The 57,671-nt window shown below is 69.8% G+C and carries 49 protein-coding genes (1 of these 49 running past the window's edge); 22 read left to right on the top strand and 27 right to left on the bottom strand.

The window, feature by feature from the left end; all coding sequences use genetic code 11:
- On the bottom strand, window positions 1–499 hold the 5' portion of the coding sequence (locus tag C3481_RS12415; RefSeq protein WP_023953623.1) for a hypothetical protein. Its footprint begins 152 nt before the window's first position; only the first 499 of its 651 coding nucleotides appear in the window; it begins with the start codon at window positions 497–499; its stop codon lies beyond the left edge, outside the window.
- Between the two features lie 121 nt (window positions 500–620).
- Between C3481_RS12415 and C3481_RS12410 the strand changes: the two genes are divergently transcribed.
- Window positions 621–1,544, top strand: coding sequence for an NADP-dependent oxidoreductase (locus C3481_RS12410; RefSeq protein WP_103842596.1), 924 nt, complete (start codon window positions 621–623; stop codon window positions 1,542–1,544).
- Window positions 1,545–1,646: 102 nt separating this feature from the next.
- The gene (locus tag C3481_RS12405; RefSeq protein WP_258039117.1) at window positions 1,647–2,030 is read left to right on the top strand and encodes a GIY-YIG nuclease family protein; all 384 of its coding nucleotides are present in this window, start codon (window positions 1,647–1,649) and stop codon (window positions 2,028–2,030) included.
- A 31-nt stretch (window positions 2,031–2,061) separates the two neighbouring features.
- Here the strand turns inward: C3481_RS12405 and C3481_RS12400 are convergent, their stop codons facing one another.
- Entirely contained in the window at window positions 2,062–2,868 is an 807-nt protein-coding gene (locus tag C3481_RS12400; protein ID WP_023953620.1) for an alpha/beta fold hydrolase, read from the bottom strand.
- Window positions 2,869–2,912: 44 nt separating this feature from the next.
- Complete coding sequence (locus C3481_RS12395) at window positions 2,913–3,245, bottom strand: DUF3140 domain-containing protein (protein ID WP_103842592.1); 333 nt, start codon at window positions 3,243–3,245, stop codon at window positions 2,913–2,915.
- A gap of 196 nt (window positions 3,246–3,441) precedes the next feature.
- Here C3481_RS12395 and C3481_RS12390 point away from each other — a divergent pair, with 196 nt between their 5' ends.
- The 3 genes from C3481_RS12390 to C3481_RS12380 all read left to right on the top strand — a co-directional run bounded on the left by C3481_RS12390 (window position 3,442) and on the right by C3481_RS12380 (window position 7,031).
- Complete coding sequence (locus C3481_RS12390; RefSeq protein WP_103842590.1) at window positions 3,442–4,809, top strand: HNH endonuclease signature motif containing protein; 1,368 nt, start codon at window positions 3,442–3,444, stop codon at window positions 4,807–4,809.
- 107 nt (window positions 4,810–4,916) lie between these two features.
- The gene (locus C3481_RS12385) at window positions 4,917–5,891 is read left to right on the top strand and encodes an intradiol ring-cleavage dioxygenase (RefSeq protein WP_064955872.1); all 975 of its coding nucleotides are present in this window, start codon (window positions 4,917–4,919) and stop codon (window positions 5,889–5,891) included.
- A gap of 117 nt (window positions 5,892–6,008) precedes the next feature.
- Window positions 6,009–7,031: a zinc-dependent alcohol dehydrogenase family protein gene (locus tag C3481_RS12380; protein WP_103842588.1), complete on the top strand. Its 1,023-nt coding sequence runs from the start codon at window positions 6,009–6,011 to the stop codon at window positions 7,029–7,031.
- Between the two features lie 105 nt (window positions 7,032–7,136).
- Here C3481_RS12380 and C3481_RS12375 read toward each other — a convergent pair whose 3' ends face one another.
- The 5 genes from C3481_RS12375 to C3481_RS12355 all read right to left on the bottom strand — a co-directional run bounded on the left by C3481_RS12375 (window position 7,137) and on the right by C3481_RS12355 (window position 14,716).
- Window positions 7,137–9,191: an alginate lyase family protein gene (locus C3481_RS12375; RefSeq protein ID WP_103842586.1), complete on the bottom strand. Its 2,055-nt coding sequence runs from the start codon at window positions 9,189–9,191 to the stop codon at window positions 7,137–7,139.
- A 29-nt stretch (window positions 9,192–9,220) separates the two neighbouring features.
- On the bottom strand, window positions 9,221–11,476 hold the full coding sequence (locus C3481_RS12370; RefSeq protein WP_103842584.1) for an FAD-dependent oxidoreductase: 2,256 nt from the start codon (window positions 11,474–11,476) through the stop codon (window positions 9,221–9,223).
- Between the two features lie 90 nt (window positions 11,477–11,566).
- A complete protein-coding gene (locus C3481_RS12365; protein WP_103842582.1) occupies window positions 11,567–12,853 on the bottom strand; it encodes an extracellular solute-binding protein in 1,287 nt (428 codons plus the stop codon).
- A 28-nt stretch (window positions 12,854–12,881) separates the two neighbouring features.
- A complete protein-coding gene (locus tag C3481_RS12360) occupies window positions 12,882–13,784 on the bottom strand; it encodes a carbohydrate ABC transporter permease (protein ID WP_071918908.1) in 903 nt (300 codons plus the stop codon).
- Window positions 13,781–14,716: a carbohydrate ABC transporter permease gene (locus C3481_RS12355; protein ID WP_023953611.1), complete on the bottom strand. Its 936-nt coding sequence runs from the start codon at window positions 14,714–14,716 to the stop codon at window positions 13,781–13,783. Before C3481_RS12355 ends, C3481_RS12360 begins: the two co-directional genes overlap by 4 nt.
- Before the next feature lie 161 nt (window positions 14,717–14,877).
- On the opposite strand from C3481_RS12355, the gene C3481_RS12350 reads away from it, so the two are divergent.
- On the top strand, window positions 14,878–15,648 hold the full coding sequence (locus C3481_RS12350; protein ID WP_023953610.1) for an IclR family transcriptional regulator: 771 nt from the start codon (window positions 14,878–14,880) through the stop codon (window positions 15,646–15,648).
- Here C3481_RS12350 and C3481_RS12345 read toward each other — a convergent pair.
- Window positions 15,633–16,979 (bottom strand): APC family permease, encoded by a 1,347-nt coding sequence (locus tag C3481_RS12345; RefSeq protein ID WP_103842580.1) that lies wholly within the window; start codon window positions 16,977–16,979, stop codon window positions 15,633–15,635. The two genes, C3481_RS12350 and C3481_RS12345, sit on opposite strands and share 16 nt — an antisense overlap.
- A gap of 111 nt (window positions 16,980–17,090) precedes the next feature.
- Between C3481_RS12345 and C3481_RS12340 the strand changes: the two genes are divergently transcribed.
- Complete coding sequence (locus C3481_RS12340; RefSeq protein ID WP_237049136.1) at window positions 17,091–17,837, top strand: EI24 domain-containing protein; 747 nt, start codon at window positions 17,091–17,093, stop codon at window positions 17,835–17,837.
- Between the two features lie 17 nt (window positions 17,838–17,854).
- Here C3481_RS12340 and C3481_RS12335 read toward each other — a convergent pair whose 3' ends face one another.
- From C3481_RS12335 to C3481_RS12325, 3 genes are read right to left on the bottom strand one after another with little or no spacing between them, the layout of a single operon-like run.
- Window positions 17,855–18,799 carry a cation diffusion facilitator family transporter gene (locus tag C3481_RS12335; RefSeq protein ID WP_103842578.1) on the bottom strand — a complete coding sequence of 315 codons (945 nt, stop codon included), beginning with the start codon at window positions 18,797–18,799 and terminating at the stop codon, window positions 17,855–17,857.
- On the bottom strand, window positions 18,799–19,191 hold the full coding sequence (locus tag C3481_RS12330) for a helix-turn-helix transcriptional regulator (protein ID WP_064955871.1): 393 nt from the start codon (window positions 19,189–19,191) through the stop codon (window positions 18,799–18,801). The genes C3481_RS12335 and C3481_RS12330 overlap by 1 nt, the downstream gene beginning before the upstream one ends.
- Before the next feature lie 60 nt (window positions 19,192–19,251).
- The gene (locus C3481_RS12325; RefSeq protein WP_064955839.1) at window positions 19,252–20,499 is read right to left on the bottom strand and encodes a dicarboxylate/amino acid:cation symporter; all 1,248 of its coding nucleotides are present in this window, start codon (window positions 20,497–20,499) and stop codon (window positions 19,252–19,254) included.
- Window positions 20,500–20,682: 183 nt separating this feature from the next.
- Between C3481_RS12325 and C3481_RS12320 the strand changes: the two genes are divergently transcribed.
- The 3 genes from C3481_RS12320 (at window position 20,683) to C3481_RS12315 (ending at window position 23,412) form a co-directional block, all read left to right on the top strand.
- The gene (locus C3481_RS12320; protein WP_088379821.1) at window positions 20,683–21,417 is read left to right on the top strand and encodes a FadR/GntR family transcriptional regulator; all 735 of its coding nucleotides are present in this window, start codon (window positions 20,683–20,685) and stop codon (window positions 21,415–21,417) included.
- 130 nt (window positions 21,418–21,547) lie between these two features.
- Complete coding sequence (locus C3481_RS16640) at window positions 21,548–22,240, top strand: YoaK family protein (protein ID WP_258039116.1); 693 nt, start codon at window positions 21,548–21,550, stop codon at window positions 22,238–22,240.
- A complete protein-coding gene (locus tag C3481_RS12315) occupies window positions 22,237–23,412 on the top strand; it encodes an acetamidase/formamidase family protein (RefSeq protein ID WP_219817667.1) in 1,176 nt (391 codons plus the stop codon). Before C3481_RS16640 ends, C3481_RS12315 begins: the two co-directional genes overlap by 4 nt.
- Here C3481_RS12315 and C3481_RS12310 read toward each other — a convergent pair.
- From C3481_RS12310 to C3481_RS12295, 4 genes are read right to left on the bottom strand one after another with little or no spacing between them, the layout of a single operon-like run.
- Complete coding sequence (locus C3481_RS12310) at window positions 23,313–25,019, bottom strand: glycoside hydrolase family 13 protein (RefSeq protein WP_103842575.1); 1,707 nt, start codon at window positions 25,017–25,019, stop codon at window positions 23,313–23,315. The genes C3481_RS12315 and C3481_RS12310 overlap by 100 nt on opposite strands.
- Window positions 25,020–25,032: 13 nt before the next feature.
- Window positions 25,033–25,956, bottom strand: a complete 924-nt coding sequence (locus C3481_RS12305) for a carbohydrate ABC transporter permease (protein WP_071918904.1) — start codon at window positions 25,954–25,956, stop codon at window positions 25,033–25,035.
- Window positions 25,956–26,879 carry a carbohydrate ABC transporter permease gene (locus C3481_RS12300; RefSeq protein ID WP_088379818.1) on the bottom strand — a complete coding sequence of 308 codons (924 nt, stop codon included), beginning with the start codon at window positions 26,877–26,879 and terminating at the stop codon, window positions 25,956–25,958. Before C3481_RS12300 ends, C3481_RS12305 begins: the two co-directional genes overlap by 1 nt.
- Entirely contained in the window at window positions 26,876–28,186 is a 1,311-nt protein-coding gene (locus tag C3481_RS12295; RefSeq protein ID WP_084670378.1) for an ABC transporter substrate-binding protein, read from the bottom strand. Before C3481_RS12295 ends, C3481_RS12300 begins: the two co-directional genes overlap by 4 nt.
- Before the next feature lie 115 nt (window positions 28,187–28,301).
- On the opposite strand from C3481_RS12295, the gene C3481_RS12290 reads away from it, so the two are divergent.
- Window positions 28,302–29,510, top strand: a complete 1,209-nt coding sequence (locus C3481_RS12290) for an ROK family protein (protein ID WP_103842574.1) — start codon at window positions 28,302–28,304, stop codon at window positions 29,508–29,510.
- 13 nt (window positions 29,511–29,523) lie between these two features.
- On the opposite strand, the gene C3481_RS12285 is transcribed toward C3481_RS12290, so the two are convergent.
- The 9 genes from C3481_RS12285 to C3481_RS12245 all read right to left on the bottom strand — a co-directional run bounded on the left by C3481_RS12285 (window position 29,524) and on the right by C3481_RS12245 (window position 42,287).
- A complete protein-coding gene (locus C3481_RS12285; protein ID WP_103842573.1) occupies window positions 29,524–29,805 on the bottom strand; it encodes a hypothetical protein in 282 nt (93 codons plus the stop codon).
- Window positions 29,806–29,837: 32 nt separating this feature from the next.
- Complete coding sequence (locus C3481_RS12280) at window positions 29,838–30,230, bottom strand: DUF2256 and DUF3253 domain-containing protein (RefSeq protein ID WP_023953600.1); 393 nt, start codon at window positions 30,228–30,230, stop codon at window positions 29,838–29,840.
- 2,001 nt (window positions 30,231–32,231) lie between these two features.
- Complete coding sequence (locus tag C3481_RS12275) at window positions 32,232–32,951, bottom strand: peptidase E (RefSeq protein ID WP_064955835.1); 720 nt, start codon at window positions 32,949–32,951, stop codon at window positions 32,232–32,234.
- The gene (locus C3481_RS12270; RefSeq protein WP_103842572.1) at window positions 32,948–35,725 is read right to left on the bottom strand and encodes a glycoside hydrolase family 2 protein; all 2,778 of its coding nucleotides are present in this window, start codon (window positions 35,723–35,725) and stop codon (window positions 32,948–32,950) included. Before C3481_RS12270 ends, C3481_RS12275 begins: the two co-directional genes overlap by 4 nt.
- A 3-nt stretch (window positions 35,726–35,728) precedes the next feature.
- The gene (locus C3481_RS12265) at window positions 35,729–36,565 is read right to left on the bottom strand and encodes a carbohydrate ABC transporter permease (RefSeq protein ID WP_103842571.1); all 837 of its coding nucleotides are present in this window, start codon (window positions 36,563–36,565) and stop codon (window positions 35,729–35,731) included.
- On the bottom strand, window positions 36,562–37,554 hold the full coding sequence (locus C3481_RS12260; protein ID WP_023953595.1) for a carbohydrate ABC transporter permease: 993 nt from the start codon (window positions 37,552–37,554) through the stop codon (window positions 36,562–36,564). The genes C3481_RS12265 and C3481_RS12260 overlap by 4 nt, the downstream gene beginning before the upstream one ends.
- A complete protein-coding gene (locus C3481_RS12255) occupies window positions 37,551–39,650 on the bottom strand; it encodes a DUF6259 domain-containing protein (protein ID WP_103842570.1) in 2,100 nt (699 codons plus the stop codon). The genes C3481_RS12260 and C3481_RS12255 overlap by 4 nt, the downstream gene beginning before the upstream one ends.
- 118 nt (window positions 39,651–39,768) lie before the next feature.
- On the bottom strand, window positions 39,769–41,031 hold the full coding sequence (locus C3481_RS12250; protein ID WP_103842569.1) for an ABC transporter substrate-binding protein: 1,263 nt from the start codon (window positions 41,029–41,031) through the stop codon (window positions 39,769–39,771).
- Window positions 41,028–42,287, bottom strand: coding sequence for an ABC transporter substrate-binding protein (locus C3481_RS12245; RefSeq protein WP_023953592.1), 1,260 nt, complete (start codon window positions 42,285–42,287; stop codon window positions 41,028–41,030). The genes C3481_RS12250 and C3481_RS12245 overlap by 4 nt, the downstream gene beginning before the upstream one ends.
- A gap of 181 nt (window positions 42,288–42,468) precedes the next feature.
- Between C3481_RS12245 and C3481_RS12240 the strand changes: the two genes are divergently transcribed.
- Together C3481_RS12240 and C3481_RS12235 are read left to right on the top strand one after the other, a co-directional pair.
- Window positions 42,469–43,785: a DUF3863 domain-containing protein gene (locus C3481_RS12240; RefSeq protein ID WP_103842568.1), complete on the top strand. Its 1,317-nt coding sequence runs from the start codon at window positions 42,469–42,471 to the stop codon at window positions 43,783–43,785.
- Window positions 43,782–46,316, top strand: coding sequence for an alpha-L-rhamnosidase (locus C3481_RS12235; protein ID WP_103842567.1), 2,535 nt, complete (start codon window positions 43,782–43,784; stop codon window positions 46,314–46,316). Before C3481_RS12240 ends, C3481_RS12235 begins: the two co-directional genes overlap by 4 nt.
- Window positions 46,317–46,330: 14 nt before the next feature.
- Here the strand turns inward: C3481_RS12235 and C3481_RS12230 are convergent, their stop codons facing one another.
- Window positions 46,331–47,083, bottom strand: coding sequence for an SDR family NAD(P)-dependent oxidoreductase (locus tag C3481_RS12230; protein ID WP_103842566.1), 753 nt, complete (start codon window positions 47,081–47,083; stop codon window positions 46,331–46,333).
- Window positions 47,084–47,145: 62 nt separating this feature from the next.
- On the opposite strand from C3481_RS12230, the gene C3481_RS12225 reads away from it, so the two are divergent.
- The 3 genes from C3481_RS12225 to C3481_RS12215 are packed head-to-tail and all read left to right on the top strand — an operon-like array spanning window position 47,146 to window position 50,029.
- The gene (locus tag C3481_RS12225; RefSeq protein WP_233494918.1) at window positions 47,146–48,090 is read left to right on the top strand and encodes an SIS domain-containing protein; all 945 of its coding nucleotides are present in this window, start codon (window positions 47,146–47,148) and stop codon (window positions 48,088–48,090) included.
- Window positions 48,087–49,055, top strand: coding sequence for an NAD(P)-dependent oxidoreductase (locus C3481_RS12220; protein ID WP_103842565.1), 969 nt, complete (start codon window positions 48,087–48,089; stop codon window positions 49,053–49,055). Before C3481_RS12225 ends, C3481_RS12220 begins: the two co-directional genes overlap by 4 nt.
- Window positions 49,052–50,029, top strand: a complete 978-nt coding sequence (locus C3481_RS12215; protein ID WP_258039115.1) for a phosphotriesterase — start codon at window positions 49,052–49,054, stop codon at window positions 50,027–50,029. The genes C3481_RS12220 and C3481_RS12215 overlap by 4 nt, the downstream gene beginning before the upstream one ends.
- A 30-nt stretch (window positions 50,030–50,059) precedes the next feature.
- On the opposite strand, the gene C3481_RS12210 is transcribed toward C3481_RS12215, so the two are convergent.
- On the bottom strand, window positions 50,060–52,522 hold the full coding sequence (locus C3481_RS12210; protein ID WP_103842564.1) for a glycoside hydrolase family 2 protein: 2,463 nt from the start codon (window positions 52,520–52,522) through the stop codon (window positions 50,060–50,062).
- A 133-nt stretch (window positions 52,523–52,655) separates the two neighbouring features.
- On the opposite strand from C3481_RS12210, the gene C3481_RS12205 reads away from it, so the two are divergent.
- The 6 genes from C3481_RS12205 to eda all read left to right on the top strand — a co-directional run.
- Window positions 52,656–53,261 (top strand): glucose-6-phosphate isomerase family protein, encoded by a 606-nt coding sequence (locus C3481_RS12205; RefSeq protein WP_064955825.1) that lies wholly within the window; start codon window positions 52,656–52,658, stop codon window positions 53,259–53,261.
- Window positions 53,254–53,973, top strand: a complete 720-nt coding sequence (deoC, locus tag C3481_RS12200) for a deoxyribose-phosphate aldolase (RefSeq protein ID WP_181021927.1) — start codon at window positions 53,254–53,256, stop codon at window positions 53,971–53,973. Before C3481_RS12205 ends, deoC begins: the two co-directional genes overlap by 8 nt.
- Window positions 53,970–54,941, top strand: a complete 972-nt coding sequence (locus C3481_RS12195) for a shikimate dehydrogenase (protein WP_205800276.1) — start codon at window positions 53,970–53,972, stop codon at window positions 54,939–54,941. The genes deoC and C3481_RS12195 overlap by 4 nt, the downstream gene beginning before the upstream one ends.
- A gap of 2 nt (window positions 54,942–54,943) precedes the next feature.
- A complete protein-coding gene (locus C3481_RS12190) occupies window positions 54,944–56,455 on the top strand; it encodes an FGGY-family carbohydrate kinase (protein WP_071918893.1) in 1,512 nt (503 codons plus the stop codon).
- The gene (locus tag C3481_RS12185; protein ID WP_023953580.1) at window positions 56,452–57,177 is read left to right on the top strand and encodes an SDR family oxidoreductase; all 726 of its coding nucleotides are present in this window, start codon (window positions 56,452–56,454) and stop codon (window positions 57,175–57,177) included. The genes C3481_RS12190 and C3481_RS12185 overlap by 4 nt, the downstream gene beginning before the upstream one ends.
- Window positions 57,177–57,671 (top strand): bifunctional 4-hydroxy-2-oxoglutarate aldolase/2-dehydro-3-deoxy-phosphogluconate aldolase (eda, locus tag C3481_RS12180; RefSeq protein WP_103842561.1); only part of this gene is annotated, 495 nt, incomplete at its 3' end. The genes C3481_RS12185 and eda, both read left to right, overlap by 1 nt.

The following is a 57,671-nucleotide window of genomic DNA, read 5'->3' as shown; positions in this document are numbered from 1 at the left end:
CGGTGAGCGTGAAGGCGCCGGCCTCCTCGATGACGTAGTCGAGACGGTAGGCCGGGTTCACCAGCAGCAGGCCGGCCACGAGCAGCAGGGTGATCGCGCCGATGAGCACCTCGTCGCGGGCGGCCGGGGCACCGGAGCGTCGCCCGCGGATGCCGCCGACCAGCTCGATGAGGCCCGTGACGGCGGCCCAGGAGATGACGACGGCGAAGAACCCGATCGGCGTCCGCAGCGGCGGGATGCCGGCGAGGATCGCGGCGATGAGGGTGAGTGCCCCGAGCGCGATCGGAAGCCCGCGGCGGCCCGCGGGACTCGTCAGCCAGGCTCCGACGAAGAAGATGATCGCGGTCGCTGTCGCGAAGCCGCTAAATACCGACATCCCGACGGAGGCGGAGTGATCGGGCGAGAAGGTGATCATCACGGCGGCGACGGCCGCGAAAAGGGCGCGCGCGAGCTGGACATGCCGCACCTCGAAGGTGCGGGCGGCGGATGCTGCAGACACGGCGGACTCTCGCGATTCAGAACGGGATCCCCCCGATTCTACGCTTCCGGCCCGAGACGCCGCCCGCCGGGCGGCATCCCGCCGGGGAATCCTCCGGACGGCATCGACGTTGCCCCCGCACATGAAGGCATTGACGTACAACGAGTTCGGCGGCAACGACCGCTTCGAGATCACCGAGCGGGAGATGCCCCACATCGGGCCGGACACCCTCGTGGTGCGCGTGATCGCCGCCGGTCTGAACCCCGTCGACTACAAAGTGCGCGAGGGGTACCTGCAGGGCCTGCTCGACGTCCAGCTGCCCGCCGTCCCGGGGTGGGACGTCGCCGGAGTCGTGGAGAAGGTCGGTCTCGACACCCCGGAGTTCCAGGTCGGCGACCCGGTGCTGGCCTACGCGCGCGCCGATGTCGTGAGCGGCGGCTCGGTCGCCGAGTACATGGCGGTCCCCGTGCGCACGGCCACGCGCAAGCCGGACGGTCTCGACTTCACCGCGGCCGCTGCGATTCCGCTCACCGGCCTGACCGCGCTGCAGGCGATCGAGCGGTCGGCCGTCGGAGAGGGGTCGACCGTCCTCATCCACGGCGCGGCCGGCGGAGTGGGATCGTTCGGTGTTCAGCTCGCCCGCCTGCGTGGCGCGCGCGTCATCGGCACCGCGTCGGAGCGCAACCACGACTACCTCCGCGGGCTCGGCGCCGAGCCCGTCGTCTACGGCGACGGCCTGGCCGGCCGGGTGCGCGAGATCGCTCCCGACGGCGTCGACGTCGTGCTCGACTTCGCGGGTGGCAGCTCGCTCGACTCCACGCGCGACCTGCTGCGCGAGGGCGGTGTCGTCACCTCGATCGCCGACCCGCGGGCGGCATCCGAGTTCGGCGGCAACTACATCTGGGTTCGCCCGGATGCCGCCCAGCTCGCCGAGCTCGCGCGTCTCGCCGCCGACGGTTCGCTGCGGGTCGAGGTCGCCGAGACCTTCCCGCTCGACGACGCCGCCGCCGCCTACGCCCGTCTAGAAGAGGGGCACACCCGCGGCAAGATCGTCGTCACGGTCTGACGGGTGGATGTCGGAGGCGGGCGCGATCCTGGAGTCGTGCCCGCCTCCTTGATATCCGAGATGCCGTCCGCCTGCCGCTTGTGCGGCGGACGCTCCGGCGGCGTGAGCCCCGATACGGGGCACTGGGTGTGCCGGCGCTGCGGATGGCGTCTGGGTGACGCCTTCGACGCCGACCTGCCCCGCCCGGTCGTGGCCGTCGTCTACTACCTGCGATTCGGCGCCCGCGTGAAGATCGGCACGAGCGAGCGGCCACGGCAGCGGCTCGCCGCCATCCGGCACGACGAGCTCCTCGCATTCGAACGCGGCGGGCGGTCGCTCGAGCAGCAGCGGCACCGCGAGTTCGCCGCATTCCGCGAGGGCGGCGAGTGGTTCACCCTCGTGAGCCCGCTGACCGAGCACATCGAGACGGTACGGGCGGCGGCATCCGATCCGTGGCTCACCTACGACCGATGGCTCGGCGACGCGTATCGGCGCGCGTCGTCGTGACGCCGCAGCCGGCGCCCGGGCGGATACGGCGTCATCCCTCCGTGAGGAACTCGATCGCGGTCTGGCGGAACACCCGCGACCCCGGTGCGTTGAAGTGGTGCCGGTCGGGGATCTCGACGAAGCGTCCCTGCGGCGTCGCGGCGGCGAGCGCTTTCGATCCCTCGATGATGGCGTCACGAGATCCCGTGGCGAACAGCACGGGCTGCTCCGGCGCGTTCGCGGGGTCGGGATCGACGGTGCCGGAGGCGCGCATGCCGCCGGCGATCGCCAGCAGCGCCCGCAGGTCGTTGCCGGGGACGCGCTCGGTGAGCCGCACGTAGTTCTGCGTGACGGGGTCGGTCACCTCGGTGCCGTTCTCGACGAGCGCGCGCACCTGATCGATGTCGAGGCGCGCGAGCGGGATGCCGTCGGGCACGCCGCCCAGCACGCCGCGCGTGATGCGCGCGGAGAAGTCCTGGAGCACCTCCCAGCCCACACGCGCGCCCAGCGAGTAGCCGACGTACATCGCCGTGTCGACGAGATAGGTGTCGAGCACAGCTTCGACGTCGGATGCGAGCTGGTGCAGGTCGTAGTCGGCGGCACGATGCGGCTTGTCGCTCGCACCGTGTCCTCGCTGATCGAGACCGAGCACGCGGAAGCCCGCGCGCTGCAGGTCGCGCACCCACCCGGTCGAGACCCAGTTGTCCTTCGTGTTCGACGCGAACCCGTGCACGACGACCACCGTCGGAAGGTCGTCCTCTCCCCACGAGTAGGTGGCGATGCGGTGGCCGTCCTCGCCCACGAGGACGAATCGCGGTTCGGGCAGCTCGGTCAGACCTGAGGACGCGGGGATGCTCACGGCTCCATTCTCCCGCGCGGCGGAGGCCCGCTCGGCGGAGGCAGTCACTTCTTCGCGGGGTCGTGGCCCCAGTTCATGAGCGAATAGCGCCAGGCCGTCTCGGTGATGTCGCCCGAGGGGCGCTGCGCGAGGTGCCGGTTGACGTAGCCGACGACTTTCCGCATGTGCTTCAGGTCCGATTCGGTGAGCTCGTCCTTCTTGGTGCGGAGGAGGTCGACGATGCGTCGGCCCGACTGGTGGCCCGTCGACTCGCCGCCGCCGTCCTTCTGACCGACCTTCTTCGACTCGTCGGTATCGAGCCATTTCTCGAGCTCGGCGGGGCTCATGTTCACGGCCTCGCGGAACTCGTGCCGCGTCTGGTCGTCGTCGTCACTCATGGTGCGATGGTGCCCGCGGCTGCCCCCCAGCCGCATCCTCTTGACAGCAGGATGAGTCAGCTCGTCATGCCGCCTTTTCGCGGTTTCTGCTGTCGGCGGGCATGGCGATTCCTGCACAATTCGCGTACGTCGCGACTTATCCACCGTCGAACGTATATCCACCTCCAATGTCGGAGGTCGCTGACATTATGGGAACATGACATCGAACGACGGTGGAGGGCTCGGGCGCGACGGTGCCGCAGATGCGTCGCCGCACGCCGACGCGTTCTCCGTGTTCGCGGAGGCGCTCGACCAGTTCCATGCGGCTGATGTCTCGCGGGTTCGTGCGTTGGCGGAGCTGGGTCGGTCGGCGTTGCGTGAGGCGCAGCGTGACGGGGTGCGGGGGATGGCGTCGGACATGGAGCTGCGGTCGGTCGCGGCCGAAGCCGCAGGGATGGCGCGGCTCACCGACCGGCGGTTGCAGGGTGAGATCGACCATGCGATGACCGTCATCGACGACTACCCCGCGGTGTTCGAGGCGTGGGTTTCACGGCGGATCGAACGCGGACACGTCGACGTGGTCGTGCGGGTCGGCGCCGAGGTGCCGGACGAGGTGCGGTCAGAGTACGCGGAAGCCGCCATCGCGGTGTGCGAGCGGGATGTGCCCTCCCGGGTGCGCGGTGCGCTGGAGGCTCTGGCGGCCAGGTTGCACCCGCAGGCCTTCACCGAGCGGCATAAGACCGCGGCGGCGGAACGGTGCGTACGCGTGTTCCACGGGGCCGATGGGATGTCGAACCTCGTCGCCAGTCTGCCCACGGTGATCGCGGCGGGGATGCTCGACCGGCTCACGCAGATGGGACAGTCCGTGAAGGACGCTTGGGCGGAGACGGGCGCGGGCGCCGCCGGGACGGATGCTGCGGGCGCGGCCCCCGTCGGGGAGAGCGAGCCGGCCGATACGCGGACGATGGACCAGCTGCGGGCCGACATCCTCGGCGACCTCGTCCTCGGCGGAGCACCGGTTGTCGACCCGACCTACGGCACCGACCGGCCCGGTGGGCTCGGGGCGATCCGAGCCCGGGTGCAGGTCGCCGTCACCGCAGAGACGCTGATGGGGCGCGATGACAACCCCGCCGAAGCTGTGGGCGCTGCGCTGATCGATGCCGACACGGCACGGCAGCTCGCCGGGCAGGTGTCCGAGTGGGACCGGCTCTTCATCGACCCCGTCACCCGGAGCCCGGTCGAGATCGACACCTACCGGCCCACCGCGTCGATGAAGAAACTTCTGATGGCGCGGGATCAGCACTGCCGGTTCCCCGGATGCCGACGAGCGGCGATCCGCTGCGAACTCGATCACACGATGGACTACGCCCTGGGTGGGCACACCCACATCTTCAACCTCGCCCACCTCTGCCAGCGGCACCATTCGATGAAGCAATTCACGAAATGGGAAGTCCGGCAGCTCGGCGGCGGAGTCCTGGAATGGACCTCACCCCTCGGACGGGTCTACCGCGAAGACGTACCCATACCCGCGGTGTGCTTCACCATCGACACCGCCGATCCGCCACCGGACAGACCACCCTTCTGACCGCGCGGCGTCTGGGGCGGGTCTCATATCCGGCGCATAGGTCCACCCAACGATACGGATGGGCTGACCGGCGATGCTCGGTGGTCGAACCGACCGAGGAGTCCGACGTGAACCGCATCCCCGAACCCGACCACACGCCCGCAGGGCCGGCCTACGAGGGCCGTCTGCTCGACCGCGCCGACGACGAGGTCGTCGACCAGGGCGCCCCGTTCGACATCCGCACGCTGATGAGCCGCCGCTCCGTGCTGAGCCTCGCCGGCCTCGGACTGGGCGCCGCAGCTCTCGCGGCCTGCACTCCCACGGCGACCGCCTCGCCGTCGGCGTCGGCCACCGCGACACCGGCATCACCGGCGGCGTCGACACCACCCGCGACGCCGGACGCCGGCGCGAGCCTGCCGGCGGGTGAGATCCCCGATGAAACCGCCGGCCCCTACCCCGGCGACGGGTCGAACGGACCCGACATCCTCGAGCGGTCCGGAATCGTCCGCAGCGACATCCGATCGTCGCTCGAAGGCGGGACGACGGCCGATGGCGTGCCCATGACCCTCCGGCTCACGATCCTCGACACGGCCCGGGGCGACGTCCCGTTCGCGGGTGCCGCGGTCTACGTCTGGCACTGCGACGCCGCCGGCGGGTACTCGATGTACTCGAATGGGGTCGAGAACGAGACCTACCTGCGCGGCGTGCAGGTTGCCGACGCATCCGGCGTCGTCACCTTCACCTCGGTCATCCCCGCCTGCTACACGGGCCGGTGGCCGCACATCCACTTCGAGGTGTACCCCGACACGTCGGCGATGACCGACGCCGCGAACGCCGTCGCGACATCCCAGGTCGCCCTCCCCGAGGACATCTGCACCGCCGTCTACGCGCTCCCTGCCTACAGCGGTTCCGCGCGCAACCTCGAGCAGGTGTCGCTCGCCTCCGACAACGTCTTCGGCGACGACGGCGGCGCGCTCCAGCTCGCAACGGTCTCAGGAGACACGTCATCCGGGTACGGCGTCTCACTCACGGCGCGAGTCGACACGACCACGACCCCGACGGCGGGCGCCGCTCCGGGCGGGAGATCGCCCGGCCGCCCCTGAACCGTCCTCGCAGCGTGAGCCCGCATGATGCCACGCAACCCTCATGGCTGGCCAGGAGGGACCCGCTGGCCCTCGCATGAGGTGGAATGGGATCACCGCTACGAAGGGACAACCACCATGCGCGGAGTCATCATGCACGCCCCCGGCGACGTCCGCGTCGAGGAACGCCCCGACCCGGTCATCGAGAAGCCCACGGATGCCGTCATCCGCGTGGCGGCGGCCTGCATCTGCGGCTCCGACCTGTGGCCCTATCGCGGCGAAGACGCCATCAAGCGCCCCATCCCGATGGGGCACGAGTACGTCGGCGTCGTCGAGCAGATCGGCGACGATGTCAGCGGACTCTCCGTCGGCGACTTCGTCGTCGGCTCGTTCATCGCCTCCGACAACACCTGCGAGATCTGCCGCGACGGCTACCAGTCGCACTGCGTCGACCGCGTGCCGATGGGCCGTCTCGGCTCGCAGGCCGAACGCCTGCGCGTCCCCCTGGCCGACGGCACGCTCGTCGTCGTCCCGGGCCAGCCCACCGACGACCAGATCCGCGGCCTGCTGGCAGCATCAGACGTGCTCGGCACCGGGTGGTTCGCCGCCGTCGCTGCTCAGGCCGGCCCCGGCAAGACGGTCGCGGTCGTCGGCGACGGAGCGGTCGGCCTCCTCGGCATCCTGTCGGCAAAGCAGCTCGGGGCCGAGCGCATCATCGCGATGTCGCGCCACGCCGACCGTCAGGCGCTCGCCCGCCGCTTCGGCGCGACCGACATCGTCGAGGAGCGCGGCGCCGACGGCGTCGCTCGCGTCAAGGAGCTCACCGACGGCCTGGGCGCGCATTCCGTGATCGAAGCGGTCGGCACGCAGGAGTCGATGATGCAGGCGATCCGCTCCACCCGCGCCGGCGGTCACGTCGGATACGTGGGGGTCTCGCACGACGTCGAGCTTCCCGGCGCCGAGCTCTTCGGATCGGGCGTGCATCTGCATGGCGGCCCCGCCCCGGTGCGGCAGTACCTCCCCGAGCTGATCGAACTCATCATGTCGGGGGCGATCGACCCGGGCGCCGTCTTCGACCTGACGCTGCCGCTCGACGATGCCGCCGAGGGCTACCGGGCCATGGACGAGCGCCGCGCCACGAAGGTGCTGCTCACCCTCTGACCGGCACCGGGATGCACGGCATCCGATCCGACACCCCGTCCAGGATGCCGCCGGCACGGCGTGTCTGCCGCGATCCCTTGCATCCGGGATCGCGGCAGACCGGGCTCAGCCCCGCGTCGTGACCGCTCGCCGGCGCACCCGCGCGACGATGAGGAGCAGGCCGACGAGGCTCAGCCCTGCGGCGAGCGCCAGCGGCGCGGGCGAGACCTGGCCTCCGGATGCCGCGAGCGAGCCGATCGCCCGGGCGTCCGAGCCACCGGCCGGCGCCCCGGCCGGACCGGTGCCCGACGAGCCTCCCGACGACCCTCCCGGCGAACCCGTGCCGCCGGGGGTTCCCCCTCCCGGCTCGCCCGTGCCCGGCTCACCCGCGCCCGGCTCACCCTCACCGGGTGCCGCCGTGACGTCGGCGAGTCCACCGTGGGTGAGGCTCAGGTACGGCGCCGAGTGGATCGTCGTCATCGGCCCTTCCTCGGCGAGCAGCGCCGCGCGCTGGTCCGTCGGGAAGTGGTTCTGCGCCAGCTCGAAGTAGCTCATGCTGTGCGCCAGGACCCCCGCGTCGCGCAGGTAGTCGATGGTTCGCACATTCGCGAGCTTCGCCGGGTCGCCCGTGTAATAGGGGAAGGATGCCGGGTCGGCGACCCATCCCGTCGCGGCGTCCGCGGCGTCGGCGAGCCCGCGCCCGTTCGCGTTGACGTGAGCGTGTACGTCGTACCCGTGCGCCGACAGCGTCTCGGCGACGAGGAAGAGCGGCAGCAGCGAGAAATGGGTGTACCAGATGCCGTAGTCTCCGACGCCGTTGTTCCGATCGACCTCCTCCGGGAGGTGCCCGTTCTCGTCGATCTGGTGCTCGAGCAGCTCGACGGCGCGCGTGTTCGCCGCGTCGAGCCCCACCTCGTCGTCGAGGTACGCCGCCACGGCGGTCGTCGTCTCGAGGGCCCAGCTGCCCCAGTTGTTCGTGCGGTGAAGGATCGACGCCGCGACCGGCGACGCCGTCTCGCGCAGGAAGCCGGCGAACACGGCCTCCGAGGCCGCACTCCACACCGACGTGCCGCGCAGCAGCTCGGCGGAATGGATGAAAGCCGGGAAGTGGTAGCTGAAGGCGAGCGCGGAATCTTCGCGGGTGCGCACGCATTCGACCGTCGTGGTCCAGGCGTCGATGAACTGCGCGGCATGCGCACCGTAGCGGGCATCGCCCGACAGGCGATACGCCAACGCGAGCTCGTAGGCGGTGTTCGCGTCGTTCTGCAGCCCATCCCGTGCCGCACGGTGCGCGGTCGGATCGTTGTAGAAGAACGGCACGAAGAACGTCGTCGGCGGGGCGGGCGCTCGCTCGAGACCCGCGTCGGCAGCGGTGATCAAACGTGCGTACGCGAACGCCTGCGGCTGCTCGCCCGCCGCGATGCGCGCCGATACCGCCTCGACGCGGGCGCCGCTCACGAGCACCTCGCCGCGGCCGGCATCCGTCGCCGGCGTCCCCGACCAGCCGACGCAGTCGGTCGGCACCGGCTCAGCCCGATCGATGACGCCCGACAGCTGCACGGAGGCGGCCGACATCCGGACGTCTCGGTGCGCCGCGAGGGCGAACCCGCTGCCCGAGAAGGCGCCGTCCGTGACGTCGATCAGCGTCGTCGCCTCCCCGGCGCCGCCGAGGCCGACCCGCATCCGCTCGCCGTCGAGCGACGCCGTGACCGTGACCGGGCCGGACCCGGGGCGAGCGTCGGTCTGCGCGGTGCCGAGTACGGCGACCTGACCGTCACCGGCGGCGCGGATGAGCGCCAGCTCACCGCTGTTGCGGACGAGAACGGTGTAACCGGACTGCGTGTAGTCGTCGGCGGTTCCGGTGCGACGCACCGTGAAGCCCGCCCACGCGCTGGCTCCCCCGCCCGCAGCGGAGAAGGTCACCGTCGCGGTCGCCGCCTGGTCGAGGCCGCGGCCGGTCAGCGCGAGGATCGACCCTCGTGACGACCCCGGCTGCACGACTCTCGCGACGCCGTCCGCTGCCTCCCACGTCCCGGCTGCGGGCAGCCACTCGGACGTCAGCTCGTCGAACGCCTCGTCGATCGTCGCGGGCGGTGTCGGAGCGGCGGTCGCCGGGAGGGCTGCCATCGTCAGCGCGACGACGCCGATCAGACCGAGCGAGAATCTCCATCGATTCTTCATGTCTTACCTTTCGTCGGGGTTTTCGGTGTTCACATCACGCGCAGCGAGACGATCCGCGCCTGCGCGGCACCGTTCGTGGCCGTCACCCGCACTCGCAGGCCCGTCACCCCGTCGACCTCGACCTCGTGCACGCGCTGGCGTCGGCGATTCGCCGTCACGCTGACCCGTTCGACCCAGACGCCGTCGGCGCCGCAGGTCTCCACGACGTAGTCGCGGACGAGCTCGGGGAACACGCGATCGGGTGTGCGGTGATGGTGCAGAGTGTTCAACTCGACGTCGGTGTCGTCGTCGAAGACCAGGCGCACGGTGCTGATCGACTGCGCGTCATCCCACGCGAGGGCGAGGTGCGGTGCTGCGTCGTCGGGACGCGACATCCACAGGTTCGGACCGCCGAAGAACCGCTGGTAGCCGCCGACCGCCTGCGGGGCCGCGAACGCCGCGGTGTCGGGGTGCAGGCGCACGCGCGGGGTCCGTCCCCGCATCGGGATCGCCGGCCACGCGATGACGCTCTCCGACTCGTCGACGGCGACGTTCTGATCGCCGTCGGCCTGAGGCCGGTGCGGCAGGGTCAGCACTCCCGGCACCTGAGCCTCGGCCAGCACGACGCTCACGTCGGGGTCGGCACCCAGCACCACGACGACGTTCTCGGGCTCGTCCGGTGTCCATGCCAGGGGCAACCGCACCCACTGCGGATCGGCGGCTGCCGCCACATCGACCGAGACCCGCGACCGTTCGTCGATGGGAACCGCGTTCTGCCGACGCCCGGTGGTCCACAGGGCGGCGGTGAGGGTCGTGTCGCGGGCCACCGTCAGCAGGACATCCAGGCCGTCGAGCCGCGGGTCCACGGGAACGAGCACGCCCAGGTCGGAATCGAGAGGGTGCTCAGCGACAGCGGCATCGGGAACCAGCTCGACGGGATCGACCGTGGTTGCTGCCGACGACGCCGACACGCGGGCGTGCCGCGCCAGGTCGGCCGGATCGGTGTTGCGCACGCCGAACACCGAGGCGTCCTGGCGCAGGAGCACCTGGCGCAGCTCGTCGGCGTGATCGGCCGCCAGCGCCCGCGGACGCACCCCGAGGTCGAGCGCGAGGGCGGCGCCGGTTCCCGCCGCCTCGCCGCCCGCGCCGCACGTGGCCATGACGCGGGTCGAGCCGAATGCCACGTGGCTCGCCGAGATGTCGCGGCCCGCCACGAGCAGGTTCGCGACGTTGCGCGAGTAGTAACTGCGGAACGGGATGCCGTAGATGCCGTTCGAGTACCGCTGGTGCGCCCCGGCCTCGGTGGCGTACATGCCCTCGACCGGATGCAGGTCGATCGACCAGCCGCCGAACGCGACGTCGTCGTGGTGGTCGACCTGATCGAGGATGTCGTTCTGCGTCAACACGTGGTCGCCGAGGAATCGGCGGTACTCGCGCTTGCCCGGGATCGTGCCGACCCATTCGAGGTCGAGGGTCTCGGCGTCGAAGCGACCCGAGTTCTTGATGTAGTCCCAGATGCCGAAGATCACCGAGCGCAGCTCGTCGCGGATCGCCTCGTTGTCGTGAACGGTGTCGAGGTGGCCGCCCCACTCGATCCACCAGTAGTGCGCGCCCGAGTCGCCGGACCGCAGGATCCGCGACGTCGGGATCGGGGTTGTCGTGATGTCCTTCGCCGAGTCCGGCGCGACGAAGTCGACCGGTCTGCCCACATCCTTGGTGTAGAAGAGGATCGTCGAACCGAGGAGCTCGTCATCGGCCGTCTCGGGCGCCCACGCCTCGCCGAACTCGCCGCGGGCCTCGCGGCCGATCCGGAGGTCGGCGCCGGCCAGGTACCCGATGAGCCCGTCGCCGGTGCAGTCGAGGACGTACGGGCTGCGGAACGTCGTGGCGATCTCCGACCCCATCGTCCACCCGTGCACCGCCGTCACGACCCGCTCGCCGTCGACGTCGTCGGTGTCGATCTCGCGCACATCCGTGTTGAGGAACAACCGGATGTCGGGCTCGGCCCGCACCGCGTCGAGCACCACCTCGTCCCAGATGATCGGGTTCCCCTCCGGGTTGCGGTACTGGTTCTCGACATAGAGCTCGCCGATCACGCCGCTCTCGCGGGCGAAACGCTGGATGCCGTGCGACGTCGCGCCGACGACCCAGACCCGCACCTCCGACGACGAGTTGCCGCCCAGCACCGGCCGGTTGCCGATGAGCGCCACCCGCTTCCCCAGTCGCGCGGCGCTGATCGCCGCGCAGACGCCGGCGAGGCCGCCGCCGACGACAGTGATGTCGGATTCGATGTTCTGAGTGCGCATGGTTCCTTCAGGGCAGGGGGGACACCGGCGGGAGCGAGACGGCTCCCGCCGGTCGGATGGCGGTCTGGTCGAGCGGTGAGGCGAGCGGGCTCAGAGCAGGCGGGAGATCGCCTCCCCCGCGCTCTTCATCGCCGCGGCGGGCTGGGCCTGGCCGATGAGCACCGCCTGGACCTGTTCGGCGATCGCGGTCTCCATCTGCCCGTACGCGGGGTACTTCCACAGCGGGCTGGGCTTCGCTGTCGCGGTGATCGACGACGTGAACGCCTCGACGAAGGTGTTCGAGGTGACCGCGTTCGACGAGAGGGCGGCATCCGTCGTCGGCGGTAGGCCGAGCGCGGTGAAGTACGTCTCGCTCTGCGCGGTGTCGCTCGTGAGCCACGATGCGAAGTCGGCCGCCGTCTGCGCCCCCTCGCCGTCGACGACGACGACGAGGTGTCCCCAGAGGACGTGCTGCGGGGTCTGACCCGCCTTCAGCACCGGCCGGGCGATGGGGGTCATCTTGTCGCCGAGCGAAGCGTCGGGCGACTGCGACAGCACCGCCGACTTGCCCACGGGCGCGTCGTCGTAGAGCGCGGTCGACCCCTGTGCGAAGAGGGTGCGGGCGGCGGCACGATCGACGTCGGGCGCGATGAGCCCCTCGTCGTAGAGCTTCTTGTACCACTCGACGGCCTTGATCGACGCTTCGTCGCCGATCGCCGAGGCGTCGCCGTCGACGATCGGCGAGCCGAAGGTCTGCATCCACACGACGATGTCCTTGAGCTGCGCAGCCTTCGTGCTGGCCGCGTACGGGATCACCCCGATGCCCTTGAGCGCACGCAGGCCCTCTTCGAACTCCTCGATCGTGGCGGGGGTGAGCGACGCCCCGGCACGGTCGAACAGCTCGGCGTTGCCGATGAGACCCACGGCGCCGATCGTCCAGGGCAGTCCGAGCTGCTTGCCGTCCGACTTCCCCGCGCCCAGCGCGGCATCGGTGTATCCCTTGCCCTGCGCGAACGCCGAGAGATCGGTGAGCTTCCCCAGCGCGGCGAGCGCCGACAGCCAGGCGACGTCGAGCTGGGCGGCGCCGGCGAACTGACCGCCCCGCACCTGCAGCGTCAGCTGGTTGAGGTAGTCGTTGTACGGGTAGGCCACCGTGTCGATCTCGATGCCCTGCGCCTGCCGGAAGCCCGACAGGGCCGACTCGATCGCCGGCTTCGCCGCTTCTTCCGAGAGGCTCCACGACGAGAACGTGAAGTCGGTGGCGGTGCCGCCTCCCGGCGTCGCGGCCGGCGCACCGGAGCCTCCCGGGGCGCAGCCGGCGAGCCCGAGCACGGCCGCGCCGCCGATGCCGAACACCGAGTAACGCAGCAGCGTGCGCCGCGAGATGTCCTGGACCATGAATTCTCCTTCGAATCGGGTGGGTGGGTCAGCCCTTGACCGCGCCGGCGGTGATGCCGCCGACGAGGAAGCGCTGGAGCAGGATGAATGCGACGCATACCGGCACCGACACCACGAGGGATGCCGCCATGAGCGCGGGCCACGAGGTGCTGGCCTCGGAGATGAAGGTGTTCACGAGGCCGGGCGGCAGCGTCTGCCGATCGGGCCCGGCGAGAGTGAGCGCGAAGATGAAGTCGTTCCACCCGCGGACGAAGGCGAACAGCCCCGCCGCGACCAGACCGGGCGCGGCCAGCGGGAACACGACCGAGTGGAAGATGCGCCACGGACCGGCGCCGTCGATGCGCGCCGCCTCGATGAGGTCGTCGGGGAGCGCGTCGAAGAAGCCTTTCAGCATCCAGACGCACAGCGGCAGCGTGAACGTCGTGAACGACAGGATCAGCGCGAGGTAGGTGTTCAGGAGACCGAACTGGGCGAAGACGAGGTAGAGCGTGACGAGCAGCAGCGCCTGCGGGAACATCTGGCTCGAGAGCACGAAGTACATCAGCGACTTGCGTCCGGCGAAGCGGTACTTCGAGAAGGCGTACCCCATGTACATCGACACCACGACCGACAGCACGGCGGTCACGACCGACACGATGACGCTGTTGCGGAGGTAGCCGAAGATCTGCTCGTTGCCGAAGACCGTCGCATAGTGCTCGAACGTCACCTGGGTGGGGAAGATGGCCGGCGGGAAGGCGAACACGCGGTCGCTCGGCGTGAGCGACGTCACGAGGAGCCAGTACACCGGGGCGAACCCGAACACGACGATGACGGCGAGCGCGGTCCACATTCCCCAGCGGATGCGGGTGCGTCGACGTCGTGTCGGACGCGGGGACTCGGGGGTCGTCGCGGCCGCTGCCACGGGCGCGGGAACGGGGGTGATGGTGCTCATCGGGAGCCTTCCTTCTCGCCGCGCTCGGAGAGCCAGACGTACACCACGACGAGTACGGTCAGCAGCGCCATCCAGACGATGCCGAGCGCGCCGGCGTGGCCCAGGTCGTACCCGCGGAAGGCGGTGTCGTACACCTCTGTCGCGAAGGTGCTGGTGGTGCCGGCGGGGCCGCCGCCGGTCAGCACGAAGATCGTGTCGAAGTGCTGGAAGTTCCAGATGAACTCGAGCAGGACCACGAGGGCCGCGACGCCGCGGATGTGCGGCCACGTGACGGCGAAGAAGCGGCGGACGACGCCGGCTCCGTCCATCGAGGCCGCCTCATGCAGTTCGCCGGGGACCGTCTGCAGCGCGGCCAGGAGCATGACCATCACCCAGGGGAACGTGTTCCACGTCTTCGCGATGATGAGGGCGCCGCGAGCGGTGTCGGTCTGGAAGAGCCAGGCGACCGGGCTGTCGATGGCGCCGAGGCTCATGAGGATGCCGTTGAGCACGCCGTAGTTGGCATCGAAGATCCACATCCAGAGGAAGGAGACCACGACGCCGGGAATCAGCCACGGGATGAGGAAGGCGCCCCGCAGGATGCGCTGGCCCGGGAAGCGCTGGTTCAGCACGAGCGCGAGCGCGAGCCCGATCAGGAAGGGCGCGATGGTCGCGCCCACGGTGAAGATGAGGGTCTGCCAGACGAGACGACCGAAGTCGTCCGCGAGGACGGCGGACAGGTTCTCGAGCCCCACGAACTCCATGCCCGGATAGAGCAGGTTCTCGTCGAAGAACGCCGAGACGAGCGACCGCAGCAGCGGGTAGAGCACGATCGCGCAGAGCAGCACGAACCCGGGCAGCAGCAGGAAGACCAGGAAGGTGCGCTCGCTCAGCCGCGAGCCGAGTCGGCCCCGCCCGGGGCTCTCGTGAGCGGTCACGCTCGAAGAGGTCATCGTCGTCCTTCGTTTCGTCGTCCGGGCCGTCGTCTGCGACTCCCGGGGCGGCGACCATCCGCGTCGCCGAACTCAGAGTGCACGACGTGCGCACAGTGCGCAACTGCCATGCACTATGTGCATAATAGGGTGACGAACATCGGCGGCGAAAGCGAGGAAGCATGGCTGCGGAGAAGGGCGCCAATCAGAGCGTCGAGAAGGCGATCACGGTTCTCGAGACCTTCTCGGGGGGCGAGCCCATGCGCGTGAGCGATGTCGCGCGCGAAGCGGGGATCGGCCAGTCGACCGCATCCCGTCTGCTCGCGACCCTCGAGGCCGGCGGGCTGGTCGAGCGCGACCCGCAGACGTCGCTCTACTTCCTCGGCGCCGAGCTCATGACCCTCGCGGGCATCGCGATCAATCAGAACCGGGTGCACCGAGTCGGTCGTCAGATCGCGCAGAGCCTCGCCGGTGAGATCGGCCTCGGTGTCAACATCGCCCTCCTCCGCGGTGCGGAGCTGGTCTACCTCTGCAACTTCGAGGGGCCGCTCTCACCGAAGTCGCACACGCTGATGGGTCAGCGCGTCCCGTTGCATGCGACCAGCATCGGCAAGGCCACGCTCATCGGCACGAATCGCGAGAAGCGCCAGCGGTTGCTGCCGGAGCTGCCCGGATTCACCGAGGCGACCATCACGACGCACGATGACCTCGACCGCGAGGTCGCGCTGACCGCGCGACGCGGGTACGCGATCGAGGTCGAGGAGTTCGTGCTCGGACGGGCCTCGACCGCCGCGCCGATCCTCGACCGCAGCGGAAAGATCATCGCGGCCGTATCCATCTCCGGGCCGCTCACGGCGATCGATCTCGAGACGCGCGGCGCGGAGCTGGGCCGGACGGTCGTCGAGACCGCCGACCGCATCAGCTCAGGCCTGGGCTATCAGGGCCCGGCCTGAGCCTTGCGGTCCGAGCGGCGGCGCCCCGCCCGCGCGATGAAGAACAGGACCGTCCCGACAACGATGTAGCCGGCGGTACCGAGCCACACCGGGCCGGTCTGCTGGGTGAGCAGCACGATGCTGGCGATGATCGCCAGCACGGGCACGACCCGGGGCACCGAGAAGTGCTTGTGCTCGACCTTGTCCTTCTTCAGCACCAGAACGCTGACGTTGGCCGAGAGGAAGACGAGCAGAAGCAGCAGCACCGTCGTCTCGGCGAGCGTTCCGATGTCGCCGATCACGGTGAGGAGCATCGTGGCGCCGGCGACGACGAGGATCGAGACCCACGGCGTGCGGCGCTTCGACAACACGCGGCCGAAGGCGTGCGGCAGCAGACCCGACTCGGCGAGGCCGTAACCCACGCGACTGGCCATGACCATGAAGAGGAGGGCGCCGTTGGCGATCGCCACGAGGGCGATGAGGCTGAACAGCCACGGCGGGATGGCGACGCCGCTGGCGGTAACGACATCCAGCAGCGGACCGGTCGATTCGGCCAGCTCGGCCGGCGGCACCACGATCACGGCACCGATCGCGATGAGCAGGTAGACGACAGCCGCGGTGATGATGGCGCCGAAGAGCGCCCGCGGGTACGACTTCGAGGGGTTCTTCACCTCTTCGGCCATGTTGGCCGCCGCTTCGAAGCCGAGGAACGAGAAGAAGGCGACGATGGATGCCGCGAACGCCCCCTGCAGCGGGGGCACATCCGGGGCGAACTCGAAGATGCGCGCCGGCTCGCCACCGCCGCCGGCGAACACCATCGCCGCGACGAAGATGACGATCACCAGACCCGAGACCTCGATGATCGATGCCACGAAGTTCGTTGCGAGCGACTCGCGCACACCCCGCAGGTTGATGACGGTGAGCACGGCGATGAAGGCGATCGCCACCGGGATCGGCGGGATGTCGAACAGCGCGGCGAAGTAGTCCCCCGCGAACGCGTTGGCCAGCGCCGCCGCCGTCGTGATGCCCGACGCCATCATGAGGAACCCCACGAGGAACGACAGGAACGGGATGCCGAACGCCTTGTCGACGTAGCGGGCGGCACCGCCCGCGTGCGGGTACTTCGTGATGAGCTCCGCATAGGTGCCGGCGGTGAGCAGCGCGACGACGAGCGCGATCAGCAGCGGCAGCCAGATCACGCCGCCGACGTCGTTCGCCATCGTTCCGACGAGGGTGTAGATGCCGGCGCCGAGGGTGTCGCCGACGATGAATGCGAACAGGAGGGGGGTTCCGATGGCCCGTTTCAGCCCGGGCCGATCGTCGGCGATCGGCGCACTGGTGTCGTTGGTCATCGCAACACTTCAGCGCCACATCCCGAATTCGGACAACCCCTGGCGCCGGCGCGCGATCTGTGGTTGTGAACCTGCCGCTGGCCGGTGCCCGATGCAGGCAGGATGAGAGACATGTCCGATGCCCCCGCCCGCTCGTTCCTCCGCGGCGCCGCCGACCTCGCGCGCGGCTTCGGCTTCTGGTCGCGCCGGCCGGGGGTCATGGCGCTCGGACTCATCCCCGCCGCGATCGTCGGGCTCGTCCTCCTCGGCGGACTCATCGCCCTCGGTGCCTTCCTGCCTCAGATCGTCGACGCCCTCACGCCCTTCGCGGACGCGTGGCCCGAGGTGTGGACGACGATCGTGCGCATCGCCGCGGGCACCGCCCTGCTCGGCGGGGCGATCGTGCTCGTCGCGGTGTCGTTCACCGCGCTCACCCTCATGGTGGGCGAGCCGTTCTACGACCGCATCTGGCGTGCGGCCGAAGCCGACCTCGGCGGCGCCGTTCCCGACAGCGAGGGAGGGTTCTGGCGATCGGTCGGCGATGCGATCGGGCTGATCGCCCGCGGTCTGCTGGCCGCCGTTCTGGCCGCCCTCGTCGGCCTCATCCCGGTCGTGGGCGGCGTGCTGGGGTCGGTCACCGCGGTGTCGCTCACGGGTTGGCTCCTCGCCGACGAGCTCACCTCGCGCGCCCTGTCGGCGCGCGGCATCCTGGCGGCCGACCGTCGCCGCCTGCGGCGCTCCCACCGCGCCCGGTTCCTGGGCTTCGGGATCGCGACGCAGCTGTGCTTCCTCATCCCGCTCGGGGCTGTGGTCACGATGCCTGCCGCCGTGGCCGGCTCGACCCGGTTGGCCCGCGCGGTGCTCGACGCGCGCGACTGAGGTTCAGGCGGCCGGTCTCACGCGTGCCGCATCGAGTCGGGTTCCTCATCGCGGATGTGCTCGTTCTCGATCTGGAAGGTGGAGTGCAGCACCGACACCTCGAAGTGCTCCGCGACGCACGAGCGCACCTCCTGGAGCACCTCGGCCGCGTGGCCGTCGCTGAAGCATCGGTCCTCGACGACGACGTGAGCCGTGATCGTGGGCAGCCCCGTTGCGACCGTCGACGCGTGCAGATCGTGCACGTCGGTCACATGGTCCAGACGCAGGATGTGCGCGCGCACATCGTCGAGGTCGAGCCCGCGGGGCGTGAACTCCATCAGCACCGAGGCCGTCTCGCGCATCAGCTTCACCGCGCGGGGCACGATGAGGGCGGCGATGAACAGGCCGGCGACGGCATCCGCCTGGGCGAATCCGGTCGTCGCGATCACGATCGCGGCGACGATGACGCCGACCGAGCCGAGGGCGTCGTTGAGCACTTCGAGGAACGCCGCGCGCATGTTGAAGTTCGCGCCGCGACTCGACGAGAGGACGGCGATCGCCACGATATTGGCGACGAGCCCGACGACGCCGAAGACGAGCAGCTCGATGGCGGGCACCTCCGGCGGCTCGAACAGGCGCCGGATGCCTTCGATCGCGGCGTACACGCCGACGACGAGCAGCAGCGCCGCCTGCGCGAACGCGGCGATCACCTCGATCCTGCGGAAACCCCACGTCCGGCGGGCATTCGCGGGACGCATCATGAGGTTCGCCGCGACGAGGGCGACGAGCAGACCGGAGGCATCGGTGAGGGCGTGCGCCGTGTCGGTGAGCAGCGCGAGGCTGCCCGTCACGATCGAGCCCACCGCCTGGGTCACCACGATCGCGGCGGTGATGCTGAACGCGATCCACAGCTTCACCCGGAAGTCGGCCGGCTGCCCCGCCGGGATCGCACCCGCCGGCGCGTGGCTGTGCCCCGCACCCATCAGCCGGCCACCGCGACGTCGGTCACCGGCCGCGGCCGGCGGAGGTGGGCGCACAGCGTGGCGCGGGTGCCGGTCGCGCGCAGCAGAGCCTCGGCGGCGTCGACGAGCCCCGCCGTCGCGTCGGGCTCGGCCAGGGCGTACCAGGATGAGCGCCCCTCGGGACGGAGGGTCACGAGCCCGCACTCGAGCAGGAAGGCGACGTGCTTGCTGACGGTCGACTGAGCGAGGCCGACGTGCTCGACGAGGTCGCGAACGCGGTGCTCGCCGTACGACAGGTGCTGCAGCACCGCGAGGCGGGTCGGATCGGCGAGCGCCTGGAACAGGTGCGCGTAGATCTCGGTGGCCCGCTCGTCGAGCTGCGTCGCCACCCGCGGGGAGGCCTCGGGATTCATCGTCACACGGCGATGATATCGCTGGCCAGGCGCTTCCGCCAGGGCTCGGGCGGCCCGGGCTCAGACGGCCAGGGCCCGCACCCTCCCCTCGTAGACGTCGCGATCGAGCTCCTTCCGGTCGTCTGCGACCAGCATGGCGACGAACGTGTCGCCGTTGACGTTGAGGAAGGTGCGCAGCACGCCCGCGAACCAGTCGACCGCGATGAGGAGTCCGACTCCCTCGAACGGCAGCCCGAGCGAGGTGGCGAGGAAGGTAGCGACGACGGGGAACCCGCCCGGTACCGTGATCGTGCCCATGTTGAGGAGAATCGCCAGCCCCATCCCGAGCAGGAGGGTGCCCGCGTCGAGGTGGACGCCGCCGGACTGGGCGAGGAACATCACGACGATCACGTAGTTGAGCACGGCGCCGTACGACCCCATCGTCAGCCCCACCGAGAGGGTGAAGTTGGCCACGGTGCGGTCGACGCCGATCTTCTCGATCGCCGTCTTGAGCACGGTCGGGTACGTCACCGCCGAGCTCGTCGTGGTCACGGCGATCAGCGTCTGCTGAGCGAGTTTGGCCGGCAGCAAGGCGATGTTGACGCGCGTCCGCGCCCACACCACGGCGACGAAGAGGATGAGCAGGACGAGCACGCCGAGGAGGGTCGAGCCCAGATAGCCGAGCCCGCCGATCACGACCCCGAATCCGACCGTACCGGCGAGGTCGGCGAGGAGGCAGAAGACGCCGATCGGCGCGATCAGCATCACGAAACGGATCATCGTCAGGACCACCTGCTGGATCTGATCGAAGAAGTCGAGCACGAGCCGGTTGCCGCTGGCCGTCACGTAGACGTTCAGCGCGGCGCCGAACAGCAGCGAGAAGACGATGATCGGGACCATCGCGGCGCCGGACATGGCGTCGAAGATGTTCGTCGAGACGAAACCGACGATCGTGTCCTGCCAGCCCAGCGCCTCGCCGGCGGCATCCTCGAGGGACGGATCGACCGCTCCGGAGAAATCGACTCCCGACCCCGGCTGCAGGACCGAGCCGATGATCCAGGCCACCACGGCGGCCACCGCCGCGAAGACGAGCATCCACGCGAAGGTCCGCGTCGCGAGGCGGCCCATGCCCGATCCGCGGAGAGAGCCGATCGCGAAGATGATCGACGACATCACCAGCGGCACGATCGACATCTGGATGAGGCGGATGAAGATGTCACCGACGAACGCGATCGCCGCCGCCGCGTCGCCCAGCACGAGCCCGAACGCGATACCCAGCAGTGCCGCGAGTCCGATCTGCAACGCAGGGCTCTTCAATGCTTTCTTCACGGTCGTCCGTCCCTCTCGAAGCCTTGCCGCCGGACGGCGGTGACATCGACGCTAGGTCGGCGCCGATCGTCGACGCGGAGAATTGGTAGGACCGTAACGACCCGTTTACATGATCGGAACGTCGGATGACGAGGCGGCGAGCGTGACAGACTGAGCCGGCCCGCCAGATGAGGAGGATCCGCTGTGACCGACCCCGCCGGAGCGAGCCTCGGCCCCCTCCCCCGCACGCACGCGCTGATCGCCGACGACATCTCGCGACACCTCGAGCGCCTCATCGTGACCGGCGAGCTCAGCCCGGGTGCGCCGCTGCCGCCCGAGCGTGTGCTCGCGCAGACCCTCGGCGTCTCGCGCAACGCTCTCCGCGAGGCCCTGACCCGCCTCGCCGGACTCGGGCTGATCGAGCGTCGGCAGGGCAGCGCGAACCGCATCGCCCGGAGGGTTCCGCTCTCGGCGACGCTGGCCGCACGCATGAACGAGGTCTCGGCCGAGTTCCGCAACGCGGCCGAGTTCCGGGCCGTCATCGAGCCCCAGCTCGTCCGCCTCGCCGCTGCCCGCGTCGACCGGAGCCAGCTCGAGGCTCTCCGCGAGCTGCTCGAGTCCGGCGGCGAGAACGACGCCGAAGGATCGGCGGCCCTCGACATCGCGTTCCACACCGCCGTCGCACAGGCCACCGGCAACCCGCTGCTGGCGGCCCTCGGCGAGCTCACGGCGTCATGGACGGTCGCAGCCCGCCTGTACTCCCACCTCGATGCCGACGGGCGACGCCTGTCGCACGACGGCCACGCGCGCATCCTCGCGGCCCTCGCCGCGGGTGATCCCGACGCCGCCGAGTACGCCATGCGCATCCACCTGGCCGAGATCCGGCAGCTGATCGAATCGGCCGGATCGTCCGGAGCGGATGCCGCCGACGGCGCGTGAGCTCTGCCCTCCGGTAGGACCAATCTGCTCGGCATCCGCTACTGTCATCTCGAACCGGCCCGCCCCGGGCCGCTACGGAAGGCCGAACGTGCGACGCAATCCCTCGACCTCACGCCTCGCGCGTCGCGACGTGGCGCCGGCACAACGCCGGACCGCCCTCATCGCGCTCATGCTTCTGACCTTCGTGACGGGCGTGGTCGACGCGGTCGGCTATCTCGCCCTCGACCGCGTCTTCGTGGGCAACATGACCGGAAACATCGTCATCCTCGGCATGGCGGTCGCCGGCGGCGACGACCTCCCGGTTCTCGGCCCGGCGATCGCTCTGGCGGCGTTCACCGCCGCCGCCTTCGCGGCGGGGCTGTTCCTGCGGAGACGACGCAAGGAATGGGGTGGCGCGGTGACGGGCCTGCTGGCCGCGGGGGCGATCGTTCTCGCGGGTCTGGGCGTGACGTTCCTGATCCCCGGAGCCGTCGGCTCCGAGCCGGTCGTCCTCACGGCATCCACGCTCACCGCCGCCGCGATGGGCGCGCAGGCGGCCGTCGCCCGCAGCCTCGCCGTCACCGACATGACGACAGTGGTGGTCACCTCGACCCTCACGTCCCTCGCGAGCGAATCGTTCGTCGACGACGGCCTGCGCGGGATCTGGAACCGCCGCGTCGCCGCCATCCTCGTCCTCTTCCTGGGCGCACTGGTCGGAACCGTCCTGCTGCCCCTCACCCCGGGGATCCCGCTCCTCCTGGCTGCACTGCTCACGCTCGCCGTCGTCGTGCTCGGGCATCTCCGGCTGTTCACGCCGGCGCGACGAGAAGCGGTCGCCGCGTGAGCGTGCTGCAGCCCGGCGAGGGCGATCTCCCCGGCGACCACTACCTCCCCGCCGGTCCCGACACCGTGCTGTGGGGGCGGCTGCCGTGCGCCGCCGACGCGCCGGTGCTCACGATCGCCTCGGGCACGACCGTCACGATCGACACCGTCAGCCACGAGGGAATCCTCGAGGATCAGGGCAAGGATCCCCGCGCCTACTTCGGGCGTCACGGCGTCGCCCCGGAGGCTGTCCTCGACGACGCGGTCGCGATCGCCGCGTCGCTCTCGCGCGACCCTGCTCACGACGGACCACACGTCGTCACGGGACCGATCCACGTCGAGGGCGCCCAGCCCGGCGACCTGCTGAAAATCACCGTCGAGCGCCTCGTCCCGCGCGTGCCCTATGGCGTCATCTCCAACCGGCACGGCAAAGGTGCGCTGGTCGGCGTGCTCCCGCGCGGCCCGCATCCCGTCAGCGTCTTCACCCCGGTCGAAGAACGCCCGGGCGGCCTCGTCGGCACGATGCCGCTGACCGACGACGGCCGCCGGATCGTCGAATTCCCGCTCGCGCCGTTCCTCGGAACGATGGGCGTGGCCGTCGCCGGAGACGAGCGTCCCCATTCGGTGCCACCCGGCGACCACGGCGGCAACCTCGATGTGAAGCTGCTGACCGAGGGGGCCGCGCTCTACCTTCCGGTGCAGGTTCCCGGCGCCCTCGCCTACGTCGGCGACCCGCACTTCGCGCAGGGCGACGGCGAAGTCGCGCTCACCGCTCTGGAGGCCTCGCTGCGGGCGACGCTGCGATTCGAGGTCGTCGCGCGCACCGAGGCCCTCGCGGAGTTCGGTGAGCTCACCGGCCCACTCGCCCGCACCGACGAGTTCCTCGTGCCCATGGGGCTCGACTCCGACCTGGACGAGGCGATGCGCAAGTGCGTACGCGCGGCGCTCGACGTCATCACCGCCCGGTGGGGCATGGACGAGCACCTCGCTTACGCCTACTTGAGCGCGGCGACCGACTTCGATATCTCACAGGTCGTGGACATCGTCTGCGGCATCCACGCCCGCATCCGCGAGTCGGACTTCGGGCGGGTGCCTCAGCGCGCCGGGGTGAGCCAGGCAGTCGCCTCGCCCGGCAGCGCCCCCTCCACGACCGGGCGGGTCGACAGTGCGACCTCGTCCTCGGGCAGCGCGTAGGGCTCTTCGCCGAAGACGGTCACCACCTGCCAGCCATTCGGGCGGACGAAGTGCAGGACGTCGTCGCGATCGGTGTCGATCCATCGCAGATCCTCGCCGGTCTGGAAGAGACGCCTCAGCCGCAATGCCTCGCGGTAGAGGTTCAGCGTCGACGCGGGCGCGCCGTCGAGAGTCGCGACCGCATGCTCGGCGAACCACGCCGGCTGCGGGAGGTGCGAGCCCCCGTCGCCGAACCCGAACGCGGGCTCTTCCGCCGACCAGGGCAACGGGACACGACATCCGTCGCGTCCGATCTCCGCACCCCCGGTGCGGAAGAAGGTCGGGTCCTGGCGATCGGATGCCGCGATGTCGGCGACCTCGTGCAGCGCGAGTTCCTCACCCTGGTAGATGTAGGTCGATCCCGGCAGGCCGAGGATGAACATCGTGGCGGCCGTCGCGCGGCGCAACCCGCGATCGCGGTCCAGGCCCGCCTCGTCGCCGCCGTCGATGAGCCACTGCCCGCCGTGCCGCGAAGGCATGCTCGTCTCCGCCGTCGGCGTCTTCAGCCCGTACCTCGTCGCGTGCCGGACGACGTCGTGGTTCGAGAGCACCCAGGTGCTCGACGAACCCGACTGACGGGCGAGAGCGAGGTTGTCCGTGATGATCCGGCGGAAGGCCGCGGCGTCGAAGTCGGCTTCGAGCAGGTCGAAATTGAAGGCCTGGCCGAGGCTCTCCGGGCGCGCGTACAGGTGGATGCGGGTCGGGTCGACCCATGCCTCCGCGACCGCGGTGCGGGGCGGGTCGTAAGAGTCGAAGACCGCACGCCACTCGGCGTATACCTCGTGGACGTCATCCCGGTCGATCAGCGGATGATTGCCGTCGCGCGGGATGCGGTCGAGCTCGGCCCGCGAGGGAAGCGGTTCGGTGAGGTCCTTCGTGAGCATGTGCGCCACGTCGATGCGGAACCCGTCGACACCGCGATCCGACCAGAACCGGAGCGTCTCGACGAAGTCGGCTCGCACCTCGGGGTGGTCCCAGTTCAGATCGGGTTGTTCGCGGGCGAAGTTGTGCAGGTACCACTGCCCGTCCGCGACGCGTTCCCACGCCGATCCCCCGAACACCGACAGCCAGTCCGTCGGCGGCTCGGCGCCCTCCGGTCCCGTGCCCTCGCGGAAGATGTAGCGCTCACGGGCTGCGGACCCCCGGCCCGCGGCGAGCGCTTCCTGGAACCAGACGTGCTGGTCCGAGGTGTGATTGGGCACGATGTCGACGACCACATGGATGCCGCGCCGGTGCAGTGCCGCGAGCATCGCGTCGAAGTCGTCGAGGGTCCCGAGCCGCGGGTCGACGTTGCGATAGTCCGCCACGTCGTAGCCGCCGTCGGCGAGCTCGGAGGGATAGAACGGGCTGAGCCACACGGCATCCACTCCGAGCTCCGCCAGGTAGTCGACGCGCGCCGTGATGCCCGGGAGGTCGCCCAGCCCGTCGCCGTTGGCGTCGGAGAAGCTCCGGGGATAGATCTGATAGACCACCCCCTGCCGCCACCACGGGGCGGTCTCATCACCGAGGGTGGTGTCGGCGTCGGCAGCGAGGTCGAGCGAGGTTGTCACGGAGAAGCGTCCTTTCATGGGGTTCGCGTGGTCAGCCCTTGACCGCACCCTGGGTGACGCCCTCCATGACCCAGCGCTGCGTGAACAGGTATGCCAGGATCGCGGGCGCCATCGCCATGAGGTACGAGGCGAAGGAGACGTTGTAGTTGTTGCTGAACTGGGTCTGGAACAGGTTCTGTCGCACCGGCAGGGTCTGCATGGCGGGGTCCGAGATGATCAGCGACGGCAGCATGAAGTCGTTCCAGGCGTAGAGGAAGGCGAAGATCCCGACCGTCGCACTCATGGGCGCGAGCAGCGGGAAGATCAGCTTCCAGAAGGTCTGCCACGTCGACGCGCCGTCGATGCGCGCACTCTCCTCGAGCTCGATGGGGATCGAGCGCAGGAACGCGGTGAACAGCAGCACACTGAAGCTGAGCTGGAACATCGTCGCCAGGAGCACGACGCCGACCGGATTGTCGAGGCCGAGTCGGCCGGTCAGCTGGATCTGCGGCAGCGCCACCACGGGGAACGGAATGAACATCGCCGCCAGCAGGTAGAAGAACGAGTAGCGGAACAGCCGACGGTCCCAGTTGCGGACGATCGCGTACGACGCGAAAGCGGCGAGGATGATGGTCGCGACGACGGTGCCGGCGGTGACGAAGAACGAGATCGCCGCCCCGACCGGGAATCGCGTCAGGTTCCACGCCTGCACGAACCCGTCGATGCTGAAGGGCGCCGGCAGCGAGAACGCGTTGCCGTCGACGGCCTGACCGGTCGTCTTGAACGCCATCGAGATGGTGACGTACAGCGGCAGCAGCACCGTGACGGCGCAGAGGATCAGGATGACCGTCGCCGACCAATTGACCCGCTCGCCCTTCCCGGCGCGTGACGTGCGGGATGGACGGGCACGACGGCGGGCGTCGACGGTGACGGCATCCGCCTGCTCGAAAACGAGCGCGGGCTGAGAGGTGGACATCAGAACGAGTTCCTTCCGCGCGTGAGCGAGAGCTGGAGCAACGAGATGAGCACGGCGACGATGAAGAAGATCGTCGCGTTAGCCATCTGGTAGGCGTAGTCGCCGCCGTTGAAGCCCGCGATGATCGTCATCGCGACACTGCGGGTCGCCGTTCCGGGCCCGCCGTTGGTCAGGCCCACGATGATGTCGTAGGCGTTGAGGAAGCCCTTGAATCCGAGGATGACGTTGATTACGACATATCCCGCGACGAGCGGCACCGTGATGCGCAGCAGTTGCTGCGTCTTCGTTGCCCCGTCGAGGTCTGCCGCCTCGTAGACATCGCCGGGAACCGACAGCAGCCCGGCGATGTAGATCAGGAGCGTGCCGGGGATCGCCTGCCATGCCGTCACGATCACGATCGCGACCCACGCGAGGTCGGGGTTAGCCAGCAGGCTCGTCTCGAGCCAGGCAAGCCCAAGCGACGTGCCCGCGGCAGGAAGCGAGTTCGAGAAGAGGAAGTTGAAGACGTAGGCGATGATGATGCCCGAGATGACCATCGGGATGACGAAGATCGTGCGCAGGCCCGTCTTGAAGCGGATACGGGCGGTCAGACCGACGGCGAGCAGGAACGCGATGACGTTCACGACGATGACCGTCGCAACCGCGAAGCCGGCGGTGAACAGATAGCTCTGCAGGATCGCCGGGTCGCTGAAGAGGGCGATGTAGTTCGTCAACCCGACGAAGCGCCATTCGCCGATGCCGATCGAGTCGGTGAAGCTGAAGAAGATGCCGATGAGACCGGGCACCGTGATCGCGAGCGTGAACAGCAGCAGGCTGGGCAGCAGGAACAGGTAGTAGATCGGCTCGACCCGGCGGTGGCTCCGGCGGGCGCGACGGTCACCGCCGGTGAGAATCGTCGTCGTGGAACCCGTCGTCGCGGTCATCGCGCGCCCTCCGCCTCGTTCGTCAGCGCGGGCTGGCGGAAGGCCAGTCGCGCCCAGTCGGTGTCCATCGTGCGGAGGACGGATGCCGGGCTGTCGCCGAACACCATCGCCTGCGCATATCCGAACACCGGGATGGTCTTCGGCACCAGCACCGAGGGACCCTGGTAGACGCGCCCGGCGTCGTAGAACTCCTGCATCCCCGCGATGCGGGGATCGTCGGGCGGCGCGGCATCCGTCGTCGGGCTGAAGCCGAGCTGCGAGGCGTTGTAGGCCTCGATGATCTCGGGGCGGAACAGGTACTCGAGGAAGTCACGGGCGGCGTCCTGATGACGCGACCCCTCGGGGATCATCGCCGCGAGGTCCATGTTCACCCGTACCGCCCGATCGCTCGGGTCGTCGGTCATCGGCAGCGGGAACGTGCCGAGCTCGAGGTCGGGGGCGGTCTTGGCGATCTCGCTGAACGCCCACGGGCCCTGCAGGTACATCGCCGCCTCGCCCTGGGCGAACGCGAGGTTGCCGTCGCCGTAGCCCCGGCTCGCGGCGTCGCGGTTGACGTAGGCGCTGGCGAGCTGCAGCATCCGTTCTGCGGGCTCGGCGAAGTCCTTCTCGAACGACGTGGAGGACGCGGGACCGACATCGGCGCCCTCCGTCGCGAGCCGGTCGAAGAAGTCGAGGACGTCGACCGAGCCGCCCACGGCGTAGTCGTACCAGCCCTGACCGATGGTCCAGTCGTCCTTGAAGGTCGCGTAGAACGGGGTGACCCCGGCCGCCTGCAGCGCGTCGCACACCGCGATGAGCTCGCTCCACGTGGTCGGGACCTCGAGGTCGAGTTCTTCGAAGATCGCGGTGTTGTAGATGACCGACGACGCCATGACCGAGTAGGGCAAGGCGCTCGTGCGTCCGGGGCACGTACCGTACTGATCCATGAGCGGCTGCAGGTCTTCGCGGGTGCTCGCGGCGGCGTCGGTGCCGGCGAGATCCGTCAGCGCGCACCGCTGGACGAATCGGGCGACCTCGTAGTTGTAGTTGGCCAGCATGATGTCGGGAGGATTGCCCCGGACGAAGCTCGCGGAGACGACATCCACTCCCGACGTGTCCATCTCGACGCGCACGCGGTCTTGCGAGGCGTTGTACTGCGAGACCACGTCCTGCATGAACGTCAGCGCCTCACGCTTGCTGAAGGTGAAGCGGATGGTCTCCCGCCCGTCCGCCGAGCACCCCACGAGCAGCGTCACGGCGAGCGCGGCCACCGCCGCCGACGCGACGATGCGCCTCGCTCGCCTCGCTCTGTTCCACACCGGCTCCATCACCTGGGTCCTCCGATCGCCTCATTGCGGCTCGAATCATCGCTGAGTAAATTTACTCGCCAAATCAATTGCTGAACGGCAGTATGGCAGGGCCGGATCAGAAAGGTCAACACGCATGTCGACGACGATGACGACGGTGGCCGCGCGCCCCGCGAGCCACGACGCGATCCTCGCCTTCGCCTGGACCTCGGCGGAGTTCACCGCGACCGACGTCATCGCCGCGACCGGGCTGACCCGCTCGACGACGATCGACGCTCTCGACGCGCTTGTCGAGCTCGGACTGCTGCGAGAGCTCCCCAACGCACGCCTCGCGGGCGACTACCGCAAGGGCCGTCCCGCCCGCCGGTTCGCGCTCCGCGACGATGCTGCCGTCCTGGTCGGGGTGGATGCCGGGCACGTGCACCTCACCGCGACCGTGACAGACCTCCGCTCGCGCAGCCTCGCCACCCAGCGCGCGACCCTCGTGCTCGACGGCGACGATGCCGCGACCCGCGCCCGGCGAATCATCGCCGTCATCGACGCGGCACTCGACGCCGCCGGGCGAACGCGTGGCGATGTACTCGCCGTGTGCGTCGGCGTGCCGGCACCCGTCGACGGCGACGGGCGCTCGCCTCAGCACCCCCGCGGCTTCTGGGCGCGGATGAACCCCGGCCTCGTCGACGAGCTGTCGTGGGCGCCGATCGTGCGAGTCGACAACGACGCGTCGCTGGCCGCCGTCGCCGAAGGCTCCGTCGGCGCCGCGGCCGGATGCCGCGACTTCGTCGCCCTGCTCGCGGGTACCCGCCTCGGGGCGGGCGTCGTCGTCGACGGCAATCTGCTTCGGGGACGACACGGCGGCGTCGGCGAGATGGTCGCCTTCGATCACGTCGAGGGGGTCGGGAACGCGGAGGGGCTCGGCACGCGTGCCGTCCGGTGGGCGACGGAAGCCGCGGCGAGCGGCGAGCTCTCGCCGGGGAGCCCTCTCGCTACCCTTGCGTCCGCCGACCCCGATGCCCGTGCCGTGCTCGAGCTCGCCGCCCGCGGTGACACCGATGCCCTCCGCATCGCCGAACGCGTCGGAATGACGCTCGCCCGCATCGTCAGCGTGCTGGGCAGCATGTTCGACCCGCAGCGCGTCGTCGTTTCGGGGGGCATCTCCGCGGGCATCGAGGAAGTCGTCGCCGCCGCACGCCGGTTCCTCCCCACCGACCTCGACCTGCCGGCTCCCGAGCTGGTGGCATCCGATCTCGGCGCCGATGTCGTCGTGGTCGGGGCCGTCGCCGGAGCGGCCGAAGCCGCCCGGGGCTCGGTACTCGACGTGTGGGCGGCGCGGACGGGCGCCTAACGGAGCGGCGGCGTCACTGCTGCGGGTCGATCTCGATGACGATCCGGCGCCCGGCGTCGATCACGCCCGGGCCCTTGTCGGGAGATGGCGCGGGAACCGGCAGCTCCTGCTCGACCTCCCAGGTGAGCCGGGCGTTGTGTGCCGCGGGGTGGAACAGCTCGTCGAACCCGAGCAACCCTCCCGACGACGGCTGAGATGCATCGTCACGGCGTCGGGCCGCGAACGCGGAGCCGATGAAGACCACCGGCACCGAGAGCACGAGCACGATGGTGCCCCAGCCGAAGACGTCCGCCATGCCGACAGGCTAGAGCGAGTCGCTCCTCGCGGCTACCGGCGAGCGCGACGAATGCGGATCGGCCCTTTCGCGGTCGACGGGTCGACGACGGTACCGCGCTGCGTGATCTCGACCTCGCCGTCGGCGACGAGACGTCGCGCGGCACGGCGCGCGGGCTCCATCAGGTCGCGCCACTCCTCCCCGCCGACGGCGCGTGCCGCCTCGGAGGGACAGATCGTCGCCCCCGCGGCACGAGCGCTCAGCAGTTCGAGGATCTTCTCGCTCAGTTGCGTGTCGACAGGACGGATGCCGCGACGGCGGCAGGCGTCCGAGCAGTAGCGCACCTCGTCCCAGTTCCGGGCCCACTTCGCGCGCCACTGCATCTCGCGCCCGCACGACGCGCACGTCTTCGGCGGCGGGGTCGCGGCGGAGGCGGCTCGGGGCATATGTCCAGTCTGCGCGCGCTGCGGCCGTTGGGGGCGGGCTGTTGACAGGAGCCCGGGAGGTGGTCAGGCGAGAAGGCGCGTCTCGCAGCGAGTCTCGGCGACACCGGTTCTGCGAGCATGACAAACGACCTACGTTCCACGCGGCATTCGTCGCGAAGCCCGACAGGACTCGACGAGAGCAAGCAGATGCCAGCGACCTAAAAACATATGCCGCACGTGCGATAAGCGATCATCCTCGTTCGCCCCTTGACGTCCACCGAGGGGATTGCATAGAGTCTCACGAAATCAACACACATCGGCGGAGTGTCATTTGAATCGCTCAAGGACAGTCAGAATCGTTGCCTCCATAATCATCGTCGCCATCGGCTTCTATCTCGCCCTGACAACGGACGGATTCACGCGTGCTTTGGCGGTTGGGCAAATACTCGTCGGCGTAGTGATGCTAATCGGCTCCTGGAGAGCCAAGTCAAATGGACGCGATCGTCGGGCAGAGCGAAAATAGGCAACTGATACGTCATCGTGGCGCTAGGAGGAACTATGCCGAATAGGCAAGAAACATACCTGGGTTTAGATGACTCATGTAGTTATTGCCGTAACATAGCAGGTGCACTTGCTCGCGCTCTAGGTGACGCAGTAGTCACTGTTCCGCTCACAGACGAGCGAATGCAAAGATGGCGCAAGGAAGTGTGGGGAGACAACGCCCCCTGGGCGCCGACCCTCATACGCGTCGGCGACGGATCGCCAGTTCAAGGGTGGACCGGCTGGAGAATCGCACCCGCGCTCACCAGAGCGGTTGGACCACAAAGAGCGATGGCCGCCCTGTCCGCACTCGGCGCCGAGGAACTCGGCCGTTCGTCGAACCGGCCAGGTAGGCAAGCGCAACCACGCAAGATAACCCGGAGGACATCTCTTCAGGCGGGCCTGGCTCTGACTGCGGGCGTCCTACTCTTCAATGGCGGTGGGTTGTTCGGCCGTGGGAGTTCAGCCGCCGCCGCCCCTTCACGGCGCGCACTGTCAGAATCACGTTTAACTGGTGAAAGCGCAGACGAAGCGGTCCGAAAGATGTGGGAGTCAATCGATGTTCGGAATGTTGTAAACGAGGCGGAAGCGTCAGGGTTGGTTGCGGCCGGCGACTTCGCGGGCTTGCTTGGATCGCCCCGCTTTGGGGTAGCTACGGCGCTTGCTCCCACGGTCGAGACGACCGTACTGCGGACTGACCTCGAGGTTGGGATAGAACGCCTTCTCGTGGTCGAGTACGACGAGACCAACGAGCGACTCCTCTGTTATGCGGTCTATAGCGAGCCTATCGATGGTGTGTTGTCCTCAGCTTTCGCAGTTCAGTTCAGCGGCTGGGACGCTGAGAACGCGCGACCCGAGAGGTTCCGTGTGTTGGCCAGTAGTTTCAATGGGGAAGTTCCGACACCAGTACCTGAAGCAAAGATGGCGGCCGCGCTCCGAGACGGCAAGGACCCCTGCGGGGGCTGTAACGGGGTTTGCCAAGTCGGGGGGCAGCAGCTGCGAGGTGAATGCCGAACTGGAAACGTCGTTTCGTGCGTTCTGGGCGCTGCCGGGTGCGCGCTCTGCGCGACGTGCAGCGGAACGGGGGTCTGCATCGCTTGTTTCATCGTCAGTTGCGGCGGTGCGCTCCTCTCATGCTGTGAGGGCATCCACAACGAAGCCTGCCGTCGGTGCGTCAGGGTGTGCTGAGACGCGCGTGTAGCGCAGCGTGCTCCGGATCCCGGCGCTCCTCGCCGCACTGGGCGGAGACGTGCACTGTTCCGCGGTCCTGCGGACATCCTCCGACGAAATCGCGGCCCAACGGCTCGCCCGTCGTGAGATCGGGACCGCACTCGACGAGCACATCCGCCGCAGCGAAGCCGCTGCCCGGCGGCTCGATCAAGCCGGAGACGGGATTCGCCGCATCGCCACGGACGGCCGATCCGCCGCCGAGATCGCGCTCGAGGTGCTCACCGGCGCCGGCTGGCTGCCGACTGAATCGGATCAGGCGAGAAGGCGCGTCTCGCAGCGAGTCTCGGCGACACCGTCGCCATCGCGCTCGACGGCCCACACCGCACCGTCGGCGGACTCGGTGAGCATCTCGACCGGCTCGCCGTCGACGTAGAGCACCGCTGCGCCCTCGTCGAGGCCGAACCCGTTCGGCAACGTTCCGTCGGCGATCGCGCGTTGCAGCGCGGGGCGCCGGTCGGGCTGCGAGTCGTAGTGAACCCCGACGGATCGGTCGACGAAACCGAGCGCGTCGTCGATCACGGCGACCGGGCCGAACGTCGTGGTGGGGCCGCCGACGTGCCAGCAGATCGCGCCCGCTGACGTCCCCGCCAGAACAGTCCCCCGATCCGCCGCCTCGGCGAGCACCTCGGGCAGCCCATGCACCCGCCACACGGCCAGCAGGTTCGCGACGCTGCCACCCGCGACCCAGACGAGATCGCTCGCCAGAACGGCCTCGCGGAGGTCCGGCTGGTTCCGCCCGAACAGCCGGATGTGGACGGCATCCACACCGCGCTGCTGCGCCGCAGCCAGCTCCCGGCCCTCGTCGACGCGCTGGTCACCGGCCGCCGTGTTCACGAACGCGACACGCGGGCGACGTCCGGTGACACCCGTCAGATCCAGGGCATATCGCTGCAACGGGCTGAACTCGACATCACCCCACTGCGCGGGGCTCCACCCGCCGCACGTGGCCAGGATCGTCCGCCTCTTGCTCATGAGAGCATCACCTCCGGTGCGTTCCAGGCTCGCACACGAACGCCGTCGAGCCCGTTGCCGTCCGAGCCGTCGGGCAGGGCGAAGCCGACGCGGCGCTCCTCGCCGGCATCGAGCCCGAACGCGTTGTCGTCGAGCACCGCCCCCAGCCCGTGCGGGAACCCATCGATCAGCACGATCGGCGCCGGGTGATCGCCGACATTGCGAACGACGATGGCGTCATCCTCGACATGCGCCGACACGGCAGTCGACGGCAGCTCCGACAGGGGCGACGTCAGGTCCGCATACGGCTGCAGCAGCTCGGCAACCGGCGTCGCCGCGGCCTCGTCGAGGGGCCGCGCCTCCAGCTCGCGCAGCGCGGCGTCCTTCCGCTGGTGGTTGAACGGGTACCACTGCGACGAGATCCGTCCGCCCGCGGCATCCTGCAGCGTCACGACGAGGACGAGTGGCTCGACCGGCCGCCCGCCGAGCGGCGCGACGATCTCGGTGACGTCCACCCGACCATCGGCCGCGACGTCGACCCTCGACTCGTGCTCGACCACGACCCGAAAATCGGCGTCGTACAGGCGCACGAACAACCGGGCGCCGGAAACCGTCGAGGGCGTGTCGTTCGACACGTGGATGCGGGCGCGGAACGTCTCGGCCACCGACCAGTCGAACTTCTCGTACGTCGCATACGCCGACACCGGGGCGCCGAACTGCTTCGCACGGTAGTACGACAGCTTCGGTACTCCGTAGTAGTCGATGACCGCCCAGGACGCGCCCGGAAACGCTTCGCCGATCTTGTAGAACCAGTAGGCCGACGTCGTGTCGCCGCTGTGGGCGCGCATCCGCTCCGATGCGAACCGCAGCGCGTCGCCCTGCCCCAGCTGCGAATACTCGACGAACGTGCGCCAGTCGCGAATGGGCCCGTACGCGGCATATCGCGCCTGCTTGAACAGATCGAACAGCGAGAACTGCGACTGATGCTGCACGATCGCCCCGTGCTCGGGCGGCGGCCACTGCTCGAGCAGGGCTGGGTCGAGGAAGCGCGCCATGCTCGACAGGTCGCACTGGCTCGACAGGCCGTACTCGCCGAAGACCGCAGGCAGCAAGCCGGTGTACGCCTCGACGGGCATGCCCTCGTGATAGACGCCGTAGAAGTGCTCGCTGCCGCCCCAGGGGTCGGTCCGGTGGAACGGTCGCCCGGGGTCGTACTGCGCGACACGGCGCCCGATGACCGTCAGCAGATCGTCCGAGGTGATGGTCGCGGGATTCTCGTTGCCCCCGCCCCACATGACGAGCGAAGGGTGGTTTCGCAGCCGGCGCACGATGCGCGAGACCTGCTCGTCGATCGTCGCGAGATCGGCGCCCGTGGCATCGAGACCGAAGGTCAGCGGGAACTCCTGCAAGACCAGGATGCCGCGACGGTCGCACTCGTCGTAGAACTCGTCGCTCTCGATCGTCCCGCCGCCCCACGCCCGGAGCATCTGCAGATTGCCGCGCTCGACCAGGTCGAGGATGTGCCGGTCGACGTCGAACCCGCGGCGTGCCATCGGATCGGTCCAGCACCAGTTCGCGCCCTTGAGGAACAGCTCGCGCCCGTTGACGACGAACCGCCAGTCGTAGACGTCGGGACCGTGATTGCCGACGAGCGGCTCCATGCGCACCGAGCGGATGCCGAAGGTGGTGGCGAGCACCTGCCCGGCGGCCCGTAGCTCGGCGGTGTAAATCGGCTGCTCGCCGTACCCGAACGGCCACCAGAGCCGCGCATCCGGCACGTCGATCTCGACGTGATGTCGTGTGAGGTCGGGACCGACGTCGGCCGACAGCTCGAGCTCGGAGACGGCGGAGCCGTCGGGATCGCGGATCGTCACCGACACCGGAAGCGACTCCGGCAGCGGCTCCGTGCGGCTCGGAGGCGCGACGACGTCCCACTGAACGCGCACCCGTGCCGCGCCCTCCCGGGCGTCGGTGACCACGACGGCGAGATCGGCGAGCTCGACCTCGGGTACGCGCTCGAGACGGACGCCGCGCCAGATGCCCATCGAGATGAGATGACCGTAGTGCCAGCCCCAGCCCGGCGACGGCTTCATCACGCCGTGCCAGTCGTGCGGCGGCGGATCAATCCGCACGACGATCTCGTTCTCGGCCTCGAGGTCGAGCACCGCCGTCACGTCGACATCCGGGCCGCCGTACATGCCGACGTGTCGCGCGACGGGCCGGCCGTTCACGAACACGGATGCCGCGTAGTCGAGACCGTCGAACGAGAGGCGGATGCGGTCGCCCCGCCAGCCCTCGGGCACGCGGAAGCGTCGGGCGTACCACCACTCCTGCTGCTCGATCCGCGTGCGGCGGAAGTACCACGGCCATTTCTCGGGCACGCCGTGCTCGACGAGTTCGGCGTAGGTGTTGTCGTCGACGAGCGGGTCGGCGATGACTCCCGCCGCGGCCAGCGCGCCCTGGACGGTGCCCGGGACCGTCGCCGTCACCCAGGTCGAGCGGTCGGTGTCGGGGCGATGCCAGCCGACGGGGCTGCGGCGCGCAGCATCCGATCGGTCGCCGAGCCAGCGCTCGATCGAGAACTCCCGCCCAGGAAGCGACCCCGCGAGCAGCCACTCACCGTCGAGCGACACGACGTCGGCCTGAGAACCGGCGGGCGCCGCGGCGACCGCGTCCTCCCGCGAGACACGCGCTGCCCGAGACGGGACCGACGCGTGGTGCTCGATCCAGCGGTCTCCGAACAGCGGCGAGCTCAGCCACCGCTCCCGTTCGATGCCGTCCAGCGACGCGGTCACCGGCTACTTCACCGCACCCGCGTAGAGACCGCTGACGAAGTATCGCTGAGCGAAGACGAACAGCAGGAGGATAGGCAGGCTCATGATGAGCACGGCGGCCATGATGTTGCCCCAGTCGGCGAGGTACTGCGCTTTGAAGTACAGGACACCGGTCGTCAGCGTGCGTTTGCCCGGGTCGGTGAGCAGCAGCTGCGGCACGAGGTAGTCGTTCCACACGCCCACACCCTGCAGCACCCAGAACGTGGCGACGGCGGGACGCGCGAGGGGGAAGAAGATGCGCCAGAACAACGGGAAGTAGCCGGCACCGTCGATGACCGCGGCCTCCACGATCTCGCGCGGCACCTGCCGCATGAACGCGGCCATCAGGAAGACGCCGAAGGGCAGGGCGCCGGCGATGTAGAGGAGGATGACGCCGGCGTAGCTGTTGATCAGCCCGAGGTCGCGCACGACGCGGAACTGCGGCACGAGGGCGAGCTGCATGGGCAGGAAGATGCCGGCGGCGAGCAACAGGTAGATACCCGAGCCGATCTTCGTGGCCTGGCGCACGATGGCGTACGAGGCGAGCGCGGCCACGAAGGTCGCGACGGTCATGCTGACGAGTGTCAGCAGGATCGAGTTCGCGAACAGGTTGGTGAAGTTCGCCTCGTTCCACGAGGTGACGAAGTTGTCGAACGTCGGCGAGATCGGCAGTCCCGTCGGGTTCGTCAGCACCTCGAGGTTGGGCTTGAACGCCGTGATCACGATGATCACGAGGGGGTAGATCATCAGGATGCTGAGGACGATCAGCAGGACGTTGACGGGAACGCGTCGCAGCAGACGCGTCGCGGTTCGGCTGTTCATCGGCCCTCCTCCTCCGCGGCGATGCGGTTGTTCAAGCGGTTCTGCACCGCGGCGATGGCGATGAGCACGATGATGACCAGCACGGCCATGGCCGAGGCATAGCCGAAGTTGTTGTTGACCATGCCCTCCTGGAAGACCTGGGTCATATACAGCTGTGTCGAGTTGCCCGGCCCGCCTCTGGTCATCAGGTAGACGGTGTCGAACGCGCGCAGCGCACCGTTGATCGACAGCACCAGCACCAGGCCGATCGAGGGGATCATCAGCGGCAGCGTGATGAAGCGCAGGGCCTTCCAGCCGCGCGCCCCGTCGACCTTCGCCGCCTCGAGGATCTCACCCGGGATCGTCGACAGCCCGGCGAGGAAGATGACGATGTTGAAGCCCAGACCGCTCCACAGATCGACGAGGATGACGCTGTACAGGGCGAGGTCGTAGTTGCCGAGCCAGTCCTGCGCGAGGCCGCCGAGCCCGAGGCTGCGGAGGATGGTGTTGAACGTCCCCGTGGTGGGGTCGTACATGAAGCTCCACACGAACACGATCGCGACCGGAGAGATCACCATCGGCGCGAAGAAGATCGCACGGTAGATGTTGCCTAGTCGCAGCTGCCGGTGCAGCAGCACGGCGAACAGGAACGCCAGCACCGTCTGCACGACGATCTTGAAGAAGCCGTATATCGCGGTGTTGCCCACCGCCTCCATCAGCACGGGGTCGCCCGAGAAGATCCGTACGAAGTTGTCGAGTCCCAGGAACTCCCACGCGCGATTGAACCCGCGGGCGTCGGTGAAGCTCGCCACGACGACCTGCCCCATCGGGTACACGGTGAACACGAGGTACAGGATGAGGGCCGGCGAGATCGCCACCCAGAACTTCCCGGCCGAGCTCCGGCCGGTCCAGAGGCGTTCCTTCAGCGTCGTGCGCTTGCGGAGCGCAGTCACGTTCTCCGGGTCGTCCAAGGCGAGGACGCGAGGATCTTCGACGCGCGTGCTGCTCATGTCGTTCCAATCGGGTCGGTCGGGGGAACCACGACGGCGGCGTCGCGGGGATCGATGGTGAGGATCGCGTCTGTCGCGTCGAGGTCCGTCTCAGCCGAGCCGTCGAGACGGACGACATGCGATCCGGCCGGGAGACCGGCGACGCGCACTCGCGCGGGGGCGTCACCGAAGTTGGCGACGACCACGACGCGCGAGGGGTCGCCCTGACCACGGCGCCAGACGGTGTGGCGAACCAGCGCGGCCGAACCGGAGGCACCGGCCTCCGCCACCGTGACGGCGGCGTCGGCCACGAGCTCGCCGTTCCACAGCCAGTCGGCGTACCGGCCGCGCACCTCCTCCGCGCGACGCGCTCGCTCGACGGTGACCGGCATGTCACGGGGGCGTCCCTTGAAGTTGAAAGGCTCGAGGCTCATCGCGTATGCGTCCAGCAGGCTCTGGGCGATCATGCCGCGCTCGTCGAAACCGGTCAGCGCCGTGACGATGCGGGCGCCGGGACGCAGCATCCTGCCGACGGGCCGATGGTGGGGCGATGCGCTGCGAAAGTACGACACGTCGTAGTCCTCGAACTGGGCGTCGTAAGCGCCCTCGGCAGCGATGACGAAGGTGTCTGCCGCGTCGCCGAGGCGAGCGCGCATGTCGTCGATGTACGCCGCGTCCCACGTGAAGGCGCTCGCGCCGACGGGATGGCCGTGATCGTCGGCGAAGCACAGCAGAGCGCGACCGTGGTAGAGCGACTCGTCGGCCAGGATGCCGTCGGCGCCCCAGGATGCGATCTCGGCGACCTCGTCGGCGATGCGGTCGCGCAGCTCGCGCACGCCGAAGCACAGGGGCACGTACCAGGGCGTGCTGATGCCGTAGCGCTTGCGCGAGGAGTGGTAGACCGGACCGGGCTGCGCGTAGGGCTGCCCGTGGGGATCGCGCGATACGAAGCGCTCGAGCTCATTCCAGTTCGGGCCGGGCTTCTCGACCCACACGTACTTGACGTAGAGCACGGTGGCGACGTCGAGCTCGCGGGCGCGATCGAGCGCCCGCTGCAGGCCGGCGGCTCCGCCGAGCTTCGCCGCCGGGCGGTGCCACGGGACGAGGCCGTCCTGTCCGCCCTCGTTCCAACCGACGATCTGGATCGCGCCGATCCCGGTCGACGCGCACTCCTCGATGATGTCGACGAGGTCGTCGAAGTCGTAGCGGGGCTCGCCCTCGGTCGACATGAGCTGCACCTGCAGCCAGAGCCGGGGCTCCGCGAGCCAATCCGCGCGGGAGCGCCGGGTGGGCGCCTGGTTGCGACGGTACGGCACGAGCGAACCGGTCCAGTCCCCCGCGTACGGCATGAGCGACATCGCGGGCAGCTCGATGCGGTCGCCGGTCGCGGCGAGGAAGTGGATGGCGTCGAGCGTGACGGCGGCATCGGGCCCGGCGGTGCGGGCGAGGCTGTCGGCGAACCCAGGCTCGAGCGATGCACGCCAGCCGATGAAGTCGAGCGTCGGCGCCGCGGGCATGACGGTGATGCCGCCGGCATCGGTCACGAGGGCGACGAACGGTGAGGTGGGGTTGCCGACGAGCTCGGGCCGCAGGTTGCCGCTGGCATAGTCCGGGAACATCGTGCCCCAATAGGGTGCGTTGCTGTCGAACACGGGCAGCAGGCCGACGCGCGTGCCGGTCGAGTAGTCGACCCCCCGAAGCTCGAGCCCGCGCGCCGCCGGACGCACGCCTCGTATCGACGGGAACCGTACCGCTTCGACGCCGCCTTCCTCGAGGGCGAGCGAGAGCGAGAGCCGGAGACCGCCCTGGTCGATCGCCGCAGTGACCGTGATGTCGCCGTGAAGCGTCTCGCCGGCGGACGTGATCGGGTCGGTCCAGCGCAGCGTCACGGCGTTTCCGTCGGCGGTGAACTCGTGACCGGAGAGCGACTGCTGCGCGGTCTGGACGACGACGGTGCGGTCGCCGCCGCGCGGAATCTCGACGACGAACAGCGAACCGGCGCTCGCCTCTTCCAGCCACGGACCGACCCTGCCATCATCGAATCGCACGAGCCCACCGGTGCGGGCATCGAAGGCGATCGACAGATGCGGGTCCTCGAGGGTGAGGAGCTGGGTCACGGAACACTTCCTTGAGTTGCGTTGTGTAGCCAGACTACACGAATGACGGGTGAAGACCCCCGAAATTGCTCGATTCGAGCGAATTTCGGGGGTCTTGGGTAGCCGCGCTACCCCTAGCTCACCGCGACGCGCGTATCTCGTCGAGCGTCGCGTCGAGCTCCGCGACAACCGACGCCGAGTCGGTCCGACCGGCGATGAGGTTCTGCATACCCACCAGCAGCGTCTCCTGCAGCTGCGGGTGGGCTGGCAGCACCATGGGGCGGAACGTCTTGCCCTGCCAGGCGGCCTCCATATCGGCGAACAGCGGATCCACCGACGAGACGTCGATGCCCTCGGTCACGGGGAAGGCCTTCACCCCTGTCAAGAACTCGGCGTAGACGTCGTCCTGGAAGAAGAAGTCGATGAAGCGCTCAGCCGCATCGGTCTTGTCGTTGCCCGGGTTGATGCCCCACGCGACGAGGTAGCTCCCCCACATGTCGGCGACGTCGGCGTCGAGGGTAGGGAAGTTCATGTAGCCCGGCTCCACGCCCGCCGCACGAGCGTCGGAGAGGATCCACGTCGCGGGGAACATCGCGGCGTTGCCGGAGAGGAACGCCGTCTTGGCAGCCGACTGGTTCGTGCCGACCGGGTCGGGCATGTAGTAGGGCACCAGCTCCTCGACGACATCCAGAGCACTCTCGTAGCCGGGCGTCTCAGCGAACGTCGTCTCGCCGTCCAGCAGCTCATCGATGATGTCCGGGGAATCAGGGAACACGTGCTGCGCCATCGCGTAGTAGGCGATGAACTGCGGCCACCAACTGTCCTGGGCCGACATCGCGAACGGCACGATGCCCGCGTCCGACAGCTTCTGTGCGGCATCCTTCAGCTCGGTGTAGGTCTGCGGGACCTCGTCGATGCCGGCCTGCTCGAAGAGCGCGGCGTTGTAGATGATCCCGTTGCCCGATTGAGAGATCGGCACGGAGTAGGCGCCTTCACCGCCGGAGTCGCGCGTCGCCTCGAGTGCCGCGGCCTCGTTCAGCCTTCCGAGGAAGTCCGTCGACGACAGGTCGGCGGCGAAGCCGTCCTGGATGAAGTCGGTCAGGTTCTTCGGGTCGAAGCCGTAGACGTCCGGCCCCGCACCGCCCGACAGGCGCGTCTTCAACACGTTGTCGTAGTCGTTGGTGTTGACGAACTCCGCGTTGACGGTGATGTCGGGGTTGGCCTCCTCGAAGGCGGCGATGACCGTCTCGTAGGCCTTCTGGTTGTCGCTGCCGTCGCCCCACATCAAGAAGCTGAGCTGCGTGCCGCCACCGCCCGCGCTGCCGCATCCGGTGAGTGCCGCCGCCGCGAGCGCGACCAGACCGGCCGCGCTCGCGAGACGGACACGGGGACCGTGCGTCATCGGTTTGCGACGTACTGCGCCAGGGCAGCGTCGAGGTCGGTCAGCACTTCCTCGGTGCTCTGACGATCACCGATGATGTTCTGCAGCCCGACCAGCAGAGTGTCCTGGATGCTGGGATCGGTCGGCGAGAACGCCGCGATGAACTGCTTGCCCTCCCACGACGCCTGCATGTCGGGGAACAGCGGGTCGACGTCCTCGCCGACCTCGACGCCCGTCGTTGTCGGGAAGAGCTTCACCTTGTCCAAGAAGCTGCTGTAAACCTCGTCCTGCATGAAGTAATCGAGGAACTTCTGGCCCGCGTCGAGCTTGGCGTCGCCGTTGTTCGGGTTCAGCCCGAAACGCACCTGGTATGTGCCCCAGATCGCGTCGGACCCCTCATCCGTGGTCGGGAAGTTCATGTAGTCGACATCGAGGTCGGCGTCGCGGGCGTCGGAGAGGATCCACGTCGCGGGGAACATCGCGGCCTGTCCGGCGAGAAACGCGGACTGCGCCGCGGTCTGGCTGGTGCCGAGCGGGTTGGGCATGTAGTACGGCGTCAGCTCGCGGACGATGTCGAGCGAGTCAGCCCACGCCTTGCTCTCGGAGAACGTGGCCTCGCCGGCCGCCATCTCGGCACCCAGCTCTTCGTTGGCCCCGTGCTCCGCGAGGGCGTAGTAGATGATGAACTGCGGCCAGAAGTTGTCCTGAGCGCTCATCGCGAAGGGCGTGATGCCGGCGGCCTTCAGCTTTTCCGAGGCGGCCAGCAGCTCGGTGTAGGTCGTCGGCTCCTCGGTGATGCCGACCTGATCGAACAGCGCCTTGTTGTAGATGATGCCGTTCCCCGAGAGCGAGATCGGCAGGTTGTAGGTGCCGCCCTCCCGCTGCGCATCCTCAGCCGCCTCGGGGTTGAGCTTAGACAGGTAGCTCTCGCCGCCGTCGGAGAGATCGGCCGCAAAGCCGTCGGCGACGAAGGTCTCGATGTTGCCGAGGTCGAAGCCGTAGACGTCCGGGCCGGCGCCGCCGGAGAGACGGGTCTTGAGGATGTTGTCGTAGTCGTTGGTGTTGAAGAACTCGGCGTTGACCGCGATGTCCGGGTTCGCGTCCTCGAATGCATCGATGACGTCCTGGTAAGCCTGTTGTGCGTCGCCACCGTCGCCCCACATCAGGAAGCTGATCTCGGTCTTCCCGCCGGCGGCGTCACCCGCGCACCCGGCCAGGGTGCCGATGGTCGCGAGCGCGACTCCGACGAATGCTGTCCCCTTGAGCCACTTCTTCATGGCTTCTCCCTGTCTTCATCGATGGTCGACGCCCGCTGGAGGCGCGGCGTCCGGGTATTGGTAGCGATACTACACACGAGCCGCCGTTTCGTCTCGTGTTTACCGAAATGAGACGTTCAACACGACAATTTCGCTAGTGCCACTACTTTCTCGACCGAGATCGTGGCTAGGGTGATGCCTCATGGAATCCTCCCAGCAGCCCGACGCCATCGGCCGACGCATCACCGTCAACACCGTGGTCCGGCGCCACCAGATCGAGGCCACCCGCACCCGCTCACTGTGGGAGGACGAATCCGAGCTTCACTCCGCGGCGCTCGTCGAGCGGTTCTCCGACACCGTACGCGCGGCCATTCCGGATGCTCGCGTCACCTGGGCGCTGTCATGGGGAGCGCTCACCGACGCGTCGCCCCGCTACCGCGACGTGCGTGCCGCGGTCCGCCGCGCGGCCGAGGCGCACGGCGACGACGTCGCCTTCGTGCCCGGGGGGTTCTTCGCCAACCTGTACGGCTCACGCGAGGACGTCTCGCGCGATATCACCGACGCCGCCGACCTCATCGCGCAGGAGTTCGGCCGCGCCCCCCGATCGCTCGTCGCCGGCTTCCTCTCGGCGCACAACATCGCCGACGCACGCGCCCGCGGAATGCGGACGGTGCAGGGCAACATCTGGAGCCAGTTCGACATCGACCTCCAGGACGGCGACGGCTCGATCGCCTACCCCTACTACCCGTCGTCGTCGCACTTCCTCGTACCCGGGCGGGGCGATCAGCGCATCGACGCCGTCCAGCTCGACGGCTGGACGGTGGATCTCGTGGCGGCACGAACCGCCGGGATGTCGTCGGACTACAACTCGCGCCTGGGTCTCGGCCCCATCGAGACGCTGCACCGCCTGCCGCGCGCCGAGGCGCTCCGCGAGCTCGACGCGACGAGCGAAGCGCATCTGAACGACCGGAACGTCGAGCGCAACGGCCTCGGCTGGCTGACGGTGAACTACGAGATCAGCGAGGTCGCGCGCGGACTCGAGGCGGACCCGTCGACACTCGACGCCTGGGGCGGCTGGCTCGGCGGCCTGCGGGAGCGCTGGCCCGACCTGAGGATGCCGACGATCGCCGAGTTCGGCGAGGAGTGGCGCACCCGGCACCCCGACAACGAGGGACTGGCGTACCTCCTCGAACAGAGCGGCAGCGGCGTGCAGGCCTCACGTCGCGGCGAGACGGTGACCTGGTTCATGACGGCAGGCTTCCGCCTGGGGGTCGTGACGGACGCGGACGGCATCCGGGTGTTCGACTACACCGCTTACGACGGCGACGCGGTCGAACCGTCAGGTCTCGGCGACCGGCGCTGGAGCCTGCTCGGCGAGATCAATCAGAAGCGCACGCGCCCGCAGGACGAGCCGGTGCCGCTGCTCCGGTTCCTGGCCGCGCATCCGACGGTCGACGCCGCCCTGAACGAGTACTACGGCGGCAGCGACGAGCTGTCGCGCCTGAAGGATGATGCATGACCGCCTTGCGCGAGCTCACCGTCGACCACTCCGCGAACCCCGTCGGAACCGGCGCGCGACCGGTCTTCGGCTGGCAGATCACGAGCGATCAGCCCGACACCCGGCAGCGGTCTCGGCGCATCGAGGTGCGGGATCTCGCCGGAAGCGTCGTGTGGGACTCAGGCGTCGTCACCGACGATCACTCGGTCGACATCGGCTACGGGGGTGCGCCGCTGCGACCGCTCGCCCGCTATCGATGGTCCATCGAGGTGGAGACGACCGCCGGGCGCGCCGAGAGCGCGGGCACGTTCGTCACCGGAGTGGTGGATGCCGACTGGCGCGGCGCCTCCTGGATCGGCGCGTCCCAGCCCACCCCCGCGGCTCCGATCGTGCGCGGCGCATTCGAGGTCGACGCTGCGCCCGACGAGGCCTACCTCGTCATCGCCGCGGGCGGCCTCGCGCACGTCGAGCTCGACGGACGACCCGTCGACGACTCCGTGCTCGGACCGGGGTTCACCGATTACGACGTCGTCACCCAGTACACCGTTGCCGACGTCACCGCGCAGCTGGCAGCGGGCACCCATGTGCTGACGGCGGAGCTCGGCCGCGGCTTCTACGGGATGCTCGGCCGCAACACCTGGAACTGGGAGACCGCGCCCTGGCACGACGATCCCTGCGTCCGGCTGCTGCTCGTCATCCGGGGAGCCGACGGTGAACAGGTCGTCGTGACGGACGACACCTGGCGCGCCGTCGACGGAGCGACCACGAGCGACGACCTGTACGCCGGCGAGGACTTCGACGCACGGCGTCGTGTCGTCGGAGCGGGCTCCGCCGGCACCGACGTCTCCGACTGGCCGCGCGTTCGGGTGGCGACCGGCCCGGCCGGCGCACCGGAGCCGCAGCGACAGCCGCCCATCGTCGTCGCGGGGCACCTCGAGCCGGAGTCCGTGGTCGAGCTCGGCGAGGGCCGCTGGGTCGTGGGCTTCGAACGGGTCGTCGCGGGCTGGGTCGAGATCGAGGCCGATGGTGCCGCCGGCGACGTGATCGAGCTCCGCTTCGGAGAGACCCTCGAGCCCGACGGGACGCCGAACTACGAGGACGAGAAGGGCTACTTCGACGGCCGCTTCCAGACCGACCGCATCATCCTCGACGACACGCGCGAGACCGGCCCGCTGCGCTGGCATCCCCGATTCTCCTGGCACGGATTCCGCTACGTCGAGGTGCGCGCGCCCCGCCTTCCCCGATTGCGGGCGGCGATCGTGCATACCCGGGCCCCGCGAATCGGCCGCTTCTCGTGCTCCGATCCGCTGCTGAACACGATCCACGAGCTCACGGTGCGCACGATCCTGAGCAACCTGCACGGCATCCCGACCGACACCCCGAAGTACGAGAAGAACGGGTGGACGGGCGACGGGATGGTCGGCGCGCGGATGATGCTCCAGAACCTCGACACGCACGAGCTGCTGGCCAAATGGTCGGCCGACATCGCCCACTCCCGCCACGGTGCGGGCGCCCCGCAGGTGATCGCACCGCACGGCGGATGGCGCATGGACTGGTCTCCCGCGCCGACATGGCACTCCGCGCTGCTCCTCGTGCCGTGGGAGGTGCACCTGCAGCGAGGCGACCGAGACGTGCTCGCGGCGGTGTGGCCCGATGCCCGCGACTACCTCCGCTTCGAGATCGACCGATCGCCCGGCGGCATCGCCGAGACGACTCTCGGCGACTGGGTCGCCCCCGACACGGATGCCGGCGGCGGCAACCCGCCCGAGGACGCGCGCATCGCCGCGACCGCCTTCCTCATCGCGATGTGCGACACCGCCGCCAGGATCGCCGCCGAGCTCGGCGAACCCGCGGACGAATGGCTCGCGGCGGCGCAGCGCAGTCGCGCGGCGTTCGTCGCGACCTTCTGGGACGCCGACCGCGCCGAGGTGCGAGGCGTCGGCGACGCCGGGTACCGGCAGGCGCACGCCGTGCTCGCCCTCGCGTTCGACGTCCTGCCCGAGGACGCCCGGCAGCCCGCCGCCGATCGTCTCGCCGCCGACGTGCGCGACCGTGACGATCACCTGTGGACCGGCGCGCTCGCGACGAAGCACATCCTGCCGGTGCTGACACGGTTCGGGCACGCGGATGCCGCTGTCGCGGTCGCGACGCAGACGACCTTCCCGAGCTGGGGCCACTGGGTCGAGCTCGGGGCCACGTCGCTCTGGGAACACTGGAAGCCGGAGTCGCGCTCGCGCGGACACTACTTCCTCGGCACCATCGACGACTGGCTCTACGGCGACGTCGCCGGTCTGCGCCCGCTCGCACCCGGGTGGCGACGTGCCCGCATCGAGCCGGGCGTCACGGCGACCGCTCTGTCCGAGGCCGAGGGTGCCGTGCGCACGCCGTACGGCGACCTCTCGGTGCGCTGGCGACGCGGAGGCGCAGGTCTCGCTCCCGACGAGCTCGAGCTCACCTGCGAGGTTCCCGTCGGGGTCACCGCCGAGGTCGTGCTGCCCGGCGTCCGGCGGGAGGTCGGCTCAGGCGTGCACACGCTCCGCGCGCACGCCTGAGCCGGCGGTCCGCCTCACCAGGCCGAGTAGCCTCCGTCGGCGAGCACGATCGACCCGGTCAGGTACGAGGCGGCATCCGACGCGAGGAAGGCGACGAGCGACGCGACCTCCTCGGGCGCGCCGAGTCGCTGCATCGGAGTGCGCCGGATCCAGTCGTCCCACCACTCGCCCGGCACCCCGTCCTTCGTCAGGTCGGTGCCGATGTAGCCCGGCGCGACGGCATTGACCCGGATGCCGGCATCGACGTACTCGACGGCGAGCGACTTCACCGCGAGGTGGACCGCGCCCTTCGACGCGTTGTAGGCGGCCTGCCTCTGCGGCGCGTTCGCGAGCTCGCCCGACATCGAGCCGATGGCGACGATCGACGCACCACGGGTCATGTGCCGGGCGGCCTCGCGGGCGCACCAGAAGGTTCCGGTCGCGTTGACCGCGAGCACCGCATCCCATGCCTCGCGCGTGATCTCGGAGGAGGGCTGATGGTTGGCGATGCCCGCCGAGGTCACCAGGATGTCGAGCCGGCCCTGGCGAGCGGCGACGTCGGCGAAGACATCCGCGACGGCCGGCGCGTCGGTCACGTCGAGGTGCACGTACTCGACCCCGCCGTCGAATGATTCTGCGGCCGCGCGGCCGACGTCGTCGAGGAGGTCGGCGATGACGACGGACGCTCCGAACTCGCGCAGCGCCGTGACGCAGGCGAGTCCGATGCCCCGGGATCCGCCGGTGACGACGGCCACTCTGCCGTCCAGTTCGAGCCGTTCGCGGTACATCTCTGTGCCCTTCGGGGGTGGTGGGGTAGGGTTTGTAGCGATACTACATGGAGGGGGGATCCGTGACCACGGACACCGCACCCGGCGCATCCGGCACCACGGCAGCACGCACGGAGGACTCGAGCGACACGCTGCTGGAGCGCATCACCCGGCAGCTTCCGAGCCTGCGGCGATCAGAACAGCGCGTCGCAGCCATCGTGCTCGACAACCCCGTCGGGGCGGTGCAGTTCACGATGGCCGGGCTGGCCGAAGCCGCCGAGGTGAGCGAGCCGACGGTGATGCGCTTCTGCGCCTCGGTCGGGTGCGAAGGGTTCCAGGACTTCCGCATCCAGCTCGCTCAGACGCTCGCGCTCGGCCTGCCCGTGACGCACTCGTCGATCACACCCGACGACTCGAGCGCCGACCTGTCGGAGAAGATCTTCGACCACACGATCTCGAGCCTCGATCGGGCTCGCCGCACGCTCGACGCCGCGGCGGTCGAAGACGCCATCGCGCTGATCCTCGACGCATCCGACATCCTGTTCGTCGGCTTCGGCGCGAGCGGCATCATCGCGCAGGACGCGCAGCAGAAGTTCCCCCTCTTCGGCGTGCCGTGCCAGGCACCCGAAGACTTCCACCAGCAGTTCATCGCCGCGACGATGAGCGGCCCGCGCTCGGTCACCGTCGCGATCTCGAACACCGGCCACACCGAGCAGACGATGATCGTCGCCGAGGCGGCGCGCAAGGCCGGCGCGTCCGTCATCTCCATCACCGGACGCCAGAGCCCGCTGTCGGAGATCGCCACAGTGCCGCTGATCGCACGCACCTTCGAGGACACCGACGTCTACACGCCGTCGACCAGCCGCCTCGCCGGTCTCGTCGTCATCGACATCCTCGCCACGGGCGTCGCGCTGCGCCGCAGCCCCGAGCACACCGCAGCCATCCGGCGGATGAAAAGCGAGCTCGCGTCGATGCGCCACCGCGACGCCGACGACGAGCAGGCCGCGGGCGGCGAGCAGGCGTCGTGACGTCGGCCGCGCGCCGCCGGGTGCTGGTCACCTCGCGGTCGTTCGGCGGCGGCGGCACCGACTTCGCCGCCGAGCTGGACGCCGCCGGCTACGAAGTCGTGCGATCGAGCCCCGCTCACGACCTCGCGGAGCTCGAGGCGCTCCTGCCCGGCGTCGACGGATGGATCGCCGGCACCGGCCCGGTCACGGCGGCGCACCTCGAGCTCGCACCCGCACTGCGGGTCGTCGCACGCTACGGCGTCGGGATCGACAAAGTGGACGTCGCGGCGGCCGCGGCGCGCGGCATCGTCGTCACCAACACCCCCGGAGCGAACTCGAGCGCGGTCGCCGAGCACACCGTCGCCCTCCTCCTGGCCGCCCTCCGGGGCGTGCCCGCCGCCGACCGCCGCGTGCGGGCGGGCGACTGGTCGGGCTGGCAGGCACGCGAGCTGTCGGCGCTCACCGTCGGAGTGCTCGGGCTCGGGCGCATCGGACGCCTCGTCATCGAGCGGCTCGGCGGATTCCGTCCGCGCGTGCTCGGTGCCGACCCCTGGGTGCCGACCGACGACCCGATCTTCGACGAGATCGAGCGAGCGTCCGCCGACGACCTCGCCCGATCGTGCGACGTCGTCACCCTGCACGCCCCCGGGGGCCAGACCGTCGTCGACGACGCCTGGCTCGGGGCATCCGATCGTCCGGTGCTGCTGGTGAACACCGCGCGCGCCGACCTCATCGACGAGGATGCCGTCGCCGCCGCGCTGCGCTCCGGCCGCGTCTGGGCCTACGCAGCCGACACCCTGGCGACCGAGAACCATGGCGAGGGCGCCTCACCCCTCCTCGCCCCCGACCTCGCCGATCGGGTCATCGTCACACCCCACCTCGCCGCCCAGACCCGCGAGGGCGTCGACGGCATGGGTCGCATGGCGACCGCCGATCTGCGTGCCGTGCTCGAGGGCCGTGAGCCGCGGCACCCGGTCGCGCCATGAGCGATGCCATGACCGGGATGCGCGGGCAGGTCCGCACGGTGACGGGCGACGTCGAGCCCGACGCCCTCGGCACCGTGAACTACCACGAGCACCTGTTTCAGCGCTCCCCGCTGCTGCCGGGCGACGACCTCGACGACGAAGACGCCTCGGGGCGCGAGGCAGCCGAGCTGCGAGAGTCGGGCTTCGCCGCGCTCGTCGACGCGACCCCGCTCGGCCTGGGACGACGACCTGACGCGATCCGCCGCATCTCGCGCGCCACGGGCCTCACCGTCGTCATGACCACCGGCGTCCACCGCCGCGAGCACTACGCCGCGGACCACCCGCTGCTCCGGGCATCCGAGGACGAGCTCGCGGCCGCATTCCACCGCGACCTGACGGGCGGTGCCGCCGAGGGGCTCTCGCCGGCTTCCCTCGACTCGGAGCCCGACCAGGATGCCGCGCCGCGCGCCGGGGTGCTCAAGGCCGGCCTCGGCTATTGGCGCATCGATGACGCCGCCCACCGGGCGATCGCCGCGGTCGGAGCCGCTCATCGCGACACCGGCGCCCCGGTCATGGTGCACCTCGAGCACGGCACCGCCGCTCACGAGGCCCTCGACGCCCTCGCGTCCGTCGGCGTCGCAGCCGATCGCGTCGCGCTCGCCCACGTCGACCGCAATCCCGACCCGGGCCTGCACGCGGAGCTCGCCGCGCGCGGCGCGTTCCTCGGTTACGACGGCGCTGCGCGGGCGCGCGACTGGCCCGACGCGGTGCTGATCGACTGCCTCACCGAGACCGCGCGGCGCGGCGGCGCCGACCGCGTGCTGCTCGGGGGCGACGTAGCCCGCGCGACGCGGTACCGCGCCTACGGCGGCATCCCGGGCCTGCGCTATCTCGGCGACCGCTTCGTGCCACGCCTGCGCGACGCCGCCGGCGACGACGTCGTCGATCGCGTCCTGCGACGGAACCCCGCCGCCTGGCTAGCCTGGCGCGTCTGACGCGAGCGAGCCGGCGGCGGGGACTTTCCGTCAGACGCGGACGGGGTTCAGATCGCCGGCCGAGCGGATGATGCCGGGCGCCGTGAAGACGTGCGGATCGATCCCGGCAGGGGCCGTGATGGTGAACGTCTCGCTCTCTCCGGGAAGCAGCGTCACGAGGCCGCGATCCACTCGCGCCGTCGCGTCGATGCGGTCGACCTGCAGCACGAGGTCCTTCACGAGCGATCGAGCCGTCATGCGCACCTCGTAGCCCGCATCGGTCGCGACCGCGGAGGCCTCGAACCCATCGGGCTCGAGCGCGAGCATGGGGTCCTCGGCGAAGTACCAGAGCGCGCGCTCCTCGGTCGACAGCTCGGCGGCGATCAGCTCGCGGGCCGGATCCGACGCCGTGGCGACTGTGTCGGGCACCGGCACCGTCACCGCCTGGCGGGGTGCGATGCTCACCGTGACCGGCTCGTCGGCCGAGACCGCACCCTCGAACCCGATACGCCGCAGCGACAGCGCGGCATCCCACACCGCATCCGTGTCGTTGTGCAGGACGACGGCCAGGCCCCGCTCGCGTGGCTGGATGGTGACGAAGCGGTCGGCGTACACGGCGCGCAGCGCGTGCCACAGCGGCTTGCGATGACCGTGCCCATCGACGGCGGCCCACGAGATGACCGGCCAGCAGTCGTTGAGCTGCCAGACGATCGCACCCTGGTTGAGGGGATGCAGAGACCGGAAGTGCTCGATCCCGAAGCGCACAGCGCGCGCCTGATTGAGCTGAGTCGCCCAGTGCCAGTCCTCGATCGAGCGCGGCGCGGCGATATGGGCGCCGAGGCCCCGCTCGAGCTTGCCGTTGCCGTCCTGCGCCTTCTGGTGCACGAGCATGAGCGGGCCGTACGGGTCGGCCGGCTCATCGTGGACGACGGAGAACAGCGTCGACCATGCGGGCGGACCTTGGAAGCCGAACTCGGACACGAACCGCGGGCGGTACGTGCGGTAGACGTCGTAGTCGACCTGATTCCAGACGTCCCAGATGTGCGTCGTGCCGTGCGCGGGGTCGTTGGGGTGCACGTACGAGCTGAAGCCGTACGGGCTTCCGGGCGAGTAGGGCGTCGTGGGCGCGAGCTCGGCCACGATCTCGGGGAAGAGCCGCTGGTAGTAGCCGTCGCCCCACGTCGCACCGCGCAGCCGGGGCCGCCACTTCCAGTCGACCCAACCCCAGATGTTCTCGTTCCCGCCGTTCCAGATCACGAGACTCGCGCGACCGGTCAGGCGGGCGACGTTGTCGCGCGCCTCTGCGGCGAACTCGTCCCACAGCTCGGCGTCCTCGCTGTAGGCGGCGCACGCAAGCAGGAAGTCCTGCCAGACCAGGATGCCGCGCTCGTCGGCGAGGTCGTAGAAGTCCTCCGACTCGTAGATCCCGCCGCCCCAGACGCGCAGCAGGTTCATGTTCGCGTCGACGGCGTCGTCAAATCGCTCGGCGAGACGCTCGCGCGTCACGCGCGGAAAGAAGGTGTCCTCGGGAATCCAGTTCGCGCCCTTGATGTACACGGGACGACCGTTGACGGCGAGCGCGAAGGGGCTGCCGTCCTCGTCCGCCTCGACGTCGAGCCTCACCGAGCGGAAGCCGATGCGACGACCGGCCTCGACCTCGCCGACCGCGACCCGCAGGTCGTAGAGCGGCTGGTCGCCGTACCCGCGGGGCCACCAGAGCTCCGCGTCCGCGGCGCGCAGCGACAGGGTCGCGCGAGCGTCACCGTGCGCGACCGATGCGGCGGCACGCGCGCCCGCGACCTCGGCCACGATCTCTCGGGCCCCCGTGCCGGCGGCATCCGCGTCGAGCGCCTGCCACTCGAGCTCGACGTGCACGTCGACCCGCCGCGGGTCGTCATCGACGCCGATGACGGGACGAAGGGCGGCGATGCGGACGTCGCTCCAGCCCTCGATGCCGATGTCACGCCAGATGCCGGCCGTCACCACGGCGGGACCCCAGTCCCACCCGAAGTTGCACGCCGACTTGCGGATCGTGTTGAAGGGATGGACGTATGAGTGCGGACGCTCACCCAGGACCGTCTCCCGCTCACGGGCGTAGGCGATGGGCGACGAGAACTCGACGCGCAGGACGTTGTCGCCCTCGCGGAGCAGCGCGCCGAGCCGCCACCGGTAGGTGCGGTGCTGATTGACGGTGCGTCCGAGCTCCCGCCCGTTCAGGATGACGCGCGCGACGGTGTCGAGCCCGTGCGCGACGAGGTCGTGGATCGCCTCGCCGTCGTCCGACCAGGCGAAGGTCGTCTCGTACGCCCAGTCGGAGTGACCGATCCAGGCGAGCGCCGACTCGTTGTCGTCGATGTAGGGGTCGGGGATCAGGCCGGCGGCCAGCAGATCGGTGTGCACGACTCCGGGCACCGTCGCAGGGATGCTCGAACGAGTGGTCTCGGCGAAGGTCTCCGGCACGTCTCCAGCGACGTGCGTGAGGTGCCAGCCGGAATGCAGGGCATGGAAAGTCACCCTCTAGAAGTAGCACAACTACCGGAATACCGCGCCTCCTGCCGCGCTTACGCGCGTTCGTTGCACCTCGCACGCCTATTCACGTAGTATCACTACCGATCCGAGACCCGGGTCGTGATGAATGGATGTGAGCATGTGCGCCGCTGCACGACCGGCTGAACCCGCCGCCCTCACCGTCGAGGCCCTCGCCGGAGCTCTCGCGGGTCCCACCGAACGGTACGAGAAGCACCTCGCCGACCTGCGCGGCCTCTACCGCGATGCCGAAGCCTTCGAGATCGCCGTCGCGGCCGATGACGGGACTCCCGTGTACTGGGTCGACAGCAGCACACCCGACACCGGCCGCGGAGCCCTCACGATCGGGCTCAGCGTGCTGCGCCCCGGCCGAGTCGGCGACGAATGGGCGATGACGCGCGGCCACCTGCACGCACAGGCCGAATTCGCGGAGCTGTACTTCGGCATCTCGGGGTCGGGCGTCATGCTCCTCGACAGCGTCGACGGAGAGTCTCGGGCCCTGCCGATCGCACCCGGCGTCGCCGTCCACGTGCCGGGCGGATGGGTGCACCGTAGCGTCAACGTCGGCGACGAGCTGCTCGTGACACTGTTCGCGTACGCGACCGAGGCGGGACAGGACTACGGCATCATCGAACGCGCGGGCGGGATGAGCCAGCTCGTGGTCGCCGACGACACCGGCGGCTGGACCACCCGCCCCAATCCGGACCACGGAGGCTACCGTGCCTGACACCACCATCGCACCCGGCGCCGAGAGCGTCCTGGCCGACCTCGCCGCGCATATCGACATCAGCTGCGTCCAGGCGCAGCACGCGCGCGCCGACGTCGAGGAGCTCGCGCGGCGCGCCGTCGCGGGAGGCTTCGTCAGCGCGCATGTCCTTCCGGGGTGGCTCCCCGTCATCCGCGAGCTGCTCACCGGGTCTCGCGTCCTCGCCGGATCGCCCGTCGGCTTCCCCAGCGGCGGTACGACCACCGCGACGAAGGTCGCCGAGGCGCGCGAGCTGCTCGATCTCGGCGCGCAGGAGCTCGACGTCGTCGTGGCGATCGGCCGCCTGCGCTCGGGCGAGACCGACTACGTGACCGACGAGCTCGCCGCGGTCGCGGACGTGGTCGGCGGACGGGTGCCGCTGCGCGCGATCCTCGAGGTCGGGCACCTCGACGAGGCCGCGATCCGCCGTGGCGTGGATGCCGCCGTCGCGGCCGGAATCCCGTGGATCAAGACGGGCACCGGGTGGTCGGGCCGCCCCACGACGATCGATCACATCCGGATCATCGCCGACCAGGTCGACGGCCGCGCCGCCATGAAGGCCGCCGGCGGCATCCGCGACATCGAGACGATCCGGACCATGGCGGCCCTGGGGGTCACCCGGTTCGGCATGAACGCCGACTCGGCCGTCGCGGCGGTCGCGGCGGCGGCAGGCGAACGGGGAGACGACGCATGAGCATCATCCAGACCATGAACGCGGCCGAGCTGCGGCCGGCGCAGACCCCGACGCTCTACTTCATCGGCGTGACGACCGGCCGATCGTCGATCCAGCAGGTGTTCCCACGCTGGGCCGACGAGCTCGGGCTCGACGGCGCCGTGCTGCAGGGCATCGACCTGCCCCTCCATGCACCGCGTGAGGACTACCGCCGGGTCGTCGAGTTCATCGCGAACGACCCGTTGAGCCTCGGCGCCCTCGTCACGACCCACAAGATCGACCTCTACGCCGCCTGCGCCGACATGTTCGACGAGATCGACCCGTTCGCGCGCCTCATGGGCGAGACGAGCTGCATCTCCAAGCGCGGCGGGCGGCTCATCTGCCACGCGAAGGACCCCATCTCGAGCGGCCTCGCCCTCGACGCGTTCCTGCCCCGCGGGTACTGGGACGGCTCGGGTGCCGACGCCCTCTGCATGGGTGCCGGTGGCTCGACGATCGCTATCAGCTGGTACCTCTCGCGTCGTGAGTCGGGCGCCGACCGCCCCCAGCGCATCATCGTCACCAACCGGTCGGCGCAGCGCCTCGACCACATCCGCGCGATCCATGCCGAGCTCGATACCGACACCGTCTTCGAGTACGTCCTGACTCCGACGCCCGAAGACAACGATCGCGTGCTCGCCGGTCTCGCGCCGCGCTCGCTCGTGGTCAACGCGACCGGTCTCGGCAAGGACGCGCCCGGCTCGCCGATCACCGCCGCCGGTGTCTTCCCCGAGCACGGCGTCGCGTGGGACCTCAACTACCGCGGCGACCTCGTGTTCCTCGACCAGGCACGTGCGCAGGAGCAGTCCCGCGCACTACAGGTCGAAGACGGATGGATCTACTTCGTGCACGGCTGGACGCAGGTGATCGCCGAGGTGTTCGACGTCGACATCCCCACCTCGGGAGCGTCGTTCGACCGGCTCGGCGAGCTCGCCGGCTCGACGCGCTGACGATGACCGACCTCGGCGCGGCGCCAGACCTCGTCCTGGCCTACGACCTCGGCACCGGGGGCTGCAAGGCCTCGTTGTGGACGCCCGCGGCGACGATGCTCGCCGAGACCGTCGTGCCCTACCCGACGAGCCATCCCGCGCCCGGACGCAACGAGCAGAGACCGGCCGACTGGTGGGATGCCGTCGCCGCGTCGACCCGGCAGCTGCTGGAACGCTCCCCCGGAGCACGCGAGCGCATCGCCGGCATCGCCCTGTCGGGTCAGAGTCTCGGCGCCGTCCAGATCGACGACGACGGCGAGCTCGTCGCTCCCACGACCCCGATCTGGTCCGACACCCGCGGGCGCCCGGATGCCGTCTTCGGCGGCCTGTCCGAGGCCGAGTGGTACCGGCGCACCGGCAACGGGTTCGGGGCCGCGCTGTACCCGCTGACGAAGGCCGCCGCGTTCCGCGCGGAAGACCCCGGCTCCTGGGCGCGCACGCGGCACCTCGTCGGATCGAAGGACTGGATCAACCTGCGCCTGACCGGCCAGCTCGCGACCGACCCCTCGATGGCGTCGGGCAGCGGAGCCTACGACCTCGCGACGGGCGACTACGACGACGAACTGCTCGCCGCCGCCGACCTCCATCGCGACGTTCTTCCGCGCATCGCGCCGTCGTCGGATCGGGTGGGCTCGCTCACCCGGGCGGCCGCCACAGCGCTCGACCTGCCGACCGGCATCCCCGTGTTCGCCGGCGCCGTCGACAACGCGGCCATGGCACTCGGCTCGCGCGGCACCGCCGAAGGGCGCATCTACGCCGCGCTGGGGTCGTCGAGCTGGATCACCGTCACCTCGGCGCGACCGGTCATCGATGAGCACGCGCGTCCCTACGTCTTCGCGCACGCGATCCCCGGCATGTTCGTCAGCGCCCTGTCGACCTTCAGCAGCGGCACGAGCCTCGAGTGGCTGCACGCGACCCTCGCGCCGGGCACCGACACCGCGGCGTTCATCGATCTCGCGGCCGGCAGCGTCCCCGGGGCCCGCGGCGTGAGCTTCGTCCCCACCCTCGCCGGCGGCACTCCGCTCGAGGGCGGCAGCGGTGTCCGGGGCGGCTTCACGGGTCTCCACCTGGGCGCCGGTCCCGCCGACCTCGTACGCGCCTGCCTCGAAGGCATCGCGTTCTCGCTCGACCGCAGCCTGACGCTCATGCGCGAGCTCAGCGGCTCGCACGAGGCGCTGCTCATCACCGGCGGCGGCAGTCGTTCTCCTCTGTGGAACGGCATCTATGCCGACATCCTGCGATCTCCCCTGCAGCGCTCGGCCGTGGACCAGCAGGCCGCGACGCTTGGCGCGGCCGCCATCGCACTCGTCGGACTCGGCATCTGGGACGACTACGGGCGAACGGATGCCGCGCACACGGGCCTCGACGAGATCGTGCCGACCTCACCCGAGTCGTACGCCGGCGCCCGAGATCGATTCGACGCGGCCGTCTCGGCGCTCGCCTCCCTCACCCCGACACAGGAGAACCTCTCATGACCGACCTTCCCCTCGTCGTCATCACCGGCGCGAGCTCCGGCATCGGCGCCGCCACCGCGCGGGCCTTCGCCGCCGCAGGCCACCCCCTGCTGCTCATCGCCCGTCGCCTCGAGCCCATGGTCGAGCTCGGCCTCGAGAACGCCGAGCTCGCCGCCGTCGACGTCACCGACACCGCGGCGGTGGCCGACGCGCTCGCCCGCGCCGAGGAGCGCTTCGGCCCCGCCGACCTGCTCGTCAACAACGCGGGGCTCATGGCCCTGTCGGCGGTGGCCGAGCAGGATCCCGCGCTCGTCCAGGAGCAGTTCGACGTCAACTGCGTCGCGCTCATGAAGAACAGCCAGCTCGTGCTGCCCGGGATGCAGGCGCGCCGCCGCGGCACGATCGTCAACATCGGCTCGATCGCGGGCAAGCAGCTGTACACCGACCACACCGTCTACAACGGCACGAAGTACGCCGTCCACGCCATGACCGAGGGGCTTCGCCGCGAGAACGCCGCCCACGGCGTGCGGGTGCTGCTCGTCGCCCCGGGGATGGTCGACACCGGTCTGCTCGGCAACACCGGCGAGGGCGCCGTCCTCGACGGCTACCTCGACTACAAGAGCAGCATCGGCGGCGGCCTGCGTCCCGGCGACATCGCGCAGGCGATCCTGACCGCCTACCAGCTGCCCCAGCACATCAGCTTCCGCGAGATCGTGGTCGCCCCGACGTCGCAGGACGCCTGATGAAGCGTGGGGGCATCCCCGACGCCGGACCGCTGCGCGGCGAATCGATCGTGCCGGTCGTGGTGCTGCACGATGCGGCTGACGCGCACCCTCTCGCCGACGCGCTCGTGGCCGGGGGCATCCGGTGCGCTGAGATCACGCTGCGGACCGCAGCGGGCATCGACGCCATCCGCGCGCTGCGCGATCGTGGCGACATCCTCGTGGGCGCCGGCACCGTCGTCGACCCCGACCAGGTCGACGCGGTCGTCGAGGCGGGAGCCGCATTCGCCGTCTCGCCGGGCTTCGACGCGGACGTCGTCGACCGCTGCGCCGAGCGCGGCCTGCCGATCGTGCCCGGCGTCGCCACGGCCAGCGACATCCAGGCGGCGCTGCGCCGCGGCCTCCGCTATCTGAAGCTCTTCCCCGCGGGACTCGTCGGCGGCCTCGCCGCGGTCCGGGCGTTCGCCGGCCCGTTCCCCGACGTGCGGTTCCTGCCGTCGGGCGGGGTCTCGGCC

It is taken from the genome of Microbacterium sp. Ru50 (genome assembly GCF_002920555.1).
In the GTDB taxonomy this organism is placed as follows: Bacteria; Actinomycetota; Actinomycetes; order Actinomycetales; family Microbacteriaceae; genus Microbacterium; species Microbacterium arborescens.
Note: the sequence above shows the minus strand (reverse complement) of the source record. Positions and strands in the feature narration are given on the sequence as shown.

What these genes read in the sequence shown, in the direction of transcription:
- C3481_RS12410 (WP_103842596.1), top strand. Translation starts at nt 621, where the DNA reads ATGAAGGCATTGACGTACAACGAGTTCGGCGGCAACGACCGCTTCGAG.
- C3481_RS12395 (WP_103842592.1), bottom strand. Translation starts at nt 3,245, where the DNA reads ATGAGTGACGACGACGACCAGACGCGGCACGAGTTCCGCGAGGCCGTG.
- C3481_RS12390 (WP_103842590.1), top strand. Translation starts at nt 3,442, where the DNA reads ATGACATCGAACGACGGTGGAGGGCTCGGGCGCGACGGTGCCGCAGAT.
- C3481_RS12380 (WP_103842588.1), top strand. Translation starts at nt 6,009, where the DNA reads ATGCGCGGAGTCATCATGCACGCCCCCGGCGACGTCCGCGTCGAGGAA.
- C3481_RS12375 (WP_103842586.1), bottom strand. Translation starts at nt 9,191, where the DNA reads ATGAAGAATCGATGGAGATTCTCGCTCGGTCTGATCGGCGTCGTCGCG.
- C3481_RS12370 (WP_103842584.1), bottom strand. Translation starts at nt 11,476, where the DNA reads ATGCGCACTCAGAACATCGAATCCGACATCACTGTCGTCGGCGGCGGC.
- C3481_RS12365 (WP_103842582.1), bottom strand. Translation starts at nt 12,853, where the DNA reads ATGGTCCAGGACATCTCGCGGCGCACGCTGCTGCGTTACTCGGTGTTC.
- C3481_RS12360 (WP_071918908.1), bottom strand. Translation starts at nt 13,784, where the DNA reads ATGAGCACCATCACCCCCGTTCCCGCGCCCGTGGCAGCGGCCGCGACG.
- C3481_RS12355 (WP_023953611.1), bottom strand. Translation starts at nt 14,716, where the DNA reads ATGACCTCTTCGAGCGTGACCGCTCACGAGAGCCCCGGGCGGGGCCGA.
- C3481_RS12350 (WP_023953610.1), top strand. Translation starts at nt 14,878, where the DNA reads ATGGCTGCGGAGAAGGGCGCCAATCAGAGCGTCGAGAAGGCGATCACG.
- C3481_RS12345 (WP_103842580.1), bottom strand. Translation starts at nt 16,979, where the DNA reads ATGACCAACGACACCAGTGCGCCGATCGCCGACGATCGGCCCGGGCTG.
- C3481_RS12340 (WP_237049136.1), top strand. Translation starts at nt 17,091, where the DNA reads ATGTCCGATGCCCCCGCCCGCTCGTTCCTCCGCGGCGCCGCCGACCTC.
- C3481_RS12335 (WP_103842578.1), bottom strand. Translation starts at nt 18,799, where the DNA reads ATGGGTGCGGGGCACAGCCACGCGCCGGCGGGTGCGATCCCGGCGGGG.
- C3481_RS12330 (WP_064955871.1), bottom strand. Translation starts at nt 19,191, where the DNA reads ATGAATCCCGAGGCCTCCCCGCGGGTGGCGACGCAGCTCGACGAGCGG.
- C3481_RS12310 (WP_103842575.1), bottom strand. Translation starts at nt 25,019, where the DNA reads ATGAAAGGACGCTTCTCCGTGACAACCTCGCTCGACCTCGCTGCCGAC.
- C3481_RS12305 (WP_071918904.1), bottom strand. Translation starts at nt 25,956, where the DNA reads ATGTCCACCTCTCAGCCCGCGCTCGTTTTCGAGCAGGCGGATGCCGTC.
- C3481_RS12300 (WP_088379818.1), bottom strand. Translation starts at nt 26,879, where the DNA reads ATGACCGCGACGACGGGTTCCACGACGACGATTCTCACCGGCGGTGAC.
- C3481_RS12295 (WP_084670378.1), bottom strand. Translation starts at nt 28,186, where the DNA reads ATGGAGCCGGTGTGGAACAGAGCGAGGCGAGCGAGGCGCATCGTCGCG.
- C3481_RS12290 (WP_103842574.1), top strand. Translation starts at nt 28,302, where the DNA reads ATGTCGACGACGATGACGACGGTGGCCGCGCGCCCCGCGAGCCACGAC.
- C3481_RS12285 (WP_103842573.1), bottom strand. Translation starts at nt 29,805, where the DNA reads ATGGCGGACGTCTTCGGCTGGGGCACCATCGTGCTCGTGCTCTCGGTG.
- C3481_RS12280 (WP_023953600.1), bottom strand. Translation starts at nt 30,230, where the DNA reads ATGCCCCGAGCCGCCTCCGCCGCGACCCCGCCGCCGAAGACGTGCGCG.
- C3481_RS12275 (WP_064955835.1), bottom strand. Translation starts at nt 32,951, where the DNA reads ATGAGCAAGAGGCGGACGATCCTGGCCACGTGCGGCGGGTGGAGCCCC.
- C3481_RS12265 (WP_103842571.1), bottom strand. Translation starts at nt 36,565, where the DNA reads ATGAACAGCCGAACCGCGACGCGTCTGCTGCGACGCGTTCCCGTCAAC.
- C3481_RS12260 (WP_023953595.1), bottom strand. Translation starts at nt 37,554, where the DNA reads ATGAGCAGCACGCGCGTCGAAGATCCTCGCGTCCTCGCCTTGGACGAC.
- C3481_RS12250 (WP_103842569.1), bottom strand. Translation starts at nt 41,031, where the DNA reads ATGACGCACGGTCCCCGTGTCCGTCTCGCGAGCGCGGCCGGTCTGGTC.
- C3481_RS12245 (WP_023953592.1), bottom strand. Translation starts at nt 42,287, where the DNA reads ATGAAGAAGTGGCTCAAGGGGACAGCATTCGTCGGAGTCGCGCTCGCG.
- C3481_RS12240 (WP_103842568.1), top strand. Translation starts at nt 42,469, where the DNA reads ATGGAATCCTCCCAGCAGCCCGACGCCATCGGCCGACGCATCACCGTC.
- C3481_RS12235 (WP_103842567.1), top strand. Translation starts at nt 43,782, where the DNA reads ATGACCGCCTTGCGCGAGCTCACCGTCGACCACTCCGCGAACCCCGTC.
- C3481_RS12230 (WP_103842566.1), bottom strand. Translation starts at nt 47,083, where the DNA reads ATGTACCGCGAACGGCTCGAACTGGACGGCAGAGTGGCCGTCGTCACC.
- C3481_RS12215 (WP_258039115.1), top strand. Translation starts at nt 49,052, where the DNA reads ATGAGCGATGCCATGACCGGGATGCGCGGGCAGGTCCGCACGGTGACG.
- C3481_RS12205 (WP_064955825.1), top strand. Translation starts at nt 52,656, where the DNA reads ATGTGCGCCGCTGCACGACCGGCTGAACCCGCCGCCCTCACCGTCGAG.
- C3481_RS12195 (WP_205800276.1), top strand. Translation starts at nt 53,970, where the DNA reads ATGAGCATCATCCAGACCATGAACGCGGCCGAGCTGCGGCCGGCGCAG.
- C3481_RS12190 (WP_071918893.1), top strand. Translation starts at nt 54,944, where the DNA reads ATGACCGACCTCGGCGCGGCGCCAGACCTCGTCCTGGCCTACGACCTC.
- C3481_RS12185 (WP_023953580.1), top strand. Translation starts at nt 56,452, where the DNA reads ATGACCGACCTTCCCCTCGTCGTCATCACCGGCGCGAGCTCCGGCATC.